At 63.0% G+C, this 56997-nt stretch carries 51 protein-coding genes (2 of these 51 cut by a window edge); 25 read left to right on the top strand and 26 right to left on the bottom strand.

Annotated features, from left to right (window positions below; all coding sequences use genetic code 11):
* The 4 genes from treS to AB4Z15_RS10655 all read right to left on the bottom strand — a co-directional run.
* A protein-coding gene (gene treS, locus AB4Z15_RS10640; protein WP_442017328.1) for a maltose alpha-D-glucosyltransferase crosses the window boundary here: on the bottom strand, positions 1 to 597 show its beginning. Its footprint begins 1605 nt before the window's first position; only the first 597 of its 2202 coding nucleotides appear in the window; its start codon is at positions 595 to 597; its stop codon lies beyond the left edge, outside the window.
* A 355-nt stretch (positions 598 to 952) separates the two neighbouring features.
* Positions 953 to 2311 (bottom strand): MFS transporter, encoded by a 1359-nt coding sequence (locus tag AB4Z15_RS10645; protein ID WP_442017227.1) that lies wholly within the window; start codon positions 2309 to 2311, stop codon positions 953 to 955.
* Between the two features lie 59 nt (positions 2312 to 2370).
* Positions 2371 to 4137, bottom strand: a complete 1767-nt coding sequence (locus tag AB4Z15_RS10650) for a sulfatase-like hydrolase/transferase (protein ID WP_442017228.1) — start codon at positions 4135 to 4137, stop codon at positions 2371 to 2373.
* The gene (locus tag AB4Z15_RS10655) at positions 4134 to 4736 is read right to left on the bottom strand and encodes a PadR family transcriptional regulator (RefSeq protein WP_442017229.1); all 603 of its coding nucleotides are present in this window, start codon (positions 4734 to 4736) and stop codon (positions 4134 to 4136) included. Before AB4Z15_RS10655 ends, AB4Z15_RS10650 begins: the two co-directional genes overlap by 4 nt.
* Before the next feature lie 217 nt (positions 4737 to 4953).
* Between AB4Z15_RS10655 and AB4Z15_RS10660 the strand changes: the two genes are divergently transcribed.
* A complete protein-coding gene (locus AB4Z15_RS10660) occupies positions 4954 to 6255 on the top strand; it encodes an LssY C-terminal domain-containing protein (RefSeq protein ID WP_442017230.1) in 1302 nt (433 codons plus the stop codon).
* 141 nt (positions 6256 to 6396) lie between these two features.
* Entirely contained in the window at positions 6397 to 6618 is a 222-nt protein-coding gene (locus AB4Z15_RS10665) for a hypothetical protein (protein WP_442017231.1), read from the top strand.
* A gap of 126 nt (positions 6619 to 6744) precedes the next feature.
* On the opposite strand, the gene AB4Z15_RS10670 is transcribed toward AB4Z15_RS10665, so the two are convergent.
* Genes AB4Z15_RS10670 through AB4Z15_RS10680 form a run of 3 tightly spaced genes read right to left on the bottom strand, consistent with a single transcriptional unit; the run spans position 6745 to position 8919 of the window.
* Positions 6745 to 7149 (bottom strand): RidA family protein, encoded by a 405-nt coding sequence (locus tag AB4Z15_RS10670; RefSeq protein WP_216924578.1) that lies wholly within the window; start codon positions 7147 to 7149, stop codon positions 6745 to 6747.
* Positions 7146 to 7907, bottom strand: a complete 762-nt coding sequence (locus tag AB4Z15_RS10675; protein WP_442017232.1) for an IclR family transcriptional regulator — start codon at positions 7905 to 7907, stop codon at positions 7146 to 7148. The genes AB4Z15_RS10670 and AB4Z15_RS10675 overlap by 4 nt, the downstream gene beginning before the upstream one ends.
* A gap of 4 nt (positions 7908 to 7911) precedes the next feature.
* On the bottom strand, positions 7912 to 8919 hold the full coding sequence (locus AB4Z15_RS10680) for a sugar kinase (protein WP_442017233.1): 1008 nt from the start codon (positions 8917 to 8919) through the stop codon (positions 7912 to 7914).
* A 130-nt stretch (positions 8920 to 9049) separates the two neighbouring features.
* Here AB4Z15_RS10680 and AB4Z15_RS10685 point away from each other — a divergent pair, with 130 nt between their 5' ends.
* From AB4Z15_RS10685 to AB4Z15_RS10700, 4 genes are read left to right on the top strand one after another with little or no spacing between them, the layout of a single operon-like run.
* Positions 9050 to 10372 carry an alanine racemase gene (locus tag AB4Z15_RS10685; RefSeq protein WP_442017234.1) on the top strand — a complete coding sequence of 441 codons (1323 nt, stop codon included), beginning with the start codon at positions 9050 to 9052 and terminating at the stop codon, positions 10370 to 10372.
* A gap of 10 nt (positions 10373 to 10382) precedes the next feature.
* Positions 10383 to 12065 carry an N-acyl-D-amino-acid deacylase family protein gene (locus tag AB4Z15_RS10690; protein WP_442017235.1) on the top strand — a complete coding sequence of 561 codons (1683 nt, stop codon included), beginning with the start codon at positions 10383 to 10385 and terminating at the stop codon, positions 12063 to 12065.
* Positions 12062 to 12697, top strand: a complete 636-nt coding sequence (locus tag AB4Z15_RS10695) for a bifunctional 4-hydroxy-2-oxoglutarate aldolase/2-dehydro-3-deoxy-phosphogluconate aldolase (protein WP_442017236.1) — start codon at positions 12062 to 12064, stop codon at positions 12695 to 12697. Before AB4Z15_RS10690 ends, AB4Z15_RS10695 begins: the two co-directional genes overlap by 4 nt.
* Positions 12698 to 12719: 22 nt before the next feature.
* On the top strand, positions 12720 to 14111 hold the full coding sequence (locus tag AB4Z15_RS10700) for a GntP family permease (RefSeq protein WP_442017237.1): 1392 nt from the start codon (positions 12720 to 12722) through the stop codon (positions 14109 to 14111).
* Positions 14112 to 14309: 198 nt separating this feature from the next.
* Here AB4Z15_RS10700 and AB4Z15_RS10705 read toward each other — a convergent pair whose 3' ends face one another.
* From AB4Z15_RS10705 to AB4Z15_RS10715, 3 genes are all read right to left on the bottom strand, one after another.
* Positions 14310 to 14816, bottom strand: coding sequence for a universal stress protein (locus AB4Z15_RS10705; protein WP_442017238.1), 507 nt, complete (start codon positions 14814 to 14816; stop codon positions 14310 to 14312).
* Between the two features lie 104 nt (positions 14817 to 14920).
* Positions 14921 to 15265 (bottom strand): CU044_2847 family protein, encoded by a 345-nt coding sequence (locus AB4Z15_RS10710; RefSeq protein WP_442017239.1) that lies wholly within the window; start codon positions 15263 to 15265, stop codon positions 14921 to 14923.
* Positions 15262 to 17802 carry a CHAT domain-containing protein gene (locus AB4Z15_RS10715; protein WP_442017240.1) on the bottom strand — a complete coding sequence of 847 codons (2541 nt, stop codon included), beginning with the start codon at positions 17800 to 17802 and terminating at the stop codon, positions 15262 to 15264. Before AB4Z15_RS10715 ends, AB4Z15_RS10710 begins: the two co-directional genes overlap by 4 nt.
* 197 nt (positions 17803 to 17999) lie before the next feature.
* Here AB4Z15_RS10715 and AB4Z15_RS10720 point away from each other — a divergent pair, with 197 nt between their 5' ends.
* Positions 18000 to 18200: a hypothetical protein gene (locus AB4Z15_RS10720; protein WP_442017241.1), complete on the top strand. Its 201-nt coding sequence runs from the start codon at positions 18000 to 18002 to the stop codon at positions 18198 to 18200.
* 31 nt (positions 18201 to 18231) lie between these two features.
* Here the strand turns inward: AB4Z15_RS10720 and AB4Z15_RS10725 are convergent, their stop codons facing one another.
* The 13 genes from AB4Z15_RS10725 to AB4Z15_RS10785 form a co-directional block, all read right to left on the bottom strand.
* Positions 18232 to 18894 carry a GntR family transcriptional regulator gene (locus tag AB4Z15_RS10725; RefSeq protein WP_442017242.1) on the bottom strand — a complete coding sequence of 221 codons (663 nt, stop codon included), beginning with the start codon at positions 18892 to 18894 and terminating at the stop codon, positions 18232 to 18234.
* Positions 18895 to 18929: 35 nt separating this feature from the next.
* The gene (gene solA / locus AB4Z15_RS10730) at positions 18930 to 20063 is read right to left on the bottom strand and encodes an N-methyl-L-tryptophan oxidase (protein ID WP_442017243.1); all 1134 of its coding nucleotides are present in this window, start codon (positions 20061 to 20063) and stop codon (positions 18930 to 18932) included.
* Positions 20064 to 20171: 108 nt separating this feature from the next.
* Positions 20172 to 21083, bottom strand: coding sequence for an ABC transporter substrate-binding protein (locus tag AB4Z15_RS10735; protein WP_442017244.1), 912 nt, complete (start codon positions 21081 to 21083; stop codon positions 20172 to 20174).
* A gap of 46 nt (positions 21084 to 21129) precedes the next feature.
* Entirely contained in the window at positions 21130 to 22536 is a 1407-nt protein-coding gene (locus AB4Z15_RS10740; RefSeq protein ID WP_442017245.1) for an NAD(P)/FAD-dependent oxidoreductase, read from the bottom strand.
* Between the two features lie 52 nt (positions 22537 to 22588).
* Positions 22589 to 23323, bottom strand: coding sequence for an SDR family NAD(P)-dependent oxidoreductase (locus AB4Z15_RS10745; protein ID WP_442017246.1), 735 nt, complete (start codon positions 23321 to 23323; stop codon positions 22589 to 22591).
* Positions 23324 to 23408: 85 nt separating this feature from the next.
* Positions 23409 to 24515 carry an alanine racemase gene (locus AB4Z15_RS10750; protein WP_442017247.1) on the bottom strand — a complete coding sequence of 369 codons (1107 nt, stop codon included), beginning with the start codon at positions 24513 to 24515 and terminating at the stop codon, positions 23409 to 23411.
* Positions 24516 to 24555: 40 nt separating this feature from the next.
* Complete coding sequence (locus AB4Z15_RS10755; protein WP_442017248.1) at positions 24556 to 25026, bottom strand: RidA family protein; 471 nt, start codon at positions 25024 to 25026, stop codon at positions 24556 to 24558.
* A 17-nt stretch (positions 25027 to 25043) separates the two neighbouring features.
* Positions 25044 to 25736 (bottom strand): haloacid dehalogenase type II, encoded by a 693-nt coding sequence (locus AB4Z15_RS10760; protein ID WP_442017249.1) that lies wholly within the window; start codon positions 25734 to 25736, stop codon positions 25044 to 25046.
* Between the two features lie 129 nt (positions 25737 to 25865).
* The gene (locus AB4Z15_RS10765; protein WP_442017250.1) at positions 25866 to 26957 is read right to left on the bottom strand and encodes an ROK family protein; all 1092 of its coding nucleotides are present in this window, start codon (positions 26955 to 26957) and stop codon (positions 25866 to 25868) included.
* Positions 26958 to 27010: 53 nt separating this feature from the next.
* The gene (locus tag AB4Z15_RS10770) at positions 27011 to 27937 is read right to left on the bottom strand and encodes an ABC transporter substrate-binding protein (protein ID WP_442017251.1); all 927 of its coding nucleotides are present in this window, start codon (positions 27935 to 27937) and stop codon (positions 27011 to 27013) included.
* Positions 27938 to 28053: 116 nt separating this feature from the next.
* On the bottom strand, positions 28054 to 29427 hold the full coding sequence (locus AB4Z15_RS10775; RefSeq protein WP_442017252.1) for an aspartate aminotransferase family protein: 1374 nt from the start codon (positions 29425 to 29427) through the stop codon (positions 28054 to 28056).
* Between the two features lie 29 nt (positions 29428 to 29456).
* Positions 29457 to 30506 (bottom strand): phosphotransferase, encoded by a 1050-nt coding sequence (locus tag AB4Z15_RS10780; RefSeq protein ID WP_442017253.1) that lies wholly within the window; start codon positions 30504 to 30506, stop codon positions 29457 to 29459.
* A 35-nt stretch (positions 30507 to 30541) separates the two neighbouring features.
* Positions 30542 to 31216 carry a haloacid dehalogenase type II gene (locus AB4Z15_RS10785; RefSeq protein WP_442017254.1) on the bottom strand — a complete coding sequence of 225 codons (675 nt, stop codon included), beginning with the start codon at positions 31214 to 31216 and terminating at the stop codon, positions 30542 to 30544.
* Between the two features lie 233 nt (positions 31217 to 31449).
* On the opposite strand from AB4Z15_RS10785, the gene AB4Z15_RS10790 reads away from it, so the two are divergent.
* Positions 31450 to 32001: a hypothetical protein gene (locus tag AB4Z15_RS10790; protein WP_442017255.1), complete on the top strand. Its 552-nt coding sequence runs from the start codon at positions 31450 to 31452 to the stop codon at positions 31999 to 32001.
* On the top strand, positions 31998 to 34997 hold the full coding sequence (locus tag AB4Z15_RS10795; RefSeq protein WP_442017256.1) for an ATP-binding cassette domain-containing protein: 3000 nt from the start codon (positions 31998 to 32000) through the stop codon (positions 34995 to 34997). Before AB4Z15_RS10790 ends, AB4Z15_RS10795 begins: the two co-directional genes overlap by 4 nt.
* A gap of 6 nt (positions 34998 to 35003) precedes the next feature.
* Here AB4Z15_RS10795 and metH read toward each other — a convergent pair whose 3' ends face one another.
* A complete protein-coding gene (gene metH, locus AB4Z15_RS10800; RefSeq protein ID WP_442017257.1) occupies positions 35004 to 38669 on the bottom strand; it encodes a methionine synthase in 3666 nt (1221 codons plus the stop codon).
* Positions 38670 to 38794: 125 nt separating this feature from the next.
* Between metH and AB4Z15_RS10805 the strand changes: the two genes are divergently transcribed.
* The 3 genes from AB4Z15_RS10805 to AB4Z15_RS10815 all read left to right on the top strand — a co-directional run bounded on the left by AB4Z15_RS10805 (position 38795) and on the right by AB4Z15_RS10815 (position 41139).
* Complete coding sequence (locus AB4Z15_RS10805) at positions 38795 to 39373, top strand: helix-turn-helix domain-containing protein (protein ID WP_442017258.1); 579 nt, start codon at positions 38795 to 38797, stop codon at positions 39371 to 39373.
* Between the two features lie 316 nt (positions 39374 to 39689).
* Positions 39690 to 40844, top strand: a complete 1155-nt coding sequence (locus tag AB4Z15_RS10810; RefSeq protein WP_442017329.1) for a WD40/YVTN/BNR-like repeat-containing protein — start codon at positions 39690 to 39692, stop codon at positions 40842 to 40844.
* A 7-nt stretch (positions 40845 to 40851) separates the two neighbouring features.
* On the top strand, positions 40852 to 41139 hold the full coding sequence (locus AB4Z15_RS10815; protein WP_216924633.1) for a MoaD/ThiS family protein: 288 nt from the start codon (positions 40852 to 40854) through the stop codon (positions 41137 to 41139).
* Positions 41140 to 41165: 26 nt separating this feature from the next.
* Here the strand turns inward: AB4Z15_RS10815 and AB4Z15_RS10820 are convergent, their stop codons facing one another.
* Positions 41166 to 41402, bottom strand: coding sequence for a hypothetical protein (locus AB4Z15_RS10820; protein ID WP_442017259.1), 237 nt, complete (start codon positions 41400 to 41402; stop codon positions 41166 to 41168).
* 272 nt (positions 41403 to 41674) lie between these two features.
* Between AB4Z15_RS10820 and AB4Z15_RS10825 the strand changes: the two genes are divergently transcribed.
* A complete protein-coding gene (locus AB4Z15_RS10825; RefSeq protein ID WP_442017260.1) occupies positions 41675 to 44416 on the top strand; it encodes an FG-GAP repeat domain-containing protein in 2742 nt (913 codons plus the stop codon).
* Between the two features lie 95 nt (positions 44417 to 44511).
* Here the strand turns inward: AB4Z15_RS10825 and AB4Z15_RS10830 are convergent, their stop codons facing one another.
* Entirely contained in the window at positions 44512 to 45834 is a 1323-nt protein-coding gene (locus AB4Z15_RS10830) for an MFS transporter (RefSeq protein ID WP_442017261.1), read from the bottom strand.
* 202 nt (positions 45835 to 46036) lie between these two features.
* Here AB4Z15_RS10830 and AB4Z15_RS10835 point away from each other — a divergent pair, with 202 nt between their 5' ends.
* The 12 genes from AB4Z15_RS10835 to AB4Z15_RS10890 all read left to right on the top strand — a co-directional run.
* Positions 46037 to 46807 (top strand): IclR family transcriptional regulator, encoded by a 771-nt coding sequence (locus AB4Z15_RS10835; RefSeq protein ID WP_442017262.1) that lies wholly within the window; start codon positions 46037 to 46039, stop codon positions 46805 to 46807.
* A 204-nt stretch (positions 46808 to 47011) separates the two neighbouring features.
* Entirely contained in the window at positions 47012 to 47926 is a 915-nt protein-coding gene (locus AB4Z15_RS10840) for a shikimate dehydrogenase (RefSeq protein ID WP_442017263.1), read from the top strand.
* The gene (locus tag AB4Z15_RS10845) at positions 47926 to 49797 is read left to right on the top strand and encodes a bifunctional sugar phosphate isomerase/epimerase/4-hydroxyphenylpyruvate dioxygenase family protein (RefSeq protein ID WP_442017264.1); all 1872 of its coding nucleotides are present in this window, start codon (positions 47926 to 47928) and stop codon (positions 49795 to 49797) included. The genes AB4Z15_RS10840 and AB4Z15_RS10845 overlap by 1 nt, the downstream gene beginning before the upstream one ends.
* Positions 49798 to 49833: 36 nt before the next feature.
* Positions 49834 to 50718 (top strand): protocatechuate 3,4-dioxygenase subunit beta, encoded by an 885-nt coding sequence (gene pcaH / locus AB4Z15_RS10850; protein WP_442017265.1) that lies wholly within the window; start codon positions 49834 to 49836, stop codon positions 50716 to 50718.
* 4 nt (positions 50719 to 50722) lie between these two features.
* Complete coding sequence (gene pcaG / locus AB4Z15_RS10855) at positions 50723 to 51337, top strand: protocatechuate 3,4-dioxygenase subunit alpha (RefSeq protein WP_442017266.1); 615 nt, start codon at positions 50723 to 50725, stop codon at positions 51335 to 51337.
* Positions 51334 to 52764 carry a class-II fumarase/aspartase family protein gene (locus AB4Z15_RS10860; RefSeq protein WP_442017267.1) on the top strand — a complete coding sequence of 477 codons (1431 nt, stop codon included), beginning with the start codon at positions 51334 to 51336 and terminating at the stop codon, positions 52762 to 52764. Before pcaG ends, AB4Z15_RS10860 begins: the two co-directional genes overlap by 4 nt.
* Positions 52757 to 53560: an alpha/beta fold hydrolase gene (locus AB4Z15_RS10865; protein ID WP_442017268.1), complete on the top strand. Its 804-nt coding sequence runs from the start codon at positions 52757 to 52759 to the stop codon at positions 53558 to 53560. The genes AB4Z15_RS10860 and AB4Z15_RS10865 overlap by 8 nt, the downstream gene beginning before the upstream one ends.
* Positions 53557 to 53994 carry a 4-carboxymuconolactone decarboxylase gene (pcaC, locus tag AB4Z15_RS10870; protein WP_442017269.1) on the top strand — a complete coding sequence of 146 codons (438 nt, stop codon included), beginning with the start codon at positions 53557 to 53559 and terminating at the stop codon, positions 53992 to 53994. The genes AB4Z15_RS10865 and pcaC overlap by 4 nt, the downstream gene beginning before the upstream one ends.
* 81 nt (positions 53995 to 54075) lie before the next feature.
* Entirely contained in the window at positions 54076 to 55290 is a 1215-nt protein-coding gene (locus AB4Z15_RS10875; protein ID WP_442017270.1) for a thiolase family protein, read from the top strand.
* A 14-nt stretch (positions 55291 to 55304) separates the two neighbouring features.
* Positions 55305 to 56009: a 3-oxoacid CoA-transferase subunit A gene (locus tag AB4Z15_RS10880; RefSeq protein WP_442017271.1), complete on the top strand. Its 705-nt coding sequence runs from the start codon at positions 55305 to 55307 to the stop codon at positions 56007 to 56009.
* 2 nt (positions 56010 to 56011) lie between these two features.
* Positions 56012 to 56680 carry a 3-oxoacid CoA-transferase subunit B gene (locus tag AB4Z15_RS10885; protein ID WP_442017272.1) on the top strand — a complete coding sequence of 223 codons (669 nt, stop codon included), beginning with the start codon at positions 56012 to 56014 and terminating at the stop codon, positions 56678 to 56680.
* A 72-nt stretch (positions 56681 to 56752) separates the two neighbouring features.
* On the top strand, positions 56753 to 56997 hold the 5' end (the start) of the coding sequence (locus AB4Z15_RS10890; RefSeq protein ID WP_442017273.1) for an IclR family transcriptional regulator domain-containing protein. Its footprint extends 559 nt past the window's final position; only the first 245 of its 804 coding nucleotides appear in the window; the start codon lies at positions 56753 to 56755; its stop codon lies off the right edge, out of view.

Raw genomic sequence — 56997 nt, forward strand, 5'->3', positions numbered from 1 at the left:
GTGCCCGGGCACGATGTCGTCGATGACCGTGCCGTCATGATCTGCGGCCACTTCGCACATCCGGCGGAACTCTTCTTCGGTGCCGAACGCGGGATCGATCGCCATGCTGATGCGGTCAAAGTGACCATCTACGCTAGGCGTTTGGGACCAACCGCTGATGCCTCCGGCCAGCTTGACGGGTCCGGTGTGCAGTCCACGGATGCCGATCTCCCGGAACGCTTTCCAGAGCCCCGGATCTCCCAACGCGGACAGGAATGACTGGCCCTCGCGGGTGATGAAGGAGAGAGGGTAGGCCGTGAACCACACGGGTGCGCGCTCCACAGCGGCCCTGGGATTTGGCCGGGCGTAGGCGTTTTGCCACATACTCGCCTGCCCTGAGAGTTGCCGTGCCATGGTGTTGGCGTCGCCGAGCATCGACTGGTTCCGAAGCCAGTCCACATACGTTGGGTTGCGCCCGTCGAATTCCAAGGAGGGGCGGGCTGCGAAGAATTGCCGCCTGCGCGCTATTGGCCGCAGGGCTTTCGGGCGGGCGGGATAGAACTGTTCGTCGAAAGTAATTTCCGCCGGCTCGGATACTGCAGTGTCATCGGCCTCCACAGCGTCCGTAGGCTCCGCGCCGTCCGTGGGTACCCCGCCATTCGTGGGTTTCACGCCGTTGGCCGGCGTATCCTGCCCCCCGGAATCTCCTGCGAGGCTTCGGTTCTCTGACACGTTCTCGCTGGCTATGGGCTCCCGCACAGTTTTCTCCTTTACGCGGTCGCCGCTTTCGCGCCGACCTTCCGAGGGGTCGTTCAAGAGGTCGCGTACTCCGGCTTCCCGGAGTCTTCATGCTAAGCACCGGAGTGCACCATTTGTCGACCCATGACGGACCTGTGGGTTGCGGAACCACCCGAAAAGGCTCGACGACGGCCCTCAGGTGAGTGCCGGCGTCGAGCCTTGGCTGTTGCTTTGGTCAGCCCTGGTGCAGTGCTTCCTGCCGGCGCTCCTCCAGGGCATTGCGGACACGCTCCACGTCCCGCGGGTAGCAGAAGTAGAGGGCCGTGAGGACTGCCGCGTTGACCAGCATGAGGATCACCAGGGTCCAGAGGAACACGGCCTGGATTCCGAGGCTTGAGGCCAGTGCCCCCGCTCCGAGGGAGAAGACGGCCCACCCGATGGTCTCGAAAACGGTCAGGAAGATGGCGAAGGCCTGGCCGCGAAGTTCCGGCAGGACGACGGCCGCGACGATCGGACGGTTGGCGGGCGGATTGGCTCCTTGGGCGAAGCCGATCAAGGCCCAGAACGCGCTGTAGATGCCGATGTTGTCGTAGTCGAATTGGGTGGCGAAGAATGCGACGGCGGCGAAGAGAACCTGGGCGCCCTGCAGGTAGGCAACCCGGCCGCGATCGGGTAGCACCCGGTCCAGGAGGGCGACGAGCCAGCCACCACCCGCGGTTCCGGCAAAGTAGCCAAGCCCAAAGGGCACCAGGACGATGGCCGCGACAGCGTTGGTGAAGCCTCGTTCCACCACGAGGAACTGGATACCGAAGATCGCGATGAGGAGGTGCCCGGACAGCAACCGCGAGAGCATCATGATGGAGAAGCTCGGAATCCGGAACAGCGAGGCCACGGAGCGGACAGTGACTTTCGGGGCGAGGCGCTCGCGGCCGCTAAGGTCTGCGAGCTGCTTCTCGGAAGCGCCAACTCCCGGGTCCTTCAGGAGCAGTGCCACAAGCAAGCCGGCCAGGAGGCAGATGCCACCGATGGTCCACATCCCGAAGCGCCAGCCGTCGGTAATGCCCGTAAACAAGGCGATGAGCGGGGCGATGAAGGAGCTGATAAGGCTCATGAATCCGTAGAAGTAGCCCGCAGCCTTGCCGCGCTGGCTGTCATCGAAGGAGTCCGCGATGATGGCGTTGGCGATCGGGCTTCCACCGATGATCGATGCCGACATCAGCGTGTTGAGGATCAACAGTTGCACGAAATCCTGGGAAAAACCTGCTGCTATACCGAAGACGCCACCTGCCAAGGTAGTGGCGATCAGCGCTTTCCGTCGGCCGATCTTTCCCGCAAGCCAGGCCCACGCAGGACCGGCAGGGACAGCAATGATTTTGCCGAGTGCGGCCAGCAGGCCAAGGTGGCTGCTCTGCAGTTTCAGGGCTGCCGCAATGGTCGGGAAAAGGGTGGCACTCAGGCCGGCTTCCGTATTGTCCACGACGGTAACGCCGGTGAGGACAGCGAGGTTTCGCCAGCGGTGGGGGACTTTGCTGGCCTGGCCTGCTCCTTCTGCTGGAGCTTCCGTGGCGAGGGCGGGGCTGGGTTGGGTGGTCATGGGCTGTAGGTCCTGTCTACATTGTCAGGCTGGGTTGGGGATGTGTCACTGGCTTGGAGTTACGCCGTGGGGACGGCAGCCAGTTCCTCGGCAATGGACCCGAGGGCGCTCGAGGGAACCGGGATGACGGCTGCGAGCTGGTAGAGGCTGAGCTGGGCGGGGATGTTTACCAACTCAGTGCTGATGAGGTCGGGGAGGTACCTCTCCACGGCTTCGCGGCCGCGGACGTCCTGGAGCAGTTCCAGAAGGGGCAGTGCCAGGGCCGCCCCGCCGTCGCCGAAGCTGTCGATCGGAGGCAGGGGTTCCAAGGCGAGCCGCGCCCTGTCCGCTTGCTGGGCGGCGAGCAAATGCTGGGCTGTGGGGTCGGAATCGAAGGGAATTCCGAGCCGCTGGAACTGGCTTTCCGGTGCATCGTTGGCGTGCATGAGTTTGGCCATTGTTTTCAGAAGGCGCAGTTCCAACTCGTCATCGATGATCGGGTTCGTTTGGTGGGGGTCGTTTTCCACGTCGAACAGGAGGGTTCCGTGGACCCACGAGTTCATCATGGAGGTGGTCTGGAGTTGCATTGTCCGCAGCCCCTTGGTGAAGCTGAACGCTTCCGCAGGTTCCCACTGCGCGAGTTCGGCCGTTGAGAACCGGGACCGCATGTGGGTGGGCATCAGCGTGTAATCCTCCAGCGGAGCGTTGGAAGGATCGACGGCGGCACGCATGTAGACGTAGCGGCCGTCAGTGACGTTGACGTGGCCACCGTGAATACCGAACAGGGCCGCCTCACGTACTTCGCTGTCATCCTGCAGCACGGCGGCAAGGTCGCGGCCCTCCATATCCTGCGTAGGTTCGACGCCGAAGAAGCGCAGCATGGTGGGTGCGATGTCGATGGTCTGGGCAAGAGCTCCACGCCGGGTGTCCTTGCCGCCGGTGCGCGGGTCCCACAGGAACATGGGCAGGTGAACCAGCTCGTTGAACCATGGCTGAACAGACTTGGCCCACCAACCGTGCTCGCCCAGCAGGAAGCCGTGGTCCGTGTTCACCAGGAGGAGGGTGTCTTCCCACAGGTTGTACTGATCCATGGCATCCAGAACGCGTCCAAGCGACTTGTCGCACATCGAGACCAACGCGGCATATTCGTAACGGGCGTGCTCCACCTGATCCTGCGGCTCGGTGACCTTCTGATATCCCGGCCAATCAAATTCGGGGCCATCGTAATCATGCTCGTACAAGGCCTTGTATTTGCTGTGGGTGAAGAAGGGCTCATGCGGATCGAAAAGCTCGATCTGGAGCATCCACTTGTCTGCTTCATGGTTGGTATCGATGAAGTGCAGGCCGGCGTCGACAGTTTTCGTCTGGGAGTGATCAGCCTCGGTGGGCATATAGCTGCGGTTGATGAGATCCTGACGCTTCATCCCGGCACGCCAGTCCTGGCTTCCGCTGGAAGGATTTACTACACCCTTCCAAGGGTCACCTTCCTGGCCACGGAAGAACTCCCAGGTGGTGTACCGCGGGTGATAGGTGGCGCCTCCGTCCTCCCAGTAGTGCGGGTGGTCTGATACGAGATGCGTGTGCACTCCTGCCTTTCCGAGCATCTCCGGCATGGAATCGTCGAACGGTTCCAGCGGCCCCCAACTGCGGTGCAGGAAATTGTGGCGGCCCGTGTGCATCTCGCGGCGGGCGGGCATGCAGGGCATCGAACCGGCATAAAAATTGTCGAACGTGGCTGTCTTTGCTGCGAGGCGGGCAAAGTTGGGGGCGTCTACGAACGTGTCCGCGGCGTACGGGGAGAGCATGTGCCTGTTGAGGCTATCGAACATGAGAATGATGGCCTTCATGGTCGCAGCTCCGCCGGTACTGCGGTGAGCGAGCGGGACGACAGCTGTCCATCCAGGAGCTCCTTGCGCAGGCTGATGAGTCCAGCAACATGGGCGTCGATGGCGCTCGCGCCCATGAGGTGCAGCCGCTCTCCCACGGATTCGGCCAGCTCGGTGTCAAAGGCGATGGTGGGAGCCCATTGTTCCCTGCGGTCGCGGTTGCGGTAGCGGGCGATTTCGTCCTGGCGGGTCTGGATTTCGACGTCCAGAATCCGGAGGAGTTGCTCGGCGCTCATGAAGCCGGCAAAGGACAACCGCGCGGCGAGTTCGGGGTCCTGGAAACGGCTGGCCGGGTGGTACGGGCCGGTGAGCCAATCGAGGAACACCGTGGCTCCTTCATCAGTGACGCGGTAGGTCTTTGCGTCCTGTGCGCCGGGCCGTGGGTCCACGCTATGGGTCACCCAACCTTGGCTCTCCATGCTCCCGAGCGAGCGGTAGACCTGGCTCATCTGCGTATTTGAGCGCAGGAAGCGGCCGTGGGTGTCCAGGAACTTCTTGATGTCGTAGCCCGTGCTCGGGTGCTCCAGCAGGACTCCAAGAAGGATGTGTTCGAGCTTCATTGTTCTCTCCATTGGCGGTCATTGCGTGATGCGGATCACGTCTTCTAAGAAAAGAATGACACAAGTGGAATGGTGAGTCAATGACACAAGTGGAATGCTTTTGGTTGCGTAGGCGCCAAGGCAAGTTCCGGCGTCGAACCTTAACGCGCAAGCCTGTGTACACAAGGAGGACGGGAGGCGAAGCTTAAGGGGCACGTGCACCCAGGGGGAGTTCCGAATGTACAAAGCGCCGAACAAGGCAGTCACGGACAGCCGGCTCGACCACGCATTCTTCGTTCTCGGGGGAGCCGCTGCCGTATGGCTGGCGTTCCTGTTGGTGGGGGAGAGCTTTCACCTCGGGTGGGGCCAGGTGTGGTTCTCCTTTGTGTTCTGGGCCTTCCTTGCCTACCTGCTGCTGCCCCGCCTCCACCGAATACTGACCACCATTTACGTTCCCGGTTACTTCATCGGGCGGGCCCGGACCAGCGACGGACTGCTCGGTGACCCGGTGAACGTGGCCCTTATGGGCACCGAGCCGCAGATCCACGCGATCATGAGGGCTGCCGGGTGGACCATTGCCGACGACGTGACCTTCGCCAGCAGCCGGCGAATCGTGAGCTCGACACTTTTGAGGCAGAGCTACACCCAGGCGCCCGTCAGCCCCTTGTACCTCTTTGACCGTCAGCAGGACTTCGCCTACCAGCAGGAAGTGGACAGCAACCCCGGCAAACGCCACCACGTCCGCTTTTGGCGCTGCCCGGAGGGTTGGATGCTGCCCGGCGGGCACAAGGTGGACTGGCTCGCCGCCGGCACCTACGATCGCAGCGTTGGCTTCTCACTGTTCACCCTGCAGATCACGCACAAGATCGAGCAGAATACCGATGTGGAGCGGGACCACATCGTGCGGACGGTGTCGGAGGCTGAGCCTGCCTTAACCGTCCGTGTCATCAAGGACTTTTCCACCGGATATCACTCGCGCAATGGCGGAGGGGACTCGATCTCCACAGACGGCGATCTGCCCATCATCGACGCCCGCCGTGTGCCCGTCCCCGCCGACCAACCAGCCAGCCAGACGGACAGCCGCGACCGCCGTCCCGCACCCACCATGACGGGCGCATTCCTCGTGGTCATCCGGGCCTTGGCGGCGCTGGCTTTGGCCATCACCTTGCTCACCTCGGGCGGCGACATCACCATTGAGGACGCCAACCTTGACCCGCAAACCACGACGGCGGCAATCGTCACCATAGCTGCGATCGTCCTGGTCTTCGGGCTCGGCGAGGTATTCCTTGCCTGGCGGATATTCCTCGGCAGCAACGGCGCCCGAGTCATTGCGATGGGACTCAGCTCCATCTCGATCGTGGTCCAAGCCATCGATGCCTCCACGGGGACCACCAATCTCACGCTTGAGGCAGGCCTGTCCGGTTTGGCCACGGACATCCTGGTGCTGCTTGCTTTGTCCAGCCAACGGGCCAGGATCTATGCCAAGCGCCAGCGGGTGCCGGCCGTCCCGCCGTCGGTGGTTCGCCGGGTGGCTTCCTGACCTTCTTTGACGGCGGGGGTCCCGCGGCGCGCCGAGGAATGCGGCGTGTCGGCGGGCTGTGAGCGTCAAAGTGGGTGAGGAAGCAACGGGCCTCCTAGCAACGCTTGCGCCTCGCCCGCGGGCCCACGTAGCCTCGCGTAGATGAGCGATGACACAAAGCCCACCTTGGACCGGAACACCCGAGCGGACAAGTACGGGAGCTCGGCATTGCTCCCAGTTGGAATCGTCTTTCTCATTGTCGCGGTGGCCATGGCGATCATAGTCAACCCTGCCGGGATCGCATTCTTGGGCATGGGCATCACTTTCCTCATCCTCGGGATCCAAAACCGCCGCAAGAACAAGAGCGAAACCCCGGCACCCTAGCCCAGGAGAACGCTGACGCCGCGCAAATTCACTGGGGACACAGAAACGGGCTGACGACGCCTGGATATAGGTGTCGCCAGCCCGAAACTGTGGCGCAAACGAAAATGGGTGTCGCGGCCAGGGAGCCTACGCAGTAACAGCCAGGGCGTCGATCTCCACCAGCATGACCTCGTGCGGGAGATCAACAAACACGGTGGTGCGGCTCGGCAGCAATCCGCTGGGCACGTTCTCGCGGATGAACTCCCCGTACACCTCGTTCATCGCGGCAAAGTCATCACGGGTGGTGAGGTAGACGCGGAACATGATGACGTCTTCAACGGAGGAACCGCCGGCTTCGAGGATGGCCTTCACGTTCTCCAGGGTGCGACGTGTCTGGACGCGGACGTCGCCCTCGCCGATGTACTGGTTGGTGGCGGGATCCATGGGGCCCTGGCCGGAGACCTGGAACATCCCGCCCTTTTTGATGCCCTGGGAAAATACGTGTGCCGGGGCGGGGGCGTTTTCGGTCAGTACTACGTTCTTTTCACTCATGCTGAGTTCCTTTCGTGGCTGATCCAGCCGAGGTCATTCGAGATGGCCTCGGTGCTGGCTTTGAGGTCGGGCAGCAGCTCCAGCAAGCCTTCATAGCTGAGCATCACTACCGGTACCGAACAAGAGGCTGCGGCAACAACAGCGCCGCTGGCGTCGCGGATGGGGGCCGCGATGCAGTGCACGAATGCCTCGTGCTCAGCGTTGTCGTGGGCCCAGCCCTGTTCCTTGACCTGCTCGAGTTCGGCCAGTAAGGCCTCCGGCGAGGTCAGGGTGTTCTCGGTAACTTTGATGTAGTCCAGCCCCGCCGCGATCTTTTCCTGCCGGCTCCGCGGCATGTCGGCGAGAAGGACCTTGGACACAGCGGCCGAGTGCAGCGATGCAGTCAGGCCGATGCGCGAGTACATGCGGACGGGGTGGTGGGACTCGAACTTATCGATGTACACCACCTCGCTTCCTTCGAACGCGGCGAGGTGCACTGTGTGCCCGGTGCGGCCATTCAGCTCGGCGAGGTGCGGATGGGCGACCTTGCGAATGTCCCGCTGCTCCAGAGCCAGCGATGACAGTTCGAACAGTTTGGAACCCAGCATGAACCGCTGCTCTTCGTCCCGGACCACGAACCGCTTCTCCTCCATGGCGTGCAGCAGCCGCATCACGGTGGTTTTGTGCACGGACGCTTTGGACGAGAGCTCGTCAAGGGTGGCGGGCTTCGCTGCGAGTTCGGCGAGCAGGTCGATGGCCCGCATGAGGCTCTGGCTCAAAATGTCACGCTCCGGTTCTGGTGTTGAAATGTCCCTCTTCAACATGGATAGCAGCCCAGTCCTCATCCGAAGAATCAAGGATGGCCGCGAGCTCAACAGCATCAGGCAGGGGGCCGCGGTCGCCATGGACGGTCAAGGTACAGGCAGCCGCGACGTGCCCCCGCCGGAGGCTCTCCTTTTGTCCCAGCCCGGACAGCATGCCGCTGAGGTAACCGGCGGCGAACGAGTCACCCGCGCCAACAGGCTCGACGACGGCGACGGACAGTGCGGGCACCTCTTCCCGGGTGCCACTCTGGTCCAGGGAGATCGCGCTGATAGCCTCATTCTTGATGACGAGCACCTGAGGGTCCGGCATCAAACGGCGCAGTTCGGCTTCCTCAGTTGTGCCGAACGCGTGCTCGGCTTCGTCTTTTCCAACAAGGACAACGTCGGCCAGGTTCGCCAGGCGCTGCAGGACCGAACGATCCTGGCCCGCCCAGAGGGCTTCGCGCCAATTGACGTCGAAGCTGACGATGCGCCCGTTCCGCGGCTCGGTCAGCATGGCCTCCAGGAGAGACAGGCACTCGGCGGACAGGGCAGCGGTGATGCCACTCAGGTGGATGAGTGCCGCATTTTCCAGCAGTGACGAAACAGCGGGATTGGAAAGCAAAGGGCGTCCCATGGCCGACGCCGCAGAACCTTGCCGATAGTACAGAACTGAGCTGCCGCCGTCGGGGTCTGATTCCTGGGCGGGGACCTTCACGTAGAGGCCGGTGGGCCGGGACTCGTCCACCTCGACGCCGGAGACTCCCACTCCGTGCGCTTGAAGCTCGTCAAGGATGCGCGTGCCGAAGCCGTCATGGCCCACCCGGCTAACCCAGTGCGTCTCCAGGCCCATGGCCGCGAGTCCCATGGCGACATTGGACTCAGCGCCACCAATTCCGCAGTGGAGTTCGGTTGCGAGGTGCAGGGGAACGGCCTGGACAGGGGTAAGCATGGCCATTGTTTCGCCAACGCATACAGCTGAAAGCATCGTTCTCCCACTAGTTCGTGCGCCTCTGCGCGGCCTTGACTCTCGATCCGCCACCATGTTAGACATATCACCATCAGGTTTGCAACCAGCGTTGCAAAATACGCAACGCAACCGCGAAGGGAATGAACCCGTGAACACTTCCGAAGCCATCTCGGCACACGCCGTGGCCGGCCTTGCAGACCGTCAACTCGATTGGCGGCATAAGGCGATTCCGGCCACCGCCAACGGGAGCACGCACGCCGAATTCCTTGCGGCCAAGCACACGCTGGCCGATCTCCAGACGCCGCTGCTCACGCTTGATAGTGCTGCGCTCCAGGCCAACGCCGATCACTTGGCCGAATGGTGCAAGGAACACGGCGTGCTGTTGGCGCCACACGGCAAGACCACCATGTCTCCCCAGCTCTGGACCGAGCAGCTCAACCGCGGAGCCTGGGGTATCACCCTCGCGAACTTCGCGCAGCTGCGGGTGGCCCGCGAGTTCGGCGTCCGGAACCTGCAGCTCGCCAACAGCCTTACGGACCCGCACGCCATCCAATGGGTGGCCGGAACGTCCACTGCCGATGGGCCGATCCTGTCCTGGGTGGACTCAGTGGGAACCGTGGAAGTCATTAACCGCGTGCTCGCCGGGAACGACTCCGTGCTGGATGTGCTCGTGGAGCTCGGTGCGCATGGAGGCCGGACCGGAGCCCGGGGCGTTGACGCTGCCATGGCGGTGGCCCGCGCCGTAGCTGCTTCACCGAATCTGCGGTTGGTAGGTGTCAGCGGCTACGAAGGCTCGCTCGCCCACACAGCCGACGACGCCGGACTGGGTGCCGTCCGCGGCTACCTCGCCCAGATGCGGCTACTTCATGAAGAACTGCTCGCCGGGGGTTTGTACGATTCCAGCGAAGTGATCATCACCGCCGGCGGCAGCGCCTACTTCGACGACGTCGTCACCGTTCTCTCGCCCTGCATCAGCACAGGGGCCGAAATGGGAGATCCCAGCGTGGACCTCATGATCCGCAGCGGCGCCTACATCATCCACGACGACGGGTTCTACCGCGGAATCTCGCCTTTCTCCCGCGAAGGTGATCAGCCGTTCCGGGCGGGAATGCACGGTTGGGCAAGGGTCGTCTCACAAACGGAACCGGGCCTGGCCATCCTCGACGCCGGCAAGCGCGACCTCCCTTTCGATGAAGGACTGCCGGAACCGCAGCTCATCGGTCCTGTCCTCGGCGGAGAGATGGAGCGACTGCATGGAGCCCAAATCACGTCGGTCAACGATCAGCACAGCTTCATGACCTTCGACCCCGATACCACCAGCGTCCAACCCGGCGATGTGATCCGGCTGGGCCTGTCCCATCCCTGCACAGCCTTCGATAAGTGGACCGTGATCCCGGTGCTCGGGGACAGCGGGTCCGCCGAAAGCTCAGGCAACCAGGCCGTCGTCGACCTTATCCATACCTTCTTCTAGGACCCCTGCCATGAAGACCCTTATCAGCAACGCCACCCTGGTGGATGGAACCGGAGCGGACCGCCGCACGGCGGATGTCCTGCTGGACGGTGCGGTGATTGCCGCCGTCGTCGACGCCGGTTCCCTCACCGCTGGTTCCCTCACTGCAGCCTCAACCGGCGCGGACCGCGTTATCGATGCCACTGGTTTGGTCCTGAGTCCTGGGTTCATCGATATGCACGCGCATTCTGACCTGCAACTGCTTGTTAACAGGCAGCACTACGCCAAGCTCAGCCAAGGCGTCACCACGGAACTTTTGGGCCAGGATGGTCTCTCTTACGCACCAGTGGATGATGCCACGCTTGCAGGTGTCCGGGAGAAGATCGCTGGTTGGAACGATAACCCGGCGGACTTCGACTGGGACTGGCGGACCGTGGGGGAGTACCTGGACCGGTTGGATAGTGAGGTCACCGATGCGAACGGCACCACAGGCCGCATCGCCACCAACGCAGCCTACCTGGTTCCTCAAGGAACCGTCCGGGCCATGGTGATGGGCTTCGCCGAAGGTGACCCGACGCCGGAGCAACAGCAGCAGATGCAGGACGTCATCCGGTTGGCCATGGAGGAGGGCGCCGTCGGAATGTCCTCCGGCCTGACCTACACGCCGGGCATGTACGCGCAGACCGAAGAACTCGCTGGCCTCTGCAGGACTGTGGGGGAGCTGGGCGGCTTCTACGCACCCCATCACCGCTCGTACGGCAAGGGTGCGCTGGGTGCGTATGCGGAGATGATCGGGCTGAGCCGGGACACAGGCTGCGCCCTTCATTTGTCCCACGCCACCATGAACTTCGCGGAGAACAAGGGACGGGCAGGCGAACTCCTGGAGCTCATCGATGAAGCCCTGGAGCAAGGTGTGGACATCACCCTGGACACCTACCCGTACCTCCCCGGCGCCACCACGCTCTCCGCGATCCTTCCCAGTTGGGCGTCGTCCGGCGGAACGGAAGCGACGCTTGCCCGCCTGGCAGATCCCGAGTCCCGCGCCCCCATCAGGGAAGCCGTTGAGATCTACGGATCCGACGGCTGCCACGGGGTAGTTGCCGAGTGGGACACCCTTGAAATCAGTGGCGTCCAGAACCCGGCGCTCGCAGGACTCGTGGGCAAAACCATCAAGGACATCGCCGCCGAGAGCAACGAAGAGCCGTTCGATGTTTTCGCCCGCATCCTCACCGAAGACCGCCTCGGCACCGGCATCCTGCAGCACGTGGGGCACGAGGAAAACGTCCAGGCCATCATGAAACACCGCACGCACACCGGCGGAAGCGATGGCCTCCTGGTCGGCGCCAAGCCGCACCCCCGTGCCTGGGGAACCTTCCCGCGCTACCTCGGCCACTACTCTCGCGATCTCGGATTGCTCAGCCTCGAGGAAACCGTTCATCACCTGAGTGGGCGTCCGGCCGCACGACTCAAGCTCCACAACAGGGGACTGGTCCGCGAAGGCTACGCGGCCGACGTCGTGCTCTTCGATCCGGACACCATCCGCGACGAAGCCACTTTTGAGAATCCCCGCCAACCCGCCAGCGGCATCCATTACGTCTTCGTCAACGGCGAAGCAGCGATCGACGGCGGCCAGCCCACCGGTGCGCGCGCCGGCCGTGCGCTGCGTCGAAGCCGTGACGGACTTAGCCGAGAAGGAAAGCAGCACCACCCATGACTCCTGAAGAATTCATCCAGCAGCTTGAAGCCGACCGCACCCTGGCCGTGGTCCGCGCACCGTCCATTACGGACGCCGCGGATCTCTGCCGGGCATTGGCCGACGGCGGCATCCGCAGTGTGGAACTGACGTTCACTACCCCGGATGCGCTCAAGCACGTCAAGCGTGCGGCAGAAACTGCCGCAGACCATGGTGCCGCCGTCGGAATTGGTACGGTCCTGACCGCAGACCAAGCCCGCGCAGCGATCGATGCCGGTGCTAAGTTCCTGGTGACACCGGGCATCCGGCCGGAAGTTGCAGCCGTCGCCGTGGCCGCCGGCATACCCTTCAGCCTTGGCGCCATGACGCCCACCGAAGTGGCACAGGCACTTGACCTTGGGTCCGGCGTCGTCAAGATTTTCCCTGCCCGGCAACTCGGACCTGCGTATCTGAAGGACCTGCAGGGCCCCTACCCAGGCATCCGTTTGTTGCCTTCGGGAGGCATCGACGCTTCCAACGCAAAGAGCTACCTCGACGCCGGTGCTGTCGCAGTCTGCTGCGGCACCAGCGTGGTCCCGCCCGCAGCGGTCGCTGCAGGCAACTGGGCAGACATCGCGGCCCGTGCCGCCGCGTTTACCGGCACCCTCAAGTAGGACTCACCCAGAAAGAATCCCCATGAATGAATTTCTCGAATGGCTGCGGCACGACACCGCCGGCCTGCTCCTCCTGGCAGGCGCGGGCATCGCCCTCCTGCTGTTCCTGATCATCAAGGTCAAGCTCGAACCGTTCATCGCCCTGGTGGGAACCGGCGTGATCGTGGCTTTGGTGGGTGGGGTCTCGGTTGAAGCGTTGGTCGGCTCGGCCACCAAGAGCAGTGATGCCCTGATTGAGAAGGGCTTCGCCGGTATCCTTGGCCACATCACCGTGATCATCGGCCTCGGTACTGTGCTCGGTGCCATCCTCGAACGGTCTGGTGGTGCGGAAGTGCTGCTCGGCAGGCTGGTCAAGATCTTCGGCGAAAAGGGCACCCCGCTCGCCATGGGTATCACCGGCTTTGTGCTGGGTATCCCGGTGTTCTTCGATATCGGCATCTTCGTCCTGGCCCCGTTGGTTTACGTCGCTGCTATTCGCGGCGGCAAGTCGCTGGCACTGTACGCACTTCCGTTGCTGGCCGGCCTCTCCGTGACACACGCCTTCCTGCCTCCGCACCCCGGACCCGTTGCTGCCGCAGGCCTGTTCCATGTGGACCTTGGCTGGATCATCCTCATGGGCCTCATCTGCGGCATCCCGGCCTGGTTCGCCTCCGGTATTTTGTGGGGCACGTGGATCGGCAAGCGCGTGATGGTGAATGTTCCCGAGGACCGCATCGTTGCTGAGGCCGAGGAAGCGCGTGGCCACGAGCCGTCCATCGGACTGGTGCTGCTGGCCATCGGCCTGCCCATGATCCTCATCCTTGGCGGCACGTTCGGCAACATCTTTGCGCCTCCCGGTGTTTTCCGAGACATACTCCAGTTCTTCGGCAACCCGGCAATCGCACTGACCGTCGCCGTGCTGCTGGCCATGTGGCTCCTGGGCATCCGGCGCGGCATGAGCTCCGCCGAACTCAGCGAAATCACGGGTTCATCGCTTCGTCCCGTAGGCATGATCCTGCTGGTTGTTGGCGCCGGCGCGTTCTTTGGCGCAGTTCTCTCGGCTACCGGTGTTGGCAAGGCTGTGGCGGACTCGCTGGCCCAGGCCGGCCTGCCGATCATCCTCTCCGCCTTCGTGATCAGCGCGGGTATGCGCATTGCGCAGGGCTCCGCAACCGTGGCGATCGTAACCACCGGCGGCATCCTGGCCCCGAGTTTGGCCTCGGGTTACTCCCAGCCGCAGCTCGCCCTGATCGTGGTGGCGATCTCCTCCGGCTCCATCATCGCCAGCCACGTCAACGATGGCGGCTTCTGGATCATCTCCAAGTACTTCAACATGTCAGTCAAGGACACTCTGAAGACCTGGACCGTTCTGGAGACAGTGTTGTCGATCGTGGGCTTCGCAATGGCGGCGCTGCTGTACACGTTCGTGAGGTGACCTTTCGGCACCCAAGCCGGGTGCCGGCGTCGTGCGCTTGTCCCCATGAGAGTGCAGCTTAAACAAAGAGCTCCGGAGTGCGTTATTGGGGGATACGCACTCCGGAGCGGTCTTTGAGCAGGTGCTTCCGCTTCCTGCAGTAATCACTCTACGTTGGGCGGGACGGCATTGCCACCACCTCGAATAAGTACTTTCGCTTTAGTTTTTACGGGCAGCTTCCTGGGGCTTTTTCTGCGGCACGATCAGCACCGGCCGGCGTTGATGATGGCTCAGCCATGCCGCCACCGAGCCGTTCAAAGCCTCGGAAATGCGGTGTCCCAGGCCAGGTTCCGGCGTTCCGACAATGATCATCGAGGCGTGGATGTCCTCGGCGAGTCGGCCCAGGGCGCGGGCAGGATCTCCAGCGAGCAACCGCAGAGTCCAATCCGCTGAGCCGCCATCCATGGCTTCGCCGATGACCTTGCCCAGATCACTGCGGACAGCTGCGACCTCCTCGTCATCTTTCTCCGGATGAAGCGACATTCGGTGTGTCTCCCGCGCCGGGTCCCATTCCACGAGGTAACTGGCCTCGTCCACGTAGGCACAAACCAGCGGCACGCCGAGTTGCTCAGCCAGCGTCCGGGCTGTTTGCAGCACCTCCACGTGCTGGTCGGGCAAGACGCCGACAACCAAAGGAATCCGTCCGCTGAAATTCTCCGCAGCCATACCTTATTGTTGCGCCGCGAGGTGTCCTTGAACAGGCCGTCTGCTCACCCAAGTAGGTCGCAGTTGAGCGCGTTTTGAGGGCTCAGAACGCGCTCAGCTGCGACCTACTTGGGTGGGGACGGTTTATTCCATGTCAGCCGCACCTTGAAGTTGGATGCCGTGCTGGCCGATGCAATGAAAGCCCCGGCCTCGGCGTGGAGGTCTATGCCGAACTCCACACTGACCTCGTCAGGACGGTTCTCCAAGCTCAGCAGCTCATCGATCACGCCCTGCACGGCGGGTCGGACATGCTCGAGGGCCCGCTGGAACGTCTGCTGGGCCCTCGCGAAGACGCCGGAATGATCCCCCGCATGATCGCCACCTCGGGTCACGATGCTCCCGGCTGTGCTCGCGACCTCCACAACAACCGTGCCGCCGTCGTCGGTGGTGAACTCAACCAGGCGGCTCATGGTGACGTTCCCGCCTTGGCAGGAGGCCCCGCTTCAGTCGCCGGCCGAAGCCGCCGTGCCATCACGACGAACACAACGCCCACCGCGCAAAGAAGCATCAGATGCAGCAGCAACGGCAGCGCCTGCGACATGTACCAGCTCTCCATGAACACGCCTTTCCCTTGGATCCAGATGATCGGTTGCAACACGGTGGGCAGCAGCAGGAGCCACCCAAACGTTCGCCTGGCCGGGTCCTTTAGCGCCAGAATGCCCGCCCAAAGTCCGAAGGCGGCCAGGAAAAAACTGGCCACGACGCCGGTCACTTCCACCGTGTAGTTCAAGCCGGCGAGCCCAAAGATCGCCGCGGAAAGCACGACGCCGGTCATCGCAACACGCGCTGGTACGGCCCGTTCAGGCAGCCCGGCGAGCATGAGCAGCAGATAACCGACTGGTGCCAGCAGTCCGTACAGGATCCGGAGTACGATGTCGCCGCCGTTGTCCTGCCAGTAAGTCTCGTCGAACCACATGAAGAACACCACGATGGACGCCCCCAAGCCGCCCGCCACTGCCAAGGCCGCACCGCCCCACGCGAGCGGTGTCCAAGCGAGTGCTGGTTGCGGCGGTTTCGCGGATGGAGTGCTCGACGCCGGGGCTTGGGTAGGTGCCGGGATCCGCGCTGTGGGGGGTGCCGTTGTGGGGGTCGCCGTTGGCCGCCGTGGCTCTGCGGGCAGGTCCGCAGCCGTGTATGAGCCTCTTTCCGGGGAAGGCTGTTTTGCTGGCTCCGGTTCTGGTGGCTTCGCCTTCTCGATCTCAGCCCTTGCAGCGCTCGCAAGCCCATCGGGATCGGCAGCGGTCGGATCGAGCGTCGAAAGTTCGGCTGACACATCCACCACGGCTCCCCACGAGCCCAAAGACGAGTGGTAGCGCAGTTCGCCCTGGAGGTCGGAGATGCGTTGACGGCGCTCGCAGTCCTGCCGGCGGTTTGCTGCTTCGGGAAACTCTGGATCTTCCTGCACCAGGGCATAGGCGTCCGCCGCGGCCAGCCAATCCCCTGCCTCTTCAGCGGCGAGTGCCTCACGGTAGGTGCGGGACATGTCCAGCCGATGCTGTGCACTCTCCCTTAGCGCGGTCGCGTCACGGTAGCCGGGTTCCAAGGTCAGGAGGTCATCGAACAATTCAACGGCTTGCTCGAAACGCCGTGCCCTTGACTCCGCAGATGCCTGGACGTACAGGGCCCGCAATTGGGCTCGCTTCATGGCCTGATCGGCGTTGGTTTGTGCGGCCCTCGCGGCAGCGCCATCGCCCACGCGGGAACTTCCCGGGGCCTGCAGCGGGGCTGACGTTTGCCCGCCCAAGGTGGGTGCCGGCGTCGGGACCGTAGCTTGGCCGGCTTGCCCGCCCGAGGTAGGTGCCGGCGTCGAACGTGCTTCCGACACCGTTGCGCGTGGCGTGCCGCGCAGCGTGAAGAGTTGAGTGGAGCCGCCCCGGACGTAGAGGGCCGGCGTGACCCACTCGAGTGTGCCGTCCGGGCTGGCCATGACCGAGATCCGGCCGACGCGTGCTGCCTCGTCCACAGTTCGGCCGTTGGCGATCGCGGCGTAGAAGCCGTGGGCGAAGGCGATGGCCGCGGAGTCACTGATGGCGAATTGCATTGCCGCGACGGCGCCTATCCCGCTCCTGACCAACGAGGAAGCGGTGCCGGAAAAGAGGTCCGATTGGCCCATCTCGCCGGAGGAACACGAGTTCAACACAACGAGCCGCGGGCGTGGGGCGGCAACACTGAGCAGGGCCATGAGCCGCACGGCCCGGACCATCGCGGCCCTGCCGTCCGGCCCCACCAGGGCGATCCTGCCTTCATCTGTCCGGGAATCGTAATCGCCGTGGCCCACGAAATGGACCACATGCCAGGGACCGGCCAGCAGCAAGGACTGAACGTCGTCCCACGTTCCGCTCCTGGACCACACCAGCTCCACGCGTCCCTCGGCTACAGGACCGGCCAGCGCCCTGCTCAGGTGGTCCTTCTCGGCATCAACGTCGAGGGTAGGAAGGTCCCGGGGCGAAGCGACGATGCCCAGGATCCGCAGCGGGGGAGCCACGTCCAAGGGGTTCTGGTTGTAGTCGGGAGCAGGGATATGCCGTAACAGGGGTTCTGTTTGGCACAAGTACGTCTCGGTTTCGGGGTCGAAGAGGGTCTCCCACGGCATGGTTGCCAATTCCGGGGCGGCCAGCCGCAAGACCACCCTGAGTTGCTGGCCAGCGTGTTGGGCCGCGCCAAGGCTGGCCCGGTACGTGCCGTAGACCTCGCGGGTGAACAAAGCCTGGAACAACTGCTGGCCTACTTCGCGGACTGCCATCTCCGCCACGGGCATAGTGCGCCGGGCGGCCACGGCGGAGGCAAGAACAGTGGCTTCAAGCTGGGGCAGCCGGTCCAGGATGCCGTCAACGTCCAAGGTGAACATCCCCGAAGCGTGGCCTCCCGCCGGAGCACGGACCACGTGCACCGTGTATTCGCCGCGTGCAGAGCCGGTATCGATCTCCAGCTCGATGTCACAGTCCATGGCGGATCCCTTGTGCGAGGGGCGTGGGCACGGGTTCTTGAAACCTGCGCGCCAGCGTCCTAGGTACAGATTGGCCCTTCGCCCGATTCCCCACAAGACCCTGATAGCCAAGGCCGTGATGGAGCAGCCCTTGTAGGGCAGCCCTTGTAGACGACCCGGCCCCGGCCTACGGTTAATCCGAAGGAAGGTGGTCTGCGATGGAAATCTTCATGTGGTGGCTGGACCTGCACTTGGACAGCAAGGAGTGGCTGCGCGAAAACCTGCGTGCCGAGGAACTTCCGTTGCAGGTCCTGCAGCATATCGCCGAGGCTGGCGGGCCTCATACAGACAAGGTCAGCGGGGTGCTGACGTTGCAGGACTGGGACTTCATTGAGACGCAGTCGGAGTTCGTGGACTAAGCGTTCGTGGACTAGGGCAGGGCTTGCCGGTTTACTTCTGCTCTAGTGGTTCTTCGTGGAGGGCATTCTGGAATTGGCTGACCATTTCCTGCCGGAAGGCATCGAAATCTCCTGCCAGAGCTAGCTCAGCCAATTTCTCGTGCTCAACAGCAATATCGTGCAGGTCGCTATAGGTGCGGTGATCGACCGCCAGGTACAGGCGCAGCTTGTTCTCCCACCCGTTCCACATGTTTTGCAGGGCGGTGTTCCCCGAAAATTCGTAGAAGAGCCTGTGGAAGCGAAGGTGGGCGTCGATGCTGCCCGGGATGTCGTTGGTGTCGGTGGCCCGGTACAGTTCCTCGATGGTCTGCTTGAGCCGGAGCCGCTCGGGACCCCGCAGGGTGGGGGCTGAAAGCTCGGCAGCATAGGGTTCAACGAGTACCCGGATCGATGCGATCTCAGCGACGTCACGGGCACTGACTTCCACAACGAAGGACCCCCGGAAGGGGATCTTGACCACCAGCCCTTCCTCCTCAAGTTTGGTCAGCGCCTCACGTAGCGGGGACCGACTGATACCGAGGTCAGCGGCGATGTGCGTTTCGCGAAGCTGTTCCCCCGGAGGCACAGTTCCGTTCAGGATGGCGGTGCGGAGCACGCGGTAGACACCATCCGGCGTCGTCATCCGCTGTTCCTGCCACGTGAACTTGCGGTCCATGTGCCACCTCCCTGTCGATTGTCGATTATACCGGCCTAGCTCGTCCTGAACCGCTCAGGGCGTACGAATTCCAGGCCGTCGACCGACTGTTTTCCGAGCGCTTCGTACGCGGCGATGTGGCCGAAGCCCGTGGCGTTTTTGAATCCGCCTCCGGAGAAGCCTGTGGCGCCGTAGATCGTGCTTGACCTGCCGAGCCAGCCCAACAGCGGGTTCCGGTCCTCGGTGTAGAGGTCCGGGAAGGCGTCGGAGCGGATGATGCTGGGAACCAGGCCGGGCAAGAACTCGGTGACGGCTTCCAAGGTGTCGGCAATTTCGGCTGTTGTGAGTTCCCTGGGGAAAGCATCGGGGTCAGTCGTCACCGTGCCCCGGCCGTCGAGGGTGGCTTTGACGGTAACGCCGTCCACGGCGGGTGCCCCGTACATGGAGCGGTCCTCGTACATCCGGCTGAAAGTGGGGAACTTCTCCGGGGCGAACTGGGCTGCGTCGCGGGCAACGAACCAGCTCAGGAAAACCCTGCGGGTTTCCGTGTGTGCCTTCAGGTAGTCAGGCATGAGCCGCTGTGACCAGCCCCCTGAGGCGACGATGACGTTCTCGAAGGTCCAGGTGCTGTCCCCCGAGGTGACGACGACGCCGTCGTTGGTTTCCCGGATGCCGGTAACAGGAGTGTTGTTAAGGACTGTTGCCCCGTTTGCCTGTGCAGCGGCAACGGCTGCCGTTACTGCCCGGTCGGTCCGTAGGACCCCGGCGTTGGGGTCGAATACCGCGGAGTCGTCAGCCCGGAGGTTGTGCTGCGGGTAGCGTTCAGCCATTTCCTCACGGCTCAGGATCTGGTGTGCAGCCCCATTTGTGCGGGCAGTCTCCAGGACGCTGCGGAGGTATGGCCCATCGGTGGTGCCGATGGAGAGTCCGCCACAGCGGGTGAGGATGTCCTGTCCGGTTTCTGCCTCGAGTTCCGCCCAGAGATCCCGTGAACGCTCCAGGATGGGGTAGAGCGCCGGGCTGCCACGATAAATCATGCGGAACAGCCGGGTGTCGCCGCCTACGGCGCTGCGTCCATGGGCCGGGGTGTGTGTTTCGAAACCGACCACGGAATCGGAAAGACGGGAGGCCTGCCAGAGTGCCATGCTTCCGATGCTGCCCAGGCCGATGACGGCGAGTTTTCCATCCATGCTTAGAGCACCTCGATATCTTCATTCATGAACAGCAGGGTGTCTGCTGTTGGGCGGGCGAAGCCCATGCTTCTGCGACTGATGGTTTGCATGTGGGGAGCACGTCTCCTAGTTGAGCTTGGCTTCGGTGATGGCGCCGGATTCAAGGCCCCAATTCGAGAGGGACTTCTTGTACTCCGGGCTGTTCAGGACGGACTGGACGGCGGCCTGGAGGGCGGGGGTCAGGGGAGAGCCCTTTTTCAGGCCGATCGCCGTCACGTCGCTGGAGCCGACGTTGATCTGCGGGGTCAGGATGGTGAACGATTTGGGCTGCTGCTTCTCGGCCCAGGCGAGGGAGGTTGTGTCGTAGAGGATGCCGTCGATGCGCTTGGACGCCAGCTGGGTCAGGGCGTCCTGGACGTTGGGCAGGGTCACGGCGTTGATGGCTGGCTGTCCCTTGGAGGTGCAGGTCTGCTCCGAGAGGGCGGGGAGGCGCTTGAGTTGGCCTGTAGAGCCGGCTGTGACGGCAATGTTTTTGCCGCACAGTGTCTCGTTGGTGAGTTTCAGCGGGTTACCCGCGGCCACGGCCACTGAGTTGCCGGCCTTGAAGTAGTCGATCATGTCCAGGACCTTCAGCCGCTCCGGCGTTGGTGCCATGGTGGTGACGGTGAAGTCGTAGCGGCCACCGTCAACGCCCGGAATGATCGTGTCGAAGACGGTGTTCTCGAACTTCAGCTTCAGGCCGAGCTTCTTGGCTATCAGGCGGGCAATGTCCGGGTTCAGGCCGATCGGCGTCGAGTTGTCCTCGGCGAGGAACGTCGTCGGCGGGTAGTGCAGGTCCATCGCGACCGTGAGTTCGCCCTTGTCCTTAGAGGACGCCGGCAACAAGCTCACAGCTCTTTCGTCAGGTTGGACGCCCTCGGAGATGTCGGCCGTTTTCGGATCTGTTGGGGAGGTGCTTGTTGACCCGCCACAGCCGGTGAGGGCCACCAGCATTGCAAACCCTGCCGCTGCAGCCTGGATCCTGCTAATGGTCTTCATGATGTACCTCCGCGGGCGTTTCAAATGAAGGTTTTTGGATGGTGCGTTATTCGTGAAGTCCGGCGAGCCTGCTGCCGAATCTCGCCAGGAGGGACGTCTTGGTGGAATCCTTGCGCTCTTCCCACTGATCAGCAAGACCGAAAAGCCGGTACATGCCATGAACACCCAGCCAGCGAATGGGTTCCGGTTCCCATTTCCGTGCGCGGTAGCCAACCCAGGGGAGTGTGGTCCGTTCCGTTTCCCGTTCGAAAGCCAATTCCGCGAGTGTTCGCCCACCCACGTAGGCGGCGGTAACACCGTGTCCGGCATAGCCGGTGGACGATCCGATTCCGGAGGCCTGGTCCCAGTGCACGCCGCCGTTCCAGTCACGGGTAACACCCAGGACTCCGGACCACGCGTGGTCAACTTCGAGGTGGATACCCGGGAAGAAGGACCGAAGCTTTGTGGAGATCAGGTCAACCGTGGACTGTGCTGTGGCTCCGGCGCCGCCTGTACCGGAGCCGTAGCGGTAGGGCCTTCCGCGGCCGCCAATGGCGATGCGGCCGTCCGCTGTTCGCTGCGAATAGATGAAAGTATGTGCGGAATCGCTCAGGCACTGAAGCCCGTTCCAGCCGATCTGCTCCCATGCCTCCTCGGACAGCGGCTTGGTCACGATCATCGAGGAGTTGATCGGTATCAAGGCCCTGCTGCCCAGGAGTTGCCCGGAGTACCCTTCCGTGCAGATGAACGTTTTGGCCGCCGTGACCTGTCCGTTGGCCAAGGTCAGGGTCCTGCCGTCAATACTGTTTATCCGGCTGTTTTCGTAGATCCCCACCCCCATGGACGTCAGGGTGTCCGCGAGGCCATAGACAAGCTTCGCCGGATGAATGCGGGCGCAGGGCTTATAAAAGAGCCCGCCGTGGACTGTGGAGATGTTGATCTTGCTCTGGAACTCGTCCCGGTCCAGCAAGTGGACATCGTCTTCGGTCAACCCATACTTCCAGTCGGCGTCCTGCCTGGCTACCAGCCGGCCCAGCCCCGCCCTGGTGTGGGCAGCGACGAGTGCGCCGCCCTTGTGTTGATCGGCGTCGATCCCCTCGGCTTGAAGGATGTTAAGGACGGAGTCGACGCCGGTCACGAACTCCTGCTGCAATGCCCGGCTTGCGTCCAGCCCACCTTCGGATGCGCGCGCAAAAGTGGCCCGGTTTCCCGGGGGCATCGCCGAAAGCCAGCCGCCGTTTCGTCCGGAAGCGCCATAGCCAATTTGTTCTGCCTCAAAAACCGCCACCGAGAGTGAGGGCTCGAGTTTCTTGGCGAAGTACGCAGCCCAGAGGCCTGTGTAGCCACCGCCTATGATGGCCAGATCCACGGACCTCTGGCCTGCGAAGCGGGGGTATGCCGGCCGGTTTTCCGCGAGTCCTGCCATCCAGAAGCCGAGGTCTCCGTTTCGGGGTGTTGCTGTGAGGGCTTTCATCGTTGTCCTACTTTGTGGGGAGTTGGTGAGCCAGTGGAAGGCGGTGTGGTGTTCAGGCGGCCGTGTAGCCGCCGTCGACGGGCAGTACCGCGCCGGTGATGTAGGACGATTCCGGGGACGCCATGAAAAGTATGGCGTCGGCGATTTCTTCGGGAGTGGCCAGGCGCCGGAGCGGGATCTGGCCCTCGCGTTCTGCCCGGTAGGCCTCAGGGTTCTCCCTGCGCTGGAACGATGCCTCGATGACCGGAGTGACGGTCAGTCCTGGCGCGACGACGTTGACGCGGATATTGCGTGAGGCCCACTCGATTGCAGCGCCCTTGGCGAGCATGATGAGGCCGCCTTTGGCTGCGGAGTAAAGGACCTCATCAGGCTTGCCAACCATGCCCAGCCGTGAACTGACCAAGACGAACGAACCTCCCGTGGCCGGCATCAACGGTGCAAAATGCTTCATCATCAGGAAGGAGCTGAGGAGGTTGCTGTGGAGCACGTTTTTGGCATCTTCATACGCCATCTCCGTCAGCGGGCCGCTTACCTGCAGGCCATGGTTAAGGACGACGACGTCAACGGTTCCGAACGCTTCGGCGGCCTGCCGGGCCAGGCCTTCGACGAACGCCTCGTCATTGAGATCTCCGGGGACGTACACGTCATCAGGTTGGGCGCTGTCGAGTTGCTCCCTGCGCCCGGTGAGCAGCAGCCGGGCGCCTTCGCGGCGGAAGTGGGAACTCACTGCTTCCCCGATTCCGCTGCTGGCGCCGGTTATGACGGCAGTGGTCTTATCAAGTCTCATGGTGGTCAGTCCTTGTACGGTTTGTTTCTGCGGGTTGCCCGTCTGGGGTTGCGGGCTGGGGTCCGGACATGTCGGCCCCCACGAATCAGCTCAGGAATCCGCGGGCATCCACCCGCCACCGCTCGAGCAATGTGCCCGTGCTGTCAGTGACGATGTACTCCTCGAAATTGACCACAACCGGGCAAACGTGGTTCGGCACGATCGGGAGAACCGTGCCGATGCCCGGATGGAAGTCGCCAGTCGGCAGTGGGAGGAACCCGTGGTACTCGTTGAGCTTGGAGAGAACGGCCGACGTACCGGGGACAGCGCCATAACCGATCTCGGGGCTGCCTTCCCGGCTTAGTGCTTTGGTTCCTACGTCGAGAATGACCTGATCGGGAACCCAGTCGCTGACCACCGTGCCAGCGACAAACAGGGCAATCTGATCTTCCGTGCAGGCTCCGAGTCGGGCGTTGTTCAAGTCATTGAACACGTACTCGCCGGGCCTGATCTCAGTGATCACGGTGCTCGTAGCGTACTCAATGGTGGGTGTTGAGCCAGCGCTGACGACGTCTGCGCTGATGCCCACCGCGCTGAAGCTCCGCACCGCTGCGGTGAGCGCGGCTTCCTGGTCCATCGCAGCTCGCTGTCGGGCGTCCGGACTGGCGCTTCCATGACCTGGATAGGTGAAGACACCCACCGGCACCAGTCCACGCCTGCGCGCGGCGGCGGCGAGGTCGCCGGCAAACTCGGGTGGTGCACCGGAACGACGCGCACCGCAGTCCACCTCGATCACAACCTGGAGCCGTTCGGCCTCAGATCCCATCGCGTCAGCAAGGGCATCGATTGCCGCGAAATTGTCGACGCCGACCCGCAGGCGGGTGGTTACGGCAAGTTTGCGGATGCGCAGGCCTTTCGTTCCCGAAGGCCAGATGGGGTAGGCGATGAAGATATCGTCGAAGCCCGCTGCGGCGAAGACTTCGGCCTCACCAACATTGCCTGCTGTGATTCCCACAGCTCCGGCCTTGACCTGGCGACGACCGATTTCGACGCATTTATGCGTTTTTACGTGCGGCCTGACGTCGAGGTCCTGCTGGTCGGCGAAGCCCTGCATGCGATCGATGTTGTCCTGCATAACGTCCACCAGCACGATCGGCGCCGGGGTGTCGACGCGCCCGACCAGAGCGTTGAGTGCTCCTTGGATACAGTTCACGCTGTTTCTCCTCATGAGTTTACCGCCAACATATGCGCGCCTAAACGGCTGTGCAGATCATCTGGATCTCTACAGGAGTGTTGGCCGGCAGCCCGGCGACGCCGATTGCGGTCCGGGCGTGCCGTCCGTTCTCCCCCAACACCTCGATGAGCAGTTCGCTGGCCGCGTTGGCGACCCGCGATTGCAGGCCGAGGTCCGGTGTGCTGGCCACGAACACCAGCATCTGCACGATCCGGACCCGGTCCAGATCCCCCACTGCCTGCACAGCCGCGGCAAGGCAATTGAGCGCGGCATGGCGGGCGAGCTCCTGCGCTGTCTCCAGCCCCACGTCCCGGCCCACGATGCCTTGGCCCAGCAACACACCGTCCTTGTAAGGCAGTTGGCCGGCGATGTGGATACTGGAACCCACCGCGCGGTGGTCCAAGTAATAAGGGCTATCAGCGAGGGTTGGAAGCTCCAGGCCCAAGGCCCGGAGCCTATCCAAAGCCGGGCCCGCCTTAGTGATGCTCATCTGTTCACAGGTCTTTCTTACGAAGCAGCGGAAAGACGCGGCAGGCCGAAGAGGACGGGGAGCTCGGCGATGTCGGTGATCCGCTCGTAGCCGAGCCAGTGCTCGTCATGCTCGAAGCCACGGTCCACATACACCTTGTTCTTGATGCCCATGGTGGCTGCGGAGCGGTGGTCGTACATCGGGCTCGCAGAGACGTGCACAATCTCATCGGGCGTGACGCCAAGCTTGTCGAACATGTACTCAAACGCTCCGAGCCGGGGCTTGTACATGCCCATCTGCTCGGCGCTGATGACGGTTGCGAACGGAGCTTGGAGGTTTTCCGAAAGTCGCTCAGCATGCACAGTGTCGCTGTTGGTGATGATGACCAGGGGGACTGCCTCGGCCAGGCGGTTCAGGGCGTCGGTCACACCTGGGTACGGGCCCCACGTGGGGACAATTTCGTAAACCGCCCTTGCGTCGACCTCGCGGTACTCAAGGCCGAGCCGGCGTGAGGCGCGTTCCATGGAGTTGGCGATGATTTGGTGGAAGGGCTTGTAATCGCCCATGCACTCATCGATCCGGTATGCCTTGGTGGCCTGCAAGTATTCATCGGCGAGCTCTGCCGGCAGGCGATCGCCCAGGACCGCGCGGGTCGCGTCGGCGATAGCGAACTTGATCAGTGTTCCGTTCATGTCGAACGTTGCGAACTTCGGCTTGATGTCGAATGCCATTTTTTCCTCCAGTTTGGATTGTCATCTTCGTCGATTGTCGACGAGACTTGCTTGAGAAGTACCGTCGATTGTCGACAATACTCCGGGTGGTTGTAGATTGTCAACGGTTCTTTGTCGATTCCCTGGTTGCTACTGGGCTTCGAGCATAGAGTCCCGCAGCCGCGACTGGACCAACGCCAGTCCCGCATACGCGGCTCCTTGGGCCACCGAGAGCCCGACGACTTGCGGCACCACCGTGATCCCAGGGACTACCGGAAGGCTTTGTGCGAGCCTCCGTTGCACCTCCGGAAGGACTTCGTCCACGAGCGGGCTCAGGCGGCCCACGAAATAAACGGACTCGGGGTCAAGCGTCACGGCAACGGCACCGACGGCGGCGACCACCGCCGTCGTAAATGCCTCCATCACTTCCGCGCGGGACGCCGCATCCTTCTGTTGGGACCAGAGCGCTTGGATGTTGTCCAGGTCCAGTCCCCGTCCACTGGCGAATTGGAGGAGTCCCCTGGTGCTTAACAGTCCCTCCAACGTCTCGTTGCCGACACCGGAGAAGAGAACCTCACCAAGGTGTCCGAAAGCCGAAGTCCGCCCCTTGGCGATTTCATGATCAGTGCAGCTGGCGAAGCTCAGCTCCGTACTCAGCATGAAGAGAACAGCATTTCCTATGGTCGCGTCGTCCTTCAGGATCCCCCGGAGGGAGGCACTGGCATCGCCCTCGAGCAGCACGGGCGCATTCAACCGATCTTCGAAGGTCTTTTGAAGAATTGCCGTACCCGTCCGGACACGGCCAGGCAGGGCGGCGACGATTTGGCGCAGTGGCCCCTCGGCGGAATCGCTGGTATCTACAACCAAGTCCAGCAACCACTCGGCAATGGCTTCTTCATCGCCGCCCTCCAGACTGGGCACGATCACGTGCCTGACCTCGCGGCCCCGCAGGTCCGTCACCAGGATGCATGTGGTCCGTGCTCCGAACGAGATGCCCACAACATGCCCCGCCGTGCCGGGCACATCCAGATAGGTGGAGGGCCGGCCACGGCGCGCAACCGAGTTGACTCCCTGTTCGACGACTAGACCGTCGTAACGAAGCTCATCCACCTTCCGGGATACCGTGGCCTGGCTTAATCGCGTCAATTCGATGAGCCTGGTACGCGTCAAGGGCGCCTCTGAAAGGACAGCATCAAGAACCCAAGCCTTGGTGTGGTCCCTAGCGGTGGGATTGGTACGCATAGCACAACCTTAATGAGATATCAGAGCGAAGCCGGGACCGGACAGCACAATCGTTAGCGGATCTTGGCTTCGGTGATAGCTGATTCTCCCAGGCCCCAGTAGTCCAGGGACTTCTTGTATTCGGGGGTTTCCAGAACGGACTGGATGGCCTTCTGGAGTGCCGGGGTCAGGGGTGATCCCTTTTTCAGGCCCATGGCGACATTGGTGTCCGTGCGGGTATCCATGCGTGGCTGCAAGGTGGTGAAGTGGTTGGGCTGCTGATCGTTGGCCCACGCCAGGGCACTGGCATCGTAAAAGACAGCGTCGATCCGCTTGGAGTCCAGTTGTGTCAGGGCTTCCTGGACGTTGGGCAGGGTGATGGCGTTGATGGCGGGCTTGCCCTGGGAGGTGCAGGTCCACTCCGAGACGTTGGGCAGGTGCTTCAGTTGCTGTGTTGAGCCCTTGGTCACGCCAACGTTCTTGCCACAGAGCGTGTCATTGGTCAGATTGAGCGGGTTGCCCTTCGCTACGGCTACGGCCGAGCCTCCCTTGAGGTAGTTGATCATGTCCAGCACCTTCAGCCGCTCGGCTGTAGCGGACATGGTCGTGGCGGTGAAGTCGTAACGGCCGCCGTCGATGCCGGGAATGATCGTGTCGAACGCCGTGTTCTCGAACTTCAGCTTCAGGCCCAGCTTCTTTGCCACCAAACGGGCAAGGTCCGGGTTTACGCCAATGGGGGTTGTGTTGTCCTCGGCGAGGAACGTCATCGGCGGGGAGCTGAGGTCCATCGCGACCGTTAGCTCGCCCTTGTCCTTGATGGCCTTCGGCAGCAACGCCACCGCGGCGGCGTCCGGTTGGACGCCCTCTGAGATGTCACGGGTGTTCTGCGTCTTGGGGATTTCTGTCGCCTGGCTGCCCGTTGCGGCGCCGCCGCAGGCGCTCAGGGCCAACAGGACAGCGAGCCCCGCGGCGGCTGTTTGGATCTTATGTGTTGTCTTCATGGTGCAACCCTTCAAGTGATTTCAGCTGGTGTAATACACAGAGTGCTTTCACAGTGGAAGGCACAATCCCCAAGCATTTGGTGTCAGCACTAGGCCGGCTTGTTTGTTGTTGCGCCTCAGCGCAGTGCCTTGAAGGCACGGCCCAGTCCTTCCAGCAGGCGATCGGCGTCGTCACTGGAAAAGGGCATTGGCGGACGGAGTTTCAGGACGTTGCCCTGGGCGCCGCAAGCTGAGATCAGGATCCGATCCTGCCGGAGGGCATTGACGATGCTGGCGGCGGCCTCCCCGTTGGGTGTGAGGGTGGATCGATCGGTGACGAGGTCGACGCCGATGAAGAAGCCGCTCCCGCGTACTTCTGCCACCTGTTCCAGATTCTGGGTAAGGTCCTTCAGGCCGGTGAGGATCTTTCCGCCAACCTTCAAAGCGTTCTCTATGAGCGATTCATCCCGGATCACGTCCAGGACGGCCTGGGCTGCCGCTATGGCTACCGAATTTCCGCCGAACGTGTTGAAGTAGCGGATGTTCTTCCCGAACTCCTGCAGCAATTCGGGCTTGAAGATTGCTGCCGCTACTGGAATGCCGTTACCCATGGGTTTGCCGATGGTCACGATGTCGGGGACGATTCCGTGGCGCTGGAAGCCCCACCATTCCTCACCCGTACGACCGAACCCTGGCTGTACTTCGTCGGCGATGTACAGGCCGCCCGCGGCATGGATCTCTTCGACGATGGGGCGCAGGAAGCCTGCGGGACCAGCGAAGACACCGTCGGAGGAGAAGATGCTGTCGGCGATGAAAGCAGCCACTCCGATACCGTGGCGGTGCAGGTCAGCGATGGCTGCGCGCACCTGGTCCCGCAGGTGATCCTGCAGAGAGCCCTGATCTGATGACGAGCCTTGATCTGATGTATAGCGCAGGGCGTCAGGGGCGTCGATAACCCGCACGTTCGGACCCAGGGGTACGCCCTTGCCCAAGGAAGGCGAGAACGAAGAGACCTCGGCGGTAAGGCCGTGGTACGCGCCGGCCGTGACGATGATGCCCTGCTGTCCGGACACATATTTTGCGACGCGCATCGCGAGGTCGTTGGCTTCTGAACCGGTGCACGTGAACATGACATGGCCAAGCTCGGCGGGGAACGTTGAAAGAAGCTGCTCCGAGTAATCCAGGATGGACTCCTGGACGTAGCGGGTGTTGGTGTTCAGCGTCTGCATCTGCTGGTGGACAGCCTCAATGACACGCGGGTGGCCGTGACCGACGGAAGGGACGTTGTTGTAAACGTCCAGATATTCATTGCCATCCCGGTCAAACAACGTGACGCCCTTGCCACGAACGATTTCCAAGGGCTCGTCGTAGAAGAGCCTGTAACCAGGCCCGAGGCTCTTGTCCCGGCGTCGAATGCTCTTCTGCATCTGGTCCGGGAGCTCGTCCAGGCGGCTGGGATCGAAGCCGTTAACCATGGGGTTGGAGGGCTTGCGGATTGGGGAAGTACCCATGTTTTCTCCTGGAAGCTAGGCGGTGGGGTTCATGGTGTGAAAGAAAGTTCTGGTGCCGGGGCCGCGGCAGTGGAGGCGAGCCGGTCCCAGTCGGGTTTTGAGTGGGAGAGGAGATAGTCGCGCCGTTGCGGCAACTGGCTTGCGCGCCACTGGGTTATCAGGGCCCGCAGCAGCAGGCGCGCCTGGGCGGAGACGATCAGGGCCTCCAACTCCTGCCCCGGCAGGGGGAGGATGCCTCGATAGCCGTTCATGACGTGGAGTGCGTGCTCCCAGGGGTAGCCCGGGTCTGCCCCCAACAGGTTGGCCATGGTGACACTGATGTCGAAGATTACGGGGGTCCGCACGACGTCTCCGAAGTCGATAATCCCCGTCACGTAATCGGGCCTGCTGGGGTTGACCAGGACATTGAACGGACTGAAATCACCATGGATAACCTGGGATGTCAGCGTGCAGAGGAGCGGAACCACCTTTTCGTCGAACTGATCGAAAATGTCCTCCGCGAGGGATCGTTTTTCCTTCTCATCGACATAGTCAAGAAGCGGGCGCATCCTATGAAAGTGCTTGAGGTCCCAGAGGAGCAAACGGTCCGCGCGAGGATGATCGAAGTCCTGCAAGGCAATGCCCAGGCGGGCCAGGCTTGAGCCTACCAATCGAAGCTGGCCAGCCGACGCGTCGTGATTGGCCAGCAAGTCCCCAGGCAGGAAGCGCATCACCCGCAGTACCCGATCAAAGGCGCCCGCAGGCTCCGGAATCAGGACTTGCGGCTCTCCGCCAAGGCTCCTGACAAGACGCTGGACTGGAAGTTCAGGGGCAGTCCGTTCCAAATGCTCCATGCAAGCCGTTTGGAGGTGGACGATCACGGGATCCTCATCCGAGGGTGAAATCTTCACCAAATACGTTTCGTCCCCGTCCCGGAGCCGGAAAGTCTCATCCTTTTCGGTGGGAATCCGGACCAGCGTTCCCTTCAGGCCGTAGAACTGTTCAAGCAGCTCCAGGACGACGGGGTCAGCGAGCTGCGGAGGCTCGGCCAGGAGCCCACTCTCTGATGCCACTGCTTGGATAAAAGCAGAATCGCTCATTTCACCCTTTCATCGACGGAGAGCCAGCAACCGGTTTAGAGACCGAGATGTTTGTTGATCTCGTCCAGGGACTTGACTGAGTTGTAGTCGTAGCCGCCGGTGATGGGGTCGTAGCCGCGGTCCAGTACCCAGAGGTTACGGAAGCCCATGTCGTGCATCGGGTGCATGTCGTACCGGGTGTGCGAGGCGATGTGCAGGAAGTCCTCCGGCTTGGCGTTCAGGGTATCCAGCATGTACTCGAAGGCCTGGTAGCGGGGCTTGTAGGCCTGGGCCTGCTCGGCGGTCAGGACGGCGTGGAAGTCAGCACCGAGCTTGGGGATGCTGATCTCCAGGAAGCTGTCGTCGGCATTGGACAGCGCCACAAGCTTGTAGTTGTCGCCCATGAGCTTCAGCGGCGCCGGCACGTCGTCGTGGGCGTCAAAGCCGCGTACAGCGTCAGCGAACTCTGCCCCTGCACCCGGGGTTGGCCCAATGCCAAAAAACTTGCATACCCGGTCAAAGGAATTCTGCAGGATCTGCTCGTACGGCTTGTAGTCGCCAAGGACCTCGTCGAAGCGGTATCCGCGGAACACCTTCTTGAACGCAGGCCACTGCTCTTCGGGCAAACGGCCCGCGAGCAGCCGGCGGGTAGTGGCGTCAGTATCCCAGTTGATCAGTGTGCCGTAGATGTCAAAGGAGATGTACTTCGGGCGGGAGTCAGTTGTAGCCATGATGGGTCCCTTCGATGGAGGTGTTGGGAGAGGGGCCTCGCTCGTTCTGGCGATTTCGTTCCGATGCGAGCGAGTAGAGGTTTTTGATTCACTATGAATCTAAATCCCAGACTGTCAATTGTCAACAATTTTCTTCAAGATTTGTTGAGGCTTCATCAGCCAACCGCCTGCCACCCGACGTCACACAACACGCCGCATCCCAATCAAGCCAAGCGACGTCCTACCCTTGACTCGTGACTTTTTCCAAGATCTGCACCGCCGCCGCGAGCTCCTTCGCCGCCGCTGGTCTCCTGATTACCCTCGCCGCCTGTTCCACGCCGGCTGCCACCCAACCAAGCACCGCGCCGTCCGCAACCTCGGCTTCCTCCAGCGCTGACGCCGGGCCCTGCACCGGTGTAAAGGTCATCGTCGATTCCGGCGCCCTGAAGCAGGCTGCCGCCGACAAGACTGTTTGCGTTGCCGTGGACGCGCCGACCACCGCTGCCAAGGTGCTCGATGAAGCCAAGGTGAAAACCGAGGGAACAAAGCAATACCCCACCGAGCTGGTGTGCCGGGTCAATGGCGTGCCGGCCGCCGACTTCGACATCACCCACAAGGGCGGCACATACCGCGAAGAATGCGACAAGATGCCGGCGGGCTTTGCCTACTGGTCCATTTGGGTCAAGCCGGCCGCCGGCGACTGGGCCTACGCCCAGGAAGGCCTCGCCACCCAGCAGGTGAAGCCAGGCGAGAGCCTGGAACTGCTGTACACCATCGACGGCGCACCGGCCGCACCCAAGGCATGACCTTTCGACCCGCGCCGTTCCGCGCTGCCGCGGCGCTCGCCGTCGTCTTCATAGCGGCGCGGGTCATCTATCGCATCCTTTTCAACGGAGCGGGCACCGTTGGGCCGGTGCTGCTGGAATTGCCGTCAGTGCGGCTGCCCGCCCCATACGCCCACGTGGTCTTCCTCGGACCCGTAACATCGCCTGGTCTGTGGGAGGCGGTTGTTTCAGCCCTGCCGATTGCCGGGATGATCATTGCCTTCGGACTGCTCAACGCCTTCGTGGACGTGGCACGGGGCTTCATGCGGCTGGCCCGCGGCGGTCCATTCCAAGGCATAGCCCGCACGCTTGTGGTGGCTTGGGCTGCGCTCCCCGCACTCGCCGACGCCGTTGCCTCCGTCCGCTTGGCCTTCCGGTTGCGGGGCGAACGCCTGGGGCCGAGAGCCCTTGTTCCGGTACTTGAGCGAACTCTTGAGCACGCCAGCCGGGTAGCCGCGGCCTTGGAATTGCGTGGCTTCGGGAGCAGGGCGGCGCACCAAGCCGGCAGCGATCACGGCTTGCCCCTTGAGATCCGGGGCGCCCAATTCCGCATCGGCGACATGCGGCTGCAGGTCGAAAACTTCAAGCCAGGCCCCGGGACAATAACCGTTGTTACCGGGCCCACCGGCTCCGGAAAGTCCACCATCCTGCGGGGTATTGCCGGCCTCCTTTCACATGTCGACGGCGGAGAACTCACCGGCACGGTCCGTGTCGCCGGAGTGGACCGTGCCGCCGCGCCGCCACGCGATACCGCCGGCGTCGTCGGCGTCGTCCTGCAAAACCCACGCGCCGCTTTCGCCAGCACCCGCGTCCGGGACGAAATCTCACTTTCGCTTGAACTGCGCGGCGTTGCAGCCGGCATCGCCCGGGCCCGCACGGTGGAGGTCGCGGAGTGGATTGGAGTGACGGCGCTCCTGGACCGGAACCTCAACTCTCTCTCGGCCGGCGAGGCAACGCTCGTGGCCATCGCCGCTGCCGTGGTGGAGCACCCGGCCCTGCTCCTGGTTGACGAGCCGCTCGCCGACCTCGACACCACAGCCCGGGCCCGCGTCATCGCAGTACTCGACGCCCTCGCCCACGGATCGGGCATCTGCATCATTGTGGCTGAGCATCGGGCGGAGCCGCTGTTACCCATCGCCGATTCCTGGTGGAGAATTTACGACGCCGGCCTGATAGCGGGCGTTGCGCCGGCACCTTCACGCCCAGTACTGTCACGTCCGGGTGAGATCCGTTCGACGTCGATAGTGTCACCTGGGTTGGCACCGTCACCGATGCCGGCCGTCTCACCGACGTCGAAACCGCAGGACGCGCCGGTGCTGTCTGCGATCAACCTCGCTGTGCACCGCGACGGCAAGGCGCTCGTCAGCGACGCCTCATTAACCCTGCACCCAGGCGAAGTGGTCGCCTTGGTTGGGCCGAACGGGGCCGGGAAGTCCTCGCTCCTGGTGGCCCTCGCGCTCGGGGAAGGAACCAGCGGCACGGTCGGCGGCGGCCGCGTCGCCCTGGTTCCGGACGCCTCTGATGACCTTTTCACGAGGGACACAGTGGCCGCTGAGCTCCGGGCCGCAGATCGACGCGAAGCGCGGGCCCGGCGTAAATCAGACCGGAATGGCTCGGACAGGACCCTGTCCCAGCCGGCAACATCACGCCTGGCCCGATTGCGTGGTGACGTTCGGATTCCGATAGGAGACGAGCACCCGCGGGACCTGTCGGCCGGAGAGCGCCGTATCCTCGCCATCGCGCTTCAGACTGCGGGCGACCCCCAAGTCCTCCTTATTGATGAGCCCACCCGCGGGCTCGATCCTGAGGCCCGCGCAGGAGTCTCGGCCGCCTTGCGCGCATTGGCGGACACTGGCGCAGCAGTCCTGATCGCCACTCACGACCTCGATTTCGCCCACGGCCTGGGTGCCCGCATCGTGCAGATGGACGAAGGCGTGGCGCCAGCCGCGCAGGCCGACGCCGCACACGCATCCAGTGGAGACACCACTTCGGTGACTCCCCCGGCTGCGAGGCCCGCAGTTGCGACTCCCGCGGTTGTGGGGCCCGCTCTGCGCGATAATTCCGAAGTTCGGGGCGTAGAGCGGGCCCCGCAACGCCACCTCCGCTTGCCGCGGGCCTTGGAGATCGCGGTTCTCGCGGCTGCCAACGTTTTGGCCCTCGGCGCGTTCTGCTGGCCGTTGCTCGCGGCGGCCCTACCCGAGGATGCCGCCGCGGCCGTACCTTTCGCAGCCCTGGCGATCGCACCTCTGGCCGTAGTGGCCGTCGTGGTCTCCGTCGATGGTTCCGTCCGCTCCGCACACACCGTGGCCTTGCTGGGCGTCTTGGCTGCCGTCGGTTCGGCAGTTCGTGTGGCGAGTACCGGCGTCGGGGGCGTTGAAGCAGTGTTCATCCTGCTGATCCTGGCAGGCCGCGCCTTCGGTCCCCGCTTCGGCATGCTCCTCGGGGCGCTGACCATCGCCGTTTCCAGTGTCCTGTGGAGCGGTATCGGCCCTTGGTCGCCGTTCCAGATCTTCGCCTGCGCCTGGGTGGGGGCTGGGGCGGGCCTGTTGCCACGCCGGGTTCGAGGACGGGCTGAACTATGGATGCTTTGTGGCTACGGCGTTGTGGCGTCCTATATCTTCGGCCTGCTGACCAATCTCTGGTTCTGGCCCTTCGCTGTCGGTGCCGGAACCGGCATTTCGTACGCGCCCGGTGCCCCGTTGGGCACCAACCTCAGCAGCTTCTTGCTCTACTCCCTAGTGACCTCGACGGCGGGATGGGACACCCTGCGTGGCATCACCACGATCATCGGAATCGCTGCTGTGGGACGGGCTATCCTCGCCGCTTTCAGGCGAGCGAAGCCAGTCTCCAGCCAGGACGGCCAAACCACCCGGGCTGAGGACGCCGGATCCAGGAGGACGAGCACCAGGAAGGCGGGCATAAAGAGTGCCCGCCCCCAAGGCCCCAAAGCCAAGGACCGGCGCCAACTTACACCTTGAGCCGCCTCATACCTTGAAGTACTTGGCCTCCGGGTGGTGGAACACGAAAGCGTCCGTTGACTGCTCGGGGTGCAGCATCAGTTCATCGCTGAGGATCACGCCCATCCGTTCCGGTTTCAGCAACTCCGTGACCTTGCGGCGATCCTCCATGTCCGGGCAGGCCGGATATCCCAGCGAGAAGCGCGCACCGCGGTAGTCGAGCTTGAAGTATCCGGCTTTGTCCTTCGGCTCCTCGGCTGCGAAACCCAGCTCGGAACGGATCCGCGCATGCCAGAATTCAGCCAGCGCCTCGGTGAGCTGCATGACCAAGCCATTGAGTTCGTAGTAGTCGCGGTAGTGGTTTCCTGCGAACAGCTTGGAAGTCACTTCTTCGATCTTCGAGCCCGCGGTGACCAGCTGGATCGGCAGGACGTCGATCTGGCCGGATTCCCGCGAGCGTACGAAGTCGGCGAGGCACAAGTGCCGGTCCCGGCGCTGGCGTGGGAAGTCGAAGCGCAGGCGCTCGGTGCCGATTGGACCGCCTGAGCCGCCATCGGGTGCGAGCAGCCCGGGAGTGCCGAGGACGCCGTCGAGGTCCTCTCCATGGTGCAGCACCACCACCTGTTCGCCCTCGGCCACCACCGGGAAATAGCCGTAGGCGACCGACGCGTCGAGCATGCCCTCGGCGAGGATCCTGTCCAGCCAGTACCGCAGACGCGGCCGGCCTTCGAGTTCCACCAGTTCGTCGTAGGAGGCGCCGTCGTCGCCCCGCCCGGGCTTGAGACCCCACTGGCCCATGAAGGTGGCGCGCTCATCGAGCAAAGCAGCGTAATCGTGCAATGCGACGCCGCGGACAATGCGCGTGCCCCAGAACGGTGGAGCGGGCACAGGGTTTTCGGCGGTGACGTCGGACCGGCCGGGCATTGCCTCCGGTTCGGTGACCGTGAACTTCGGGCCACTCTTGTGGATCCGCTTCTTCAGCGGCGGGAGGCCCACCGCGTCCGGGTCAGCGCCGCGGGCCACCTGCACCAACGGTTCCATGAGGGCGAGGCCCTCAAAGGCGTCCTTGGCATACCTGACGGTCCCTTCAAACTGCTCCGCCAGGTCCTGCTCCACGTAGGCACGGGTCAGGGCTGCACCGCCAAGAATGATGGGCCACTTTTTCGCCAGGCCCCGGGACTGGAGCTCGGCAAGGTTTTCCTTCATCACCACAGTGGACTTCACGAGCAGGCCGGACATGCCAATCACGTCGGCGTCATGCTCCTCCGCCGCGGCCATGATCTCGGCGATTCCCTGTTTGATGCCGATGTTGACCACTTTGTAGCCGTTGTTGGTGAGGATGATGTCCACGAGGTTCTTACCAATATCGTGCACGTCGCCGCGAACGGTAGCGATCACCATGGTGCCCTTGCCTGACGAGTCCGACTTCTCCATGTGCGGCTCGAGCAGTGCGACCGCGTTCTTCATCACTTCAGCGGATTGCAGCACGAAGGGAAGCTGCATCTCACCGGCGCCGAAGCGTTCACCCACAACCTTCATGCCCTCCAGCAATTGATCGTTGATGATGCCGAGCGGGGTCATGCCTTCACTGCGTGCGAGGTCGAGGTCCTCCTCAAGGCCCTTGCCTTCGCCGTCGATGATGCGCCGCTGCAGACGTTCGCCGGTTGGCAGCGCGGCGAGTTCCGCGGCGCGTTGGTCCTTGAGCGCGGCAGTGTCGACGCCGGCGAAGAGGTCGAGCATGATCGCCAAGGGGTCATAGGTGACGTTGCCATCGGCGTCGTACTCGCGACGGTCCCAGACTAGGTCCAGAGCCACCTTGCGCTGTTCGTCCGGCAGCGATGCGAGCGGCACGATCTTCGCGGCGTCGATGATGCCACTGGTCAGGCCCGCCTGTACGGCCTCGTGCAGGAACACCGAGTTCAGCACCATGCGCGCGGCAGGGTTCAAGCCGAAGGACACGTTCGAGACGCCGAGGGTTGTCTGGATACCGGGGTACTTCGTGGTGATCTGGCGGATGGCCTCGATGGTTTCGATGGCGTCCCGGCGGGTTTCTTCCTGCCCGGTGGCGATGGGGAAGGTCAGCGCGTCCACGATGATGTCTTCGACGCGCATCCCCCATTCGCCCACCAGAGCGTCTACGAGCCGGGAAGCGATGGCCACCTTGCTTTCGGTGGTGCGGGCCTGGCCTTGTTCGTCGATTGTCAGGGCAATTACGGCTGTCCCGTGTTCCTTCACAAGCGGCATAATGCGCGCAAAGCGGCTGTCCGGGCCGTCGCCGTCCTCGTAGTTCACGGAGTTGACCACCGGTCGGCCGCCGATGTGCTCGAGTCCAGCCTGCAGCACCGGCGGCTCGGTGGAGTCGATGACCAACGGCAGTGTGGAGGCCGACGCGAAACGCGAGACGATCTCCTTGATGTCTGCGACCCCATCACGGCCCACATAGTCGATGCAAACGTCCAGCAGGTGCGCGCCCACCCGGACCTGCTCGCGGGCGATATCGACGCAGTCGTCCCAGCGCTCTTCCAACATCGCTTGGCGGAACGCCTTGGAACCGTTGGCGTTCGTGCGCTCACCAATGGCCAGGTAGGCCGACTCCTGGTCGAACGGAACGTGGTGGTAGAGGGACGCGACGCCGGCCTCCCGCTCGGTGGGGACCCGGCCGCCGACGCTTTTCGCGACGCCGGTGACGGTCCCGGCGTCGGGCGCGTTGCCGTTGGTACGGAAGGGCTCAAGACGTTCGACGACGGCGGCCATGTGCTCCGGCGTCGTACCGCAACAGCCGCCCACCAGGCCCAAGCCGAATTCGCGCACGAACTGCTCGTGCGCAGTGGCGAGTTCCGTGGGGGAGAGCGGATAGTGCGCGCCGTTCGCGCCGAGGATCGGCAGCCCGGCGTTGGGCATGCAGGCGATTGCGACAGAGGACTGCTTGGAGAGGTGCCGCAGGTGCTCGCTCATCTCATCCGGCCCGGTGGCGCAGTTCAGGCCGATGGCATCGACGCCGAGCGGCTCCAGGGCGGTGAGTGCAGCGCCGATTTCGGAACCCATCAACATGGTTCCGGTGGTTTCCACCGTCACCTCTACGAAGATGGGGAGGCGGACGCCGCGGGAGACAATCGCCTGCTTGCAGCCGTTCACGGCGGCTTTGGTCTGCAGGAGGTCCTGGCTCGTCTCGATGAGGAATGCGTCGGCTCCGCCGTCGATGAGCCCCTCGGCCTGCAGGGCAAAGGTCTTCTTGAGGTAGTCGTAGGTGGTGTGGCCGAGGCTGGGGAGCTTGGTGCCTGGGCCCATGGACCCCAGGACCCACCGCATCCGACCGTCTACGGTTTCCGCTGCCTCTGCGCGTTCGCGGGCGATCCGGGCCCCTTTATTAGCGAGTTCTTCGATGCGGTCGTCGATGCCGTAATCGGAGAGGTTGGACCAGTTCGCGCCGAAAGTGTTGGTTTCGACGGCATCGATTCCCACTGCGAAGTACGCATCATGAATGTCAGCGATGACATCCGGGCGCGTGTCGTTGAGGATCTCGTTGCAGCCCTCGAGGTTTTGGAAGTCGGCCTCGAGCGACAATTCCCGATCCTGCAGCATGGTGCCCATCGCTCCATCGGCAATTACGACGCGCTGATTGACGGCGTCCAGAAGCGACTGGGAGCGAACGGGACGAGGAACGGAATCGATGTCGAGTGCAAAACGAGGCATATAAACAGAGTACGGGTGAGGCCGGACACAGTACGGAGTATTTCCATGTACTACTTCCATATGTGGATAACCGGGGTGGGGCTTCAAATCAGCGCGACTGGCCTCCTCCATCTCAAGGGACTAGCATGAGACAAACGAACAAAACGATAAATTCGCAGGAAACGGAAGACGAGCACACTATGACTATGAGTGCAGCGACCAAAGAAACCTTCCTCGCACCAGAGGCACCTCAAACGGGGAAGATCTACAACTTCATGGAGGCCCATGCTGAGAAGAATAGTTCTCAGCCTTCTCCTCAGTTCTTCCTTTCCGGCGCGGATGCCGGTGATCAGGTTGAGATCCCTCACGAAATCTACGAAGTGCTCGTTAAGGCCGTTGAGGCTATGCGTAAGGGCCTGGCAATTACGATCACACCCAGTTCGATGACTTTGACGACCCAGCAGGCGGCAGAGCTTTTGGGCGTGACCCGGCCTACAATCGTTCGACTCCTCGATGCTGGAAAGATTCCCTTCGAAAAGCCTGGAACTCACCGGCGTATCAAGCTTGAAGACGTACTGGCGTTCAAGGAAGTCCGAAAAGCCGAGCAGTACGAAGCTTTGGATTCCATGGGAACGACTGACGATGAGGACCCGGAATCGGCGATCAACAGGATGAAGAAGGCTCGTGCTGTAGCGGCGGAGCGGCGCCGGCAGCACAAAGGGTGACGCGATAGGGCCATGCTCACGGGCCCTTCTTGCCAAGGAGTTTGCCTTTGACACGGTATCCATGAGGCCTGACCTGGGTCTTCGCGCCGTTTGGACCATGTCTGTTCGGTCAGGGCGAAAGGGTACTGCATGCTCCCCGGAGGAGATTCTGGATACGTTGAACAAGCTGTACGGCATGGATGCTGCAACGGAACTCATCCGGGACCTCCTCTAGCGAAACATGACGCGGGTCTCCCCGCCGGCTGCCATCCAAACCACCGTGGTTATCCACATAGCTCCAAGGAACCCGTTGCCACCCATGCGCCCTGATGGTTCGATGGGGTTCATGGCTACCGCAGAAAGTTATGTCCTAGCGATCGGGACCAAGAAGGGTTTGTGGCTGGCAACCAGCCCGGACCGCAAAGAATGGTCCCTCTCCGGCCCGCACTTCCTGATGAGCGAGATCCCCAGCATCGGGATAGACACCCGGGACGGCAAAACCAGAATCATGGTGGGGGTGCGTTCGGAGCACTGGGGACCCACCATTGCCCATTCCGATGACCTTGGCGCCACCTGGACCGAGCCCGAGCAGGGCGCCATCAAGTTCCCGGACGGCGCAGACGCTGCCTTGGAACGCATCTGGCAGATTTACCCCGACACCGAGTCCCGTCCTGGCGTAGTTTGGGCCGGGTGCGAACCGATTTCAGTGTGGAAATCCACCGACGGCGGCGAGCACTTTGAGCTGAACCGCGGACTGTGGGACCACCCCCACCGCAGTGAGTGGGGTGCAGGCTATGGTGGCGCGGCGGCCCACTCGATCGTGGTGGATCCCTCCGGCGAGAAGGTCCATGTCGCCATGAGCACGGGTGGCGTTTATAGATCGCTCGACGGCGGGACCTCCTGGGAGCCCCGCAATAAGGGAATCTCGGCCTACTTCATGCCCGATCCCAATCCCGAGTTCGGCCAGTGCGTTCACAAGATTGCTGCGGATGCCGCCGTCGAGGGCCGTTTGTACGCACAGAACCACCACGGTGTGTACCGCACGGACGATGACGGCGAGAACTGGAACTCGATTGCAGACGGACTGCCCGCGGACTTTGGTTTCGTGATGCTGACGCATCCGCGCCGCGAGGGGACAGCCTGGGTTATCCCACTGAAGGCCGACGGCGAACGCATTCCGCCGGACGGCAAGCTGAGTGTGCACCGCACTGAGGATGCCGGTGGAACGTGGAGGGAGCTTCACACTGGTTTGCCGGACCATGAATACAACGCTGTGCTTCGCGATGCCGCATCCGTGGACACTGCCGAACCTACTGGCGTGTATTTCGGGACCCGCGGCGGATCGGTGTACGCCAGCGCCGACGAGGGCGAGACCTTTACTGAAGTGGCCTCGCATTTGCCGGACGTGCTGTGCGTGCGTGGCGCCGTCGTGGTTGGAAATGGCAGTGGCGCGGAGCGGGAAGCATCAGCCAGCGCCCCGGTACCTGGTTAGGTCCGTTGTGGCTGACTTCACGGTGGTGTTGCCAGGTGTCCTGCAGCCTCTCGTCGGCGGACAGTCCTATCTGACTGCGTCCGCCGACGGGGCTGTGACCGTTGGACAGTTGCTGGACTCGGTAACCGGAGAATATCCGGTGCTGGCCAGGCGTTTGCGTGATGAAACCGGTGCCCTCCGCCGTTTCGTGAATATTTACGTGAACGGCGATGAGGTCCGGCGTCTGAAGGGTCTTGATACGGAAGTTGCGGCCGGCCAGGAGGTCTTGATAATCCAGTCCGTGGCCGGCGGTTAAGCAGGTATTTGGGGTCAAGCCGGGGTTCAGGCGACGCGCCAAACACTGCATTCGTCGGTATTGATGGCTTTCCGCATCCCGGAGGCTTGGTCCATGATCCAGACGACGCCGATTCCCGGTGCCGTTTCCTGGACCCGACCGCGGCGGATGACCACGTCATCGTAAGCGGGACCAACGGACATGCGGGCCTCGATCTCGTCTCCGCGGTGGAGCTGGCTGAGAGCGCGTATACGTGTTGTGTGAGTGGTGACTTCCTTCAGCATGGTGTCCTCCTGAACTGGAGCTGGTGCCTGCACTTGCCGGCTATTCCAGTGTGGCGGGGCATTGTTGCCGGAGTATTTCGGCGTGGTTAGGGTCCGGTTAGCATTCCGGGATGCTTGCGTTTCGGGTAACCCCCGACGTCGGAACGCGCCATGGGCGGCAGGACTCGCCCACGGTTGTCGCGCACCTCCGCAAGCCACTGCCGGCCCGGTTGTAGCCTGATCACGGTTCTTGAGACTCACAGGGACCGCAGACTCCGTCCCCGGGAGATTCAATGGGTTTTTTGCGGCGCGCAATCGCAGTGTCCACAGGCCTGGTGGTTTTCACCACCGGCCTGTTTTTCGTCCAGGCCCCTGCTTCGGCAGTGCCGAAACCCACACCCGATAATCCGAACGTACGGTTCTTCGAGGGGACACCGCATTCGGAGCACGTCTTCGAGACGCCGCCCGGACAAGCCCCGTCCAGCAGTGGCGAGATCACCGACGTCGAATCCCTTCTCGGCGCGGGCGCAGCAGCAACCGGCCCCAATGGCGATATCCGGGTCCGTTTGGTGACGGCCAAACTGGCCGATAACACCAACCCAATCTCCATGTCAGGGGCCGAGCAGACGGTGGCGGCCACCAGCAGCTACTGGAAAGCCATGACGGACAACAAGCTGTCCATGACTGTGGACAGCAAGGTCTCCGGGTTCCAATCCAAAGCCAGATCGACCGACAGCTACAGCACCATCATGTCCACCATCACCAGCGAGTTGAAGTGGACAGCCAGCCCGTACACGGCACTGGTTATCTTCATTCCGACGTCCACGCTTTCCGGGAACGCCCTGGGCGTCGGCTACAGCAGTGGCAGCTACAGCGGGCGGGTGCTGATGCCGCAAATCAGCAACTTCTCCAACAACGTCATGAGCCATGAATTCGGGCATGTGATTGGACTGATGCATGCCGATGCGTTGCAGTGCTACAGCGGCGCATCCGACGTCGGCGTGGACAGCACCGGGCGCTTCACAGACAGCTCCTGCTACATCCGTGAATACGGAGACACCACGGACCTCATGGGCGCGGCGCAGTACGCCCAGCCCGTGGTGAGCTCCAGCTTCTGGGATTACGCAGGGCTGGGCCGCGGCGACGAAATCCGGGATGTCGGGGTGGCCACGGGCGTCAAAAGCTACACGCTGAAGCCTTGGGGAGGCACCGACGCGCAGAGGGCCATCAAGTTCACTGACCCGATCAGCGGGGAAGCCTATTATCTGGAGCTGAGAGAGCCTGCGGGGTATGACACTTATCTCGGGGAGCAGGGCAGGCCAGCTGGCAACAGGGGCGTCAAGATCGTCCAGCGCGGCGGCGCCACGATCGCCTCATCGCTGATTCTCATGCCATCGACCATCCCGTTCCAGGAACAGTACTACGCCAAGAACCACGCCTGGCAAGCCGGCAGCACCTTCACCACGTACACCGGCACCCAGGTCACCATCAACTCCGTTTCCGCAACCTCGGCGACTGTCACCATCAATGCAGATCCCAAACTCAAAGCACGCATGCGTTTCTCCGCGGGCGACTTCGACGGCGACAAACTGGCCGACGTCATTTCCCGCGAAGCGGACGGTTCCCTGCTGCTCTTCAATGGCCTCCCGGGAAACCGGCTGGACGATCCGGTGCAGATCGGCTCGGGTTGGGGCATTTTCAACGCCGTCCTGGGAACGTCGGACTTCAATGGTGACGGCTTCCCGGACATCCTGGCCCGCACAAGTGACGGCGCATTGTGGCTCTATCCCGGCAACGGCAAGGGTGGATTCCTCACACGGAGCCAGGTGGGGTTTGGTTGGCAGGGCTTTACCCAGTTGGTCGCGGCGGGGGACTTCAACGCCGATGGCCGGAGCGACCTGATTGCTGCCGGCACGGATGGCCGCCTGTGGTTGTATCCAGGCAATGGCACAGGTGGTTTCCTCGCCCAAACGCAGATCGGCCAGGGCTGGGATTCCTTCAACAGCCTGGCAGCGTCAGGTTCGTTCGGTGGCGGTGCCCCAGGTCTGCTGGCGCGAGCCAGCGACGGCACCCTCTACGTCTACCCCGGGGATGGCAAGGGTGGCTTCCTGCCGCGTGACGCCGTCGGAACTGGTTGGAACGGGGTAGGCGACATCATCGGCGGCCGGGACTTCACCGGAGACAAACGCGTGGACGTCCTGACGGCGGCAGCGGGTGGCGGTATGACCCTCTATCCGGGTGACGGCAGTGGCTTCGCGGATCGGCTTGCGATCGGTACCGGATGGAACCAGTTCCTTCAGGTGTGGGAAGCGGGCGATTTCGACGGCGATGCTGTCGCGGACATCCTGGCGCGAGGCACCGACGGTGCGTTGTGGCTTTATCCAGGCAACGGATCGGGCAGCTTCCTTCCCCGTGTTCAGGTTGGATGGGGCTGGGGCCAGTTCACGTCGGTATTGAGTGCCGGAGATTTCGACGGCGATTCGCACTCCGATCTTGTGGCCCGGGCTTCGGACGGGACACTATGGCTTTACCCGACGGACGGAACGGGACAGTTCCTTGCACGTAAACAGATCGGAACCGGATGGCAAGGCTTCGAGCAGTTGCTGGCCCCGGGCGATTTCACGGGCGACGGAAAGCCGGACATCGTTGCCCAGTCTGGCGATGGCGTGCTGTGGGTCTACCCGGGCAATGGCTCCGGAGGGTTCCTTGCCCGCAAGCAGATCGGCACCGGGTGGGACATGTTTAACCTGGTCCTGCAGGCCGGTGACTTCAACGGCGATGGAAGGGAAGACCTGGTTGGCCGTTCCGGCGATGGCGGACTCTGGCTCTACCCGGGCAACGGCGCTGGCGGCTTCCTTACACGCTCCTACCTTGGTTCAGGGTGGAACATGTTCTCCAGCATCGCTGCCCTCGGTAATGGGTTCACGGGTACTGGCGACCCCTCTGTGGTGGGAGTCGCCGGCGACGGAACGTTGCTGACGTACTCCGGGACGGGCGCGGGGAAGTTCAAGCCGGTGGCGCTCAATCCGCGGTAGGTAGTTCTGTGGTGGACAGGAAAAGCCCGGAATGTCAGAGGACATTCCGGGCTTTTCCGTTGCCGGCGCCCAGCAAGTGGGAGGAGCGCGGCGACTTACTTGTGCAAGCCGAGTTCCGCCGTCGGGACCTTTGCTGACTCGCGTGCCGTCATGGCTGAGACCGCCGCGATCAGGCAGATGACTGCGGTGAAGATGGAGATCTGGACCCAGCCGCCAGGCTTGGTGCCGCCGAGGGCGGTGACGATGGTCGGAGCAAAGCCGGCCATGAGGAAGCCGAGCTGCGTACCGATGGCCAAACCGGAGAAGCGGACCTTGGTGCTGAACATTTCACCGTAGAAGGACGGCCACACGGCGTTGGCGGCTGCATACCCGAAGGAGAAGAACACCACGGAGACCAGGAACATGAGCGGGACGACTCCCGATTCCAAAGTCAGCAGGAACACCGGAGTCATGATGGCGCTGGCGATGGCGCCGTAGATGAAGACTGGCTTGCGGCCGATCTTGTCAGCGAGCATGCCGAACAGCGGCTGGGTACCGAGGGCCACAATGTTGGCTACGACAACGAGCCACAAGGTGATGGTGCCGCTGACGTGGGCCACGTCCTGGGCGTACTTGATGGCCAGGGTTCCAAACACGGTACTCACGGCGGCGATGAAGGCGCAGCACACCACGCGGAGGACGTCGCGCCAGTGCAACCTGAGGAGGTCTGCAATGGGCAGCTTGGCGATCTGGTTGTTCTTCTTGGCCTCGGCGAATGCCGGCGGCTCGTGCAGGGTGCGTCGGATGAAGAACGCCACGATGACTACTACGGCACTGAGCCAGAACGGGATGCGCCAGCCGATGCCGTACTTGATCTCGTCCGGGAGCGCGAGTACTGGAATGAAGACGAGCGCTGCCAAAATCTGGCCGCCCTGGGTGCCGGTCAGTGTCCATGAGGTGAAGAACGAGCGGCGGTTGTCCGGAGCGTGCTCCAGCGTCATTGACGAGGCACCGGCCTGCTCACCGGCAGCCGAAAGACCTTGGGCAAGGCGGGCAAGTACCAGCAGGACGGGAGCCCACCAGCCAATCGTCTTGAAGTCCGGGAGGCAGCCGATTACGAAAGTCGCGGCACCCATCAGGACCAGCGTGAACATGAGGACCTTCTGCCGGCCGATCCTGTCGCCGAAGTGCCCCAGGATGACAGCGCCCACAGGGCGGGCAACGTAGGCGAAGCCGAACGTTGCGAAGGACATGATCGATGCGTTGGTGTCCGCGTCCGGGAAGAACACGTGCGGGAAAATCAGGGCTGCGGCGGAGCCGAAGATGAAGAAATCGTAGTACTCCACTGCGCTTCCCAGGAAGCTGGCGAGTGCCGCCTTCTTGGGAGTTCCTGCTGGGGTAACTGTGCCTGGCGTCGCTGACGGCATTGTGTGGCTCATGGGTGTTCCTTCTGTGACGACGATGTCGCGGGTCTGGCTTCTGCGGGAAGACCAGAGCGAGGTGCGGCCGGATCAATCCCAAAGTAACCACATGGTGAGAGCTACTTGTGCAATACAGCAATAGTGGCCGTGACTGGGGTCACTTGTCAAGACTTGTCCCCACGATCTAGAAATAGCTCTCACGATGTGGGAGCATCTAAGCATGAGTGTGAAAGAGGACACAAAGACCGACATGGTCGGCAAGGCCCTGGGCCTGTTGGTATTGCTGGGAAATGAGCCCAAAGGCGCTAGTGCGGCGGATCTGGCCAGGAGTGCGGGACTTCCGTTCAGTACGACGTACCGCCTGCTCGGCTCGCTGACGCGCGATGGATTCGTGGACTACGAGCCGGACGGCCGTCGGTATCACTTGGGATTGCGGGTTTTTCAGCTGGGCCAGCGGGTGTCCAACCACCATGGGTTCGCAGCAACCGCCCTTCCTGTACTCCAGCGCGTCACCGAGAAGACCGAGGAAGCGACCATCCTCTCCGTGCGCGATGGCAACCATCATCTGACAGTCAATAAGGTGGACGGCCCCAAGACCTTCCGCGTCACGAGCGATCCCGGTCATCTGGGCGCGCTGCATACGACGTCCGTGGGTAAGGCGATCGTCGCTTTTGAGAACGACGCCGAACGCGAACGGCTGCTCGAAGAGTTGCCTTTGGAGCCACTCACTGAGCGCTCCATCACCAACCGGGCTGCGTTCCGAGCGGAGATTGAGCAGGTGCGCCGGCAGGGCTACGCGGTGATGGACGAAGAAAACGAGATCGGTATGCGCGCGGTCGCCGTGCCGGTCCTCAATTCCCAAGGCCACGCCTTTGCATCTCTCGCCACGGCCGTGCCGGTGTTTCGTCTCACCATGGACGAACTCATCGCCCACGTACCCACGTTGCAGGAGGCTGCGGCTGAACTCGCGGCCCGCCTGCCCCAGCGCTAAGCCAACTAGGTCGCAGTTAAGCGCGTTTAGAAGGTCCAAAACGCGCACTATTGCTACTTAGTTGGGTGAGGGCAGCGCAAATGTTCGCGATAAGAACAAGCGTGCGGAATATGAACACTTGTAGTAGTCTAAATAGCACCCGGTCCGGCGGCGCTCTCAGAAAGTGCCTAAAGCCCGGGGTGCTGAAGTCAAAGGAGCTTTAGGATGAGCAATCGAGCCGAGTCCGTTCTGGTGGGCCTCATAGGCGACGGCGTCATGCCCTCGCTCACGCCGCCCATGCACGAACGCGAAGCCGACGTGCAGGGCCTTCGCTTGCTGTACCGCCCCATCGACCTACTGGAACTCGCGTTGCCGGCCACCGCCGTCGGGGATCTCCTCACCGCAGCCCAGCGCATGGGCTTCAATGGCCTGAACATCACGCACCCGTGCAAGCAGTTGGTGCTGGAGCACCTTGACGAAATTTCCGACGACGCCCGCAGGCTGGGTGCCGTTAATACAGTCCTGATTCAGGATGGTCGGTTCATCGGCCACAACACTGACTTCTCGGGTTTCGGCGCTGCGCTCACCAACGGTCTCCCTGATGCCAAGCTCGACCGCGTGGTCCAGCTGGGTGCTGGCGGTGCCGGGTCCGCCGTCGCCTACGCGTTGCTCAAGGCCGGGGTCGGCGTGCTGGACCTCGTGGACATGGACGCCACCCGTGCGGCCGATCGTGCCACGGAACTCGGCGAACTCTTTCCGGCGGCAAGCGTCACGCCACGCACTCCCACTGACTTACCGGAGATCATGCCGCTCGCCGATGGCCTGGTGCACTGCACCCCTATCGGTATGGCCGCCCATCCGGGACTGCCCCTGGACATCGATCTCCTGGAACCGCGCCACTGGGTTGCCGACATCGTCTACCGACCGATCGAGACACGGCTAGTCCGCGAGGCGCGCGCCAAGGGTTGCGACGTCCTCGACGGCGGCAGGATGGCGGTCGGTCAGGCGGCCGACGCTTTCCAGCTCTTCACCGGACGCGACGCCGATCGCGACCGCATGCGGGCACACTTCCTGGAGCTGATCGCCGTGGAAGATGCCGCAGCCTCACTGGCCCCTGAGCTGACGAAGGCGGGTCACTGATGCGCACTGGAATCGCTACCGTCTGCCTCTCCGGCACTCTGAAAGAGAAGATGCAGGCTTGCGCAATAGCGGGCTTTGACGGCATCGAAATCTTCGAGCAGGACCTCGTCACCTCGCCGCTCAGCCCCGAGGATGTGCGGAAAATGGCTGCCGATCTCGGCCTGGGCCTGGACCTCTACCAACCCTTCCGCGACTTCGACGGCGTCACTCCGGACTTGCTCAAGGCCAACCTTCGCCGGGCCGAAGCGAAATTTAGTCTGATGGAACGGCTGGGCATGGACACCATCCTGGTCTGCTCCAACGTGGCGACGGCAACAATCGACGACGACGAACTTCGTGCCTCCCAACTGGCAGAGCTTGCTGAACTGGCGGGGGACCACGGCGTCAAAGTTGCCTACGAAGCATTGGCCTGGGGCAAGTACGTCAACGATTACGAGCACGCGTATCGCTTGGTCGAGATGGTTGACCACCCCAACCTCGGCACGTGCCTGGACTCCTTCCACATCCTTTCCCGCGACTGGGATACAGCGCCGATCGAGGACATCAACGCGGAGAAGATCTTTTTCGTCCAGGTGGCCGACGCCCCTAAACTCTCCATGGACGTCCTCTCCTGGAGCCGCCACTACCGCGTGTTCCCTGGCGAGGGTCAGTTCGAGCTTGCCAAGTTCATGGGCCACGTGGTCCGCGCCGGCTATACAGGTCCGGTTTCGCTGGAAGTTTTCAACGATGTCTTCCGCCAGTCTGATGTCGAGCGGACAGCCGTCGACGCCATGCGCTCCCTGATCTGGCTGGAGGAGCAGAGCGCCAAGTGGCTCGAAAGCACCTCCGAGGACTCCGCAGCCGGCAACGGAAGCGCCTCCCGGCGTCGTTATCCCATGGAACTGGCCACGCTGCCCAAGGTGAACGAACCGGCCGGCTTCAACTTCGCCGAGGTCAAGGCCGACGACACCGCCCAGCTTGAGAAACTCCTTGGCCAGCTTGGCTTCGAGTTCGAGGGCCGCCACCGCACCAAGGACGTCCAGCTCTGGACCATGGGCCAGGCGCGCGTGATCATCAACGAGCAAGCTGCACAGCATGCCGAACCGGCTATTGCCGCCCTAGGGTTCGACGTCGACTCTCCAGTGATTGCCTCCGCTCGCGCCCAACAACTCAAGGCGCCAGTCGTGGCACGCAAGGTCCAAGCCGATGAGGAAGTGTTCCAAGGCATCTCTGCCCCGGACTCCACCGAAATCTTCCTGTGCCAGGGCAGCCCGGACGGGACCGCCGCGTGGACGCACGAGTTTGGCGAGGGGCTGGAACACGTTTCCGGTGCGCAAAATGCCGTGATTGACCACGTAAATCTGGCCCAGCCGTGGCAGCACTTCGACGAAGCCGTCCTGTTCTACACCAGCGCCCTGGCCCTTGAACCGCAGCCGTTCGCCGAAGTCCCGAGCCCCAGCGGCCTGGTGCGCTCGCAGGTCATGGAGACCTCGGACGGCTCAGTCAGGCTGGTGCTGAACCTCGCACCGGCACAGCAGGCGCAAACTGCCCGCAAAACGTACCAGGAACACATCGCGTTCGGCGTGAACGACCTCGTGGGGGCAGCCCGGTCGGCCCGCGATCGTGGCCTCGAGTTCCTGCAGATCCCCGCCAACTATTACGAAGACCTGGACGCGCGGTTCGATCTTGAACCGGAATTCCTGGCCACCCTCAAGGAGCTCAATCTCCTGTACGACCGCGACGCCAACGGAGAATTCCTCCACTTCTACACCGCCACGGTTGGGAGCGTGTTCTTCGAAATGGTGGAACGCCGCGGCAACTACGACGGCTACGGAGCGCCCAACGCGCCGGTGCGCCACGCCGTCCAATACGACTCGCTGCACCGCATTTAGACCCATAACGAAGCAATCAACCGAAAGGAGCCGGCCGTGCCACAAGAACAGACAGCACAAGTCAACTCTGCACAGGCGCTCGAATCCGAGGAACTCGTGCCTCCCGCAGAGCCGCACGCCGCGCATGATTCCAAGAAAGTGGAAACCCAGGCGGATCTCAGTGCTGAGATGAGGGGCATCGGGGACCGCTATGCGGAGGCACTGAAGAACGGCAAGGCGCCGGAGACCATGCCCCGGCTGGACTACGCTCCGTACCGCAGCAGCATCCTGCGCCACCCGACCAAGAGCCTGCACCACGCGGACCCGGAGACGATCGAGCTATTCTCGCCCGCGTTCGGCCACCAGGACGTGCACGCGCTGGAATCAGACCTGACCATCCAACACAACGGCGAGCCGCAGGGCGAACGCATCATCGTTGCTGGCCGCGTTCTTGATGGCGACGGTCGCCCAGTCGCCGGTCAGCTCGTGGAAATCTGGCAGGCCAACGCAGCCGGCCGCTACATCCACAAGCGCGACCAGCACCCCGCACCGCTGGACCCGAACTTCACCGGCGTCGGCCGCTGCATCACCGGTGACGATGGCTCATACAGCTTCACCACCATCAAACCCGGCGCGTACCCATGGAAGAACCACCTGAACGCGTGGCGCCCGGCCCACATCCACTTCTCCATGTTCGGCTCGGAATTCACGCAACGCATCGTCACTCAGATGTACTTCCCAGGCGATCAGCTCTTTCCGCTGGACCCGATTTACCAGTCGATCGTGGACCAGGACGCACGGGACCGCCTCGTGGCAGAGTACGACCACGAGCTGACCAGCCCCGAATGGGCCCTCGGCTACAAGTGGGACATCATCCTGACCGGCTCCCAGCGGACCTGGACAGAGAACGAAGCATTCGGCGACGCCGGGGACGAGGAATAAGCACATGAGCAAGCTGACACCCACACCGGGCCAAACCGTCGGACCCTTCTACGGCTACGCCCTCCCCTTTAACAAGGACAACGAACTCCTCGCCCCGGGCAGCCCGGGAAGCATCCGCCTGCAAGGCACGGTCTACGACGGCGCCGGCAACACCATCCCGGACGCCATCCTTGAAATTTGGCAGCCGGACTCCGATGGCAACATCGTCCAGCGCACCGGATCCCTGGTCCGCGATGGCTACACCTTCACCGGCTGGGGCCGCGGCTCCGTGGGAAACTCCGGCGTGTACACGTTCACCACCGTCAACCCAGGACCCACCTCTCCGGGTGCGGCACCCTTCATCTCGGTTGCGGTCTTTGCCCGCGGCCTCATGAACCGCCTCTTCACGCGCGTCTACCTGCCGGAAAACGAAGAAGCCCTGGCCAACGATCCGCTGCTGAGCTCCCTGGATCCCGAGCGTCGCAAGACGCTGATCGCCCGTCGCGACCCTGATGGGGGCCTCACCTGGGACATCCGGCTGCAGGGCGGCGACGAGACCGTCTTCCTGGATTTCCAGCAGGACGGTTCGCTGGAACCCAGCGTCAACGCGGACTCATCTGTAACGGAAAACCAGCCATGACCGACGGCGACTTCGGCCTCCTAAGCCCGGTCTCGGCGTCGCCCGCTGTTGCGGCGCTGACGGGCGACCGTGCCGTGATCGCGGCGATCCTCGACGTCGAAGCCGCCTGGGCGGTTGTCCTTGAGGAGGCGGGGCTCGTCCCTGCAGGTTCCGCCGCGGTTGTGGCCGAAGCCGCCAATCCCGGTTCTTATGATGTTGCCGCAATCGCGGAACGCGCCCAAGGCGGGGGCAACCCGGTGATTCCGCTGCTCGGTGACCTGCGGGCCCGGGTGAAGTCCGTGGACGCTTCTGCGCTAACCGCTGTCCACACCTCCCTTACCAGCCAGGACGTCCTCGACTCCGCCCTCATGCTGCTCGCCAGCCGCACCATTTCTGCGCTGATGGCTGACGTGAAACGCACGACGACGGCGCTCGCCATCTTGGCGGGGCAGCACGCGGACACACTGTGCGTGGGCAGGAGCCTGACGCAGCATGCGCTTCCGTACACGTTCGGGCTCAAGGCTGCGCAGTGGTTCCACGGTGTGGCCACTGCGGCTGCCCGCTTGGAATCCCTTGAGCTGCCCATCCAGTTTGGCGGGGCTGGCGGGACCTTGGCGTCGGCAACCAAACTGACTGCTTCCTTGCAGAGCACTCCTTTTGATCTTGCCGATTCCTTGGCCTCAAAGCTTGGCCTTGCATCCGCGCCTGCTCCTTGGCACACCAACCGACTGGCAGTCACGTCCCTGGGCGATGGACTTGCTGCCCTGATTGATTCCTTGGGCAAAATCGCCGCGGACCTACTGTTCCTGAGCCGGCCGGAAGTCGCCGAACTCGGCGAACCATTGGCTGCCGGACGCGGGGTTTCCTCGGCCATGCCGCAGAAGCAGAATCCCGTTCTGTCCGTACTCATCCGCAGCGCGGCGCTGCAGGCACCCGGCCTTGCGTCGCAGCTGCACCTCGCGGCGGCCACCTTCAACGACGAGCGCCCGGACGGCGCCTGGCACAGCGAATGGCCGGCCCTGCGCCAGCTGCTCGCCTTGGCCTTGGGGTCCTCAGGTCACGTCAGCGAACTCACGGAAGGCCTTCGTATCTTCCCGGAAGCGATGCGCCGGAACCTCGAGATCTCAGGGCCGCTGCTCCTCAGCGAAGGTGTGATGGCCGCCGTCGTGCCTCTCCTGGGTCCGGACGGAAAACAAAAGCTGCAGAACGTCGTCGATGAAACGCTCAAGGCGCCCGCGGCCGAGCAGACGCGGATTTACACCAAGCTGCTGCGCGAAGCTGTCCCTGCGGACAAGCTTTCCGACGCGGAGCTCAAGGCATTGCTTGACCCCGCAAGCTACCTCGGAGAAGCCGCCGAGATCACGCGCAGGATCCTTGCCGCCTATCCGGACTATGCAAGGTCTGCCGCCTCCGACTCACCGACAACGAAGGGAGCCACCCGTGGCTAAGCCAACCGTCAAGGCTGTTCTGCTCTCCCCGCAGCGCGAACTGGGAACCAAGCCGCTCCTGGTGGTGGGACCGTCGCTGGGTACGTCCACTGTGCTCTGGACGGAAACCGCGGCCCTCCTTGGAGACGACTACGACGTCATCGGCTGGGACCTCCCTGGCCACGGCATCTCGCCAGCCGCCACCGAAGGTTTCGATATCGCGGAACTGGCGGACGCCGTCGTCGATCTTGTCGACTTTGTGAGTCCGGGCGCGAAGTTCCACTACGCGGGCGTCTCGCTGGGTGGGGCCACCGGCTTGCAACTCGGCATCAAGCACGGCGACCGTCTCCGCAGCCTGTCTGTCCAGTGCAGCGGCGCCAAACTCGGCACGCCCGAGGGCTGGCTGGAGCGCGCCGAAACTGTGCGCAAGCTAGGGACGCCGGTGATGATTCAGGGCTCCGCCGAACGCTGGTTTGCCGCTGGCTTCATGGACCGGCAGCCGGAAATCAGCAGCCGCCTCCTTCACGCCCTACGCGACGCCGACCGCTTCAGCTACTCGTTCTGCTGTGAAGCCCTCGCCGGATTCGACGTCCGCGAGCAGCTCGGCAGTATCACCGTTCCCACCCAGGCGATTGCCGGCGTCGAGGACTCTGTGGCGCCGCCGTCACTGGCCGAAGCTTTTGTTTCCGGTATCACCGCGGGCGGCGGAACCGCTCAGGCGGTGGCGCTCGACGGCGTCGCGCACCTCGCCCCAGCGGAGGCGCCTGCAGTTGTGGCCGGGTTGATGCGGACCTTTATGAAGGAGAACGGACGATGACCTCTTTATCTCCCGAGCGGAATGGTGCCGTTCAGCCGAGCGCCACCGGACAGGACATCTACGACGCCGGCATGGCGGCACGCCGCGAAGTGCTCGGCGATGAGCATGTGGACCGCGCGAACGCCAACATGGACTCCTTCACCGAGGACTATCAGGACATGATCACCAGGATCGCTTGGGGTGGCATCTGGACGCGGCCCGGTCTTAGCCGGCAAATGCGCTCCGCCGTCACCCTCACTGCACTGGTGGCGCACGGTCACTGGGAGGAGCTCGCGATGCACATCCGGGCGGCTCTCAACAACGGCCTGAGCAGGGACGAGATCAAGGAAATCCTGCTGCAGACCGCAATTTATTGCAGTGTTCCCTCGGCCAATTCGGCCTTCAAGACGGCGCAGAAAGTCTTCGCCGAGATCGACGCCAACGAACCCAACTAGGTCGCATTTAAGCGCGTTTAGAAGGTCCAAAACGCGCACTATTGCGACCTAGTTGGGCAGATAGAAACAAAGGAAACCCCCATGAACCAGGCATACGTGTACGACGCCGTACGCACACCCTTTGGCAAGTTCGGCTCCGGACTTGCTGATGTCCGTCCCGATGACCTTGCTGCCCATGTGGTCCGCGAGTCCGTTCGCAGGGCTCCGGGGCTGGACGTTGAACGGATCGACGAAGTGGTGTTCGGCAACGCCAACGGCGCCGGCGAAGAAAACCGCAACGTGGCCCGGATGGCTACCCTGCTGGCAGGCTTGCCCGTGTCGATTCCCGGGACAACGATCAACCGCCTGTGCGGCTCCTCCCTGGATGCAGCGATTATTGCGTCCCGCCAGATCAATGCCGGCGACGCCGACCTGATGTTGGTGGGCGGTGCAGAGTCCATGTCGCGTGCACCTTGGGTGCTGCCGAAGACGTCCAAGCCGTACCCGGCCGGGGACATGACGCTCGCGTCCACCACGCTCGGCTGGCGTCTGATCAACCCGGCCATGAACAAGAACTGGACCATCTCACTGGGCGAAGCCACCGAACGACTGCGCGAGAAGTATAGGATCACCCGTGAACGCCAGGACCAGTTCGCTGCTGACTCGCACAACCTGGCCGATTCCGCATGGAACGAAGGCTTCTACGACAACCTGGTTTCGCAGGTTCCGGGCACTGACCTGGTTCGGGATGAGGGAATCCGTGCCGGTTCTTCCGCTGAAAAGCTTGCTGGTTTGAAGACCGTTTTCCGTGCCGAGTCTGATGGGCCCGACGGCGGTACGGTCACCGCCGGGAATGCCTCGCCTTTGAATGATGGAGCTTCGGCTGCGTGGATCGGTTCGGAAGCAGCTTCCTCGATCCTCGGCATGGAGCCGCTGGCCCGCATCGCCGGCCGTGCTGCGCACGGCAACGATCCCCAGTTCTTCGGGTTCGCCCCGGTGGAGGCGGCGAACAAGGCCCTCGCGAAGGCGGGCATCGGCTGGGACCAGGTTGGCGCCGTCGAACTTAACGAGGCCTTCGCCGCGCAGTCGCTGGCGTGCGTTGACGCGTGGGGGATTGACCCCGGAATCGTGAACCAGCATGGCGGGGCAATTGCGATGGGCCACCCACTGGGTGCCTCCGGTACCCGCCTCCTTGGGACGCTTGCCCGTTCGCTGCAGGCCTCCGGACAGCGTTGGGGAGTCGCTGCGATCTGCATCGGGGTTGGACAGGGCTTGGCTGTGGTGCTCGAAAACGTCACTACCGGCGCATCGGCTTAGAAGGGTAAAGAGTCATGCTGAAATTCATTGACACTGTCGGCGAGGCTGTCGCCGGCATCAAGGACGGTTCCACGGTGATGATCGGCGGGTTCGGCAATGCCGGGCAGCCGTTCGAATTGATCGACGCCCTGATGGACTGTGGCGCGAAAGACCTCACCGTGGTGAACAACAATGCCGGCCAGGGCGATCAGGGACTCGCGTTGCTGATCAAGGAAGGCCGGGTCCGCAAAATGATCTGTTCCTTCCCACGGCAGTCCGATTCCTGGCACTTCGATGCCAAGTTCCATGCGGGTGAGATTGAGCTGGAACTCGTTCCGCAGGGCAACCTGGCTGAGCGCATCCGTGCCGCCGGCGCTGGGATTGGGGGGTTCTTCACACCCACCGGCTACGGCACCACGCTGGCCGAAGGCAAGGAAACGCGATTGCTGGACGGGAAGTGGCAGGTGTTCGAAACGCCGATTCACGCCGACGTCGCACTGATCAAGGCACTCAAGGCGGACGGCAAGGGCAACCTCGTGTACCGCAAGACCGCCCGTAACTTCGGCCCCATCATGGCGGCCGCTGCCAAGCACACCATAGTGCAGGTCTCGGAGGTCGTGCGCACCGGTTCGTTGGATCCGGAGAACGTGGTGACGCCGGGGATTTACGTCAACAGTGTGGTCCGGGTTGGTTCTGTCGGCACAGTCGATTCTGCCGGCACAAATGGGAAGGTGGCTTGATCATGAGCACTGCGACAAGTTTCCAGACCTCCGAGAAGCCGTTGGGCCGCGACGAACTCGCCCAGCTGGTGGCACGCGACATCGCACCGGGTTCCTTCGTGAACCTGGGCATCGGCCAGCCAACGCTCGTGTCCAATTACCTCACCGAAGAACAGAACATCACACTCCACACGGAGAACGGGATGCTCGGGATGGGTCCCGCGGCTGAAGGCGAAGAGATCGACGGTGACTTGATCAACGCCGGCAAGATCCCTGTCACAGAGCTGCCCGGGGCGTCATACTTCCATCACGCTGACTCGTTCGCGATCATGCGCGGTGGGCACTTGGACATCTGCGTCCTCGGCGCCTTCCAGGTCTCCGCCACAGGCGACCTCGCCAACTGGCACACCGGAGCCCCGGACGCCATCCCCGCAGTGGGTGGTGCCATGGACCTGGCCACGGGAGCCAAGGATGTGTTCGTGATGATGACTTTGTTGACGCGCGAGGGCGGGTCCAAGCTCGTTGAATCCTGCACCTACCCGCTCACCGGCGTGGGCTGCGTGACGCGCGTGTACACCGACAAGGCCGTGTTCCTCACAGGCCCCGACGGCGTCACGGTACGCGAGACGTTCGGCTGCACGTTCGAGGAAATCCAGGAGCTCGTTCCCCTGCCCCTGAAGCCCGGCGCCTAACACTCCTCACGTTGCGGGGCCGGCTCTGGGGATGCAGAGTAGGCCCCGCAACGCACCCTAGGATTGGTAACCATGACCGATTCCGCAGTTACCCCGCAGGCCAGCGACCAGTATGTGCAGTCGTTGGCCAGGGGTCTGGCCGTGATCCGGGCGTTCGACGCGAACAACCCGGTCATGACCCTCAGTGAGGTGGCAGCCCGCACTGACCTGACCCGCGCCACGGCCCGCCGTTTCCTTCACACCCTCGTGGAGTTGGGCTACGTTCGCACGGACGGCAAGACCTTCGCCCTCACTGCAAAGGTGCTGCAGCTCGGCTA

It is taken from the genome of Paenarthrobacter sp. 2TAF44 (assembly GCF_052114885.1).
GTDB lineage: Bacteria > Actinomycetota > Actinomycetes > Actinomycetales > Micrococcaceae > Arthrobacter.

Bases quoted from the DNA above. Each gene is read 5' to 3' on its own strand.
- AB4Z15_RS10645 (WP_442017227.1), bottom strand. From the start codon at position 2,311: ATGACCACCCAACCCAGCCCCGCCCTCGCCACGGAAGCTCCAGCAGAA.
- AB4Z15_RS10650 (WP_442017228.1), bottom strand. From the start codon at position 4,137: ATGAAGGCCATCATTCTCATGTTCGATAGCCTCAACAGGCACATGCTC.
- AB4Z15_RS10655 (WP_442017229.1), bottom strand. From the start codon at position 4,736: ATGAAGCTCGAACACATCCTTCTTGGAGTCCTGCTGGAGCACCCGAGC.
- AB4Z15_RS10660 (WP_442017230.1), top strand. From the start codon at position 4,954: ATGTACAAAGCGCCGAACAAGGCAGTCACGGACAGCCGGCTCGACCAC.
- AB4Z15_RS10665 (WP_442017231.1), top strand. From the start codon at position 6,397: ATGAGCGATGACACAAAGCCCACCTTGGACCGGAACACCCGAGCGGAC.
- AB4Z15_RS10670 (WP_216924578.1), bottom strand. From the start codon at position 7,149: ATGAGTGAAAAGAACGTAGTACTGACCGAAAACGCCCCCGCCCCGGCA.
- AB4Z15_RS10680 (WP_442017233.1), bottom strand. From the start codon at position 8,919: ATGCTTTCAGCTGTATGCGTTGGCGAAACAATGGCCATGCTTACCCCT.
- AB4Z15_RS10690 (WP_442017235.1), top strand. From the start codon at position 10,383: ATGAAGACCCTTATCAGCAACGCCACCCTGGTGGATGGAACCGGAGCG.
- AB4Z15_RS10695 (WP_442017236.1), top strand. From the start codon at position 12,062: ATGACTCCTGAAGAATTCATCCAGCAGCTTGAAGCCGACCGCACCCTG.
- AB4Z15_RS10700 (WP_442017237.1), top strand. From the start codon at position 12,720: ATGAATGAATTTCTCGAATGGCTGCGGCACGACACCGCCGGCCTGCTC.
- AB4Z15_RS10705 (WP_442017238.1), bottom strand. From the start codon at position 14,816: ATGGCTGCGGAGAATTTCAGCGGACGGATTCCTTTGGTTGTCGGCGTC.
- AB4Z15_RS10710 (WP_442017239.1), bottom strand. From the start codon at position 15,265: ATGAGCCGCCTGGTTGAGTTCACCACCGACGACGGCGGCACGGTTGTT.
- AB4Z15_RS10715 (WP_442017240.1), bottom strand. From the start codon at position 17,802: ATGGACTGTGACATCGAGCTGGAGATCGATACCGGCTCTGCACGCGGC.
- AB4Z15_RS10720 (WP_442017241.1), top strand. From the start codon at position 18,000: ATGGAAATCTTCATGTGGTGGCTGGACCTGCACTTGGACAGCAAGGAG.
- AB4Z15_RS10725 (WP_442017242.1), bottom strand. From the start codon at position 18,894: ATGGACCGCAAGTTCACGTGGCAGGAACAGCGGATGACGACGCCGGAT.
- solA (WP_442017243.1), bottom strand. From the start codon at position 20,063: ATGGATGGAAAACTCGCCGTCATCGGCCTGGGCAGCATCGGAAGCATG.
- AB4Z15_RS10735 (WP_442017244.1), bottom strand. From the start codon at position 21,083: ATGAAGACCATTAGCAGGATCCAGGCTGCAGCGGCAGGGTTTGCAATG.
- AB4Z15_RS10740 (WP_442017245.1), bottom strand. From the start codon at position 22,536: ATGAAAGCCCTCACAGCAACACCCCGAAACGGAGACCTCGGCTTCTGG.
- AB4Z15_RS10745 (WP_442017246.1), bottom strand. From the start codon at position 23,323: ATGAGACTTGATAAGACCACTGCCGTCATAACCGGCGCCAGCAGCGGA.
- AB4Z15_RS10755 (WP_442017248.1), bottom strand. From the start codon at position 25,026: ATGAGCATCACTAAGGCGGGCCCGGCTTTGGATAGGCTCCGGGCCTTG.
- AB4Z15_RS10760 (WP_442017249.1), bottom strand. From the start codon at position 25,736: ATGGCATTCGACATCAAGCCGAAGTTCGCAACGTTCGACATGAACGGA.
- AB4Z15_RS10765 (WP_442017250.1), bottom strand. From the start codon at position 26,957: ATGCGTACCAATCCCACCGCTAGGGACCACACCAAGGCTTGGGTTCTT.
- AB4Z15_RS10770 (WP_442017251.1), bottom strand. From the start codon at position 27,937: ATGAAGACAACACATAAGATCCAAACAGCCGCCGCGGGGCTCGCTGTC.
- AB4Z15_RS10775 (WP_442017252.1), bottom strand. From the start codon at position 29,427: ATGGGTACTTCCCCAATCCGCAAGCCCTCCAACCCCATGGTTAACGGC.
- AB4Z15_RS10780 (WP_442017253.1), bottom strand. From the start codon at position 30,506: ATGAGCGATTCTGCTTTTATCCAAGCAGTGGCATCAGAGAGTGGGCTC.
- AB4Z15_RS10785 (WP_442017254.1), bottom strand. From the start codon at position 31,216: ATGGCTACAACTGACTCCCGCCCGAAGTACATCTCCTTTGACATCTAC.
- AB4Z15_RS10795 (WP_442017256.1), top strand. From the start codon at position 31,998: ATGACCTTTCGACCCGCGCCGTTCCGCGCTGCCGCGGCGCTCGCCGTC.
- metH (WP_442017257.1), bottom strand. From the start codon at position 38,669: ATGCCTCGTTTTGCACTCGACATCGATTCCGTTCCTCGTCCCGTTCGC.
- AB4Z15_RS10805 (WP_442017258.1), top strand. From the start codon at position 38,795: ATGAGACAAACGAACAAAACGATAAATTCGCAGGAAACGGAAGACGAG.
- AB4Z15_RS10810 (WP_442017329.1), top strand. From the start codon at position 39,690: ATGGGGTTCATGGCTACCGCAGAAAGTTATGTCCTAGCGATCGGGACC.
- AB4Z15_RS10820 (WP_442017259.1), bottom strand. From the start codon at position 41,402: ATGCTGAAGGAAGTCACCACTCACACAACACGTATACGCGCTCTCAGC.
- AB4Z15_RS10825 (WP_442017260.1), top strand. From the start codon at position 41,675: ATGGGTTTTTTGCGGCGCGCAATCGCAGTGTCCACAGGCCTGGTGGTT.
- AB4Z15_RS10830 (WP_442017261.1), bottom strand. From the start codon at position 45,834: ATGAGCCACACAATGCCGTCAGCGACGCCAGGCACAGTTACCCCAGCA.
- AB4Z15_RS10835 (WP_442017262.1), top strand. From the start codon at position 46,037: ATGAGTGTGAAAGAGGACACAAAGACCGACATGGTCGGCAAGGCCCTG.
- AB4Z15_RS10840 (WP_442017263.1), top strand. From the start codon at position 47,012: ATGAGCAATCGAGCCGAGTCCGTTCTGGTGGGCCTCATAGGCGACGGC.
- AB4Z15_RS10845 (WP_442017264.1), top strand. From the start codon at position 47,926: ATGCGCACTGGAATCGCTACCGTCTGCCTCTCCGGCACTCTGAAAGAG.
- pcaG (WP_442017266.1), top strand. From the start codon at position 50,723: ATGAGCAAGCTGACACCCACACCGGGCCAAACCGTCGGACCCTTCTAC.
- AB4Z15_RS10860 (WP_442017267.1), top strand. From the start codon at position 51,334: ATGACCGACGGCGACTTCGGCCTCCTAAGCCCGGTCTCGGCGTCGCCC.
- pcaC (WP_442017269.1), top strand. From the start codon at position 53,557: ATGACCTCTTTATCTCCCGAGCGGAATGGTGCCGTTCAGCCGAGCGCC.
- AB4Z15_RS10875 (WP_442017270.1), top strand. From the start codon at position 54,076: ATGAACCAGGCATACGTGTACGACGCCGTACGCACACCCTTTGGCAAG.
- AB4Z15_RS10880 (WP_442017271.1), top strand. From the start codon at position 55,305: ATGCTGAAATTCATTGACACTGTCGGCGAGGCTGTCGCCGGCATCAAG.
- AB4Z15_RS10885 (WP_442017272.1), top strand. From the start codon at position 56,012: ATGAGCACTGCGACAAGTTTCCAGACCTCCGAGAAGCCGTTGGGCCGC.